Raw genomic sequence first — 55,776 nt, 5'->3', positions numbered from 1 at the left:
ACGTCGCCTTCGCGAGCGGCATCCACTCGACGGTCAAGCCCACGCAAACCGCCTCGAACACGATCAATTTCTGATCGTGCGAGCCTCGCCGCCATGGAGGCGCCAAGCTTCCGTGGCCGGCGGCCGCGCGCCGCCTCTGCGCCCCGCCCACACCCTTTTTCGGAGTAATGTCATGTCATCCATCATCATTCGCGAGTTGGCGCCCGACTCGGGACTCGACCGCAAGGTCATGTCCCGGATTCGCGGCGGCACCAATTCGTGGCTCGCGGGGCTCGGCCCCATCGCCAATGTCACGGTCGGCGTGAGCCAGAACATCGAACAGAATCAGGCTGTCGTCGTCAACGCTCTCAACAACAACGGCGTCATCGGCGCGGACTTGGGCCCGCTCAAGTTCAACGTCAATCCGTCGCAGTTCGCGAGTACCGGCTTCCGTCTGTAAGCCGACGGCCGTACTCGTCGATCAAGGCAATCGAGACTGTGCCGTCTCGGTTGCTTTTTTTCGTCGCCGCGCTCGGCCAGCGAGTGCCCGAATCACCTCCTATACTGAATGGCACGTTGTGCGTCTTGCACGGCCGCTTGGCCTCGGAGGCGCCGACGCATCGTCACGCTGTTTTGTCGCGCGGAGTCCCCATGGCCATGCTCGTGATTCACGATCTCCCGGAGAGCGTCGAGCTCGATAGGCAAGCGATGTCCGCCATCACGGGCGGCTCGATGGTTCAAGCCCATCAAACGCTATTCACGCGTCGGCAGACATTCACCGGTTTTCCTCAGACAACCGTCGTCGAAAAGGCTGAATCAGTCGAGCCATTCGCCGGCACGGGCGCGCTGCGCATGCACACTACGCTGTTGCGCTAGCGCGTGCAGCCGCACGGAAATACCCGACACTCGAACTCCGGCCACGCCTGAATCAAGCAGCGAGTCGCAACATCGCAGGCCGTGCAATGGCAGGCGGGAATACGCACCACGAGCCGTCGTCGTGGCGGAAGAAAAAGATCGAGAGCGTGCCCGTAGTATGCGCGGCTTCAACGAGAACGTAACGATGCCGGGCCAGCGCCATGCGGCCGATGCGCCTCACGCGAGCCGGTACGGACGGCGTGGGCGCGAGCCACTTGTCGACGAGTTGACGAAGCGCTGTGGCAGAGCATGCCTGGTCGGAGTTCATTTGTCGTCTCCCTGTCGGTTCGGCGGCGGGCACTCTGGTGCGGGTGTCAGTGGTGGGTGGATGGTCTTGCGCTCACGCTGCGAGCGCCATGCGGCCGATGTCGCTCGGCGCCTGGTACTGACGGCGAGCTGCGATGAAGGCGCGATACATGCCCGTCATCGCGCGCATTGCAACGGCCGGATGCCGCGCACACGCACGGACCTGTTCGCTGCGGGCCGCCCCTTCGAGGCACCATGTGCAAAAGTGTTCGCAGTTGTTGGTAAGCAGCCTGTAGTGGTTTTCGCCGAGGCGCGAGCGCGCGCGTTGTACGGCTTCGAGGCCGGCGTAGCGGGCGTTCGGTTCATCGATGACGTCTATCCCATGACCCGCGGCAAACCGTTCGAGCGACACTTCCTCCACCGGACCGCGATGGAGGGTCGTGCAAAAACCTGCGTAGTGAACGACGTTGCCGTTGCCGACGTAGATGCCGTGATGGCTGTAGCCGGCGCGACGCGAGACCAAATGAGCGCCGAGGGCGTATTCGGTTTCTGCTGATTGGAGGTGGGTGTTCATGGCGCTCGTCCGTCTGAGTGATGTCGGCAAGTCCAAGGTGCGAAAGGGTTTGCCTGTTGCCGACTAATCTGCATCGACTATGCCAATGCGAGCAGAGCCTTACGGAGCAACGCTGTGCGGATATCACTGCTAATGACGGGAGGCGAACCGTCTGGCTCGACCCAACATTTCACGCGGCATTGTGTTGGTGTGCGGGCATCCATCGATCGATATCGACGATTGCCCGGCAGGCGCGCTCTAGTGTTGGTTCGGCACGCACTGCCGCAGCGTCGTTGTCGGGCGTGTCCCGACACCTCGTACGGGCGAGAAGACGGCAGGAGAATGACGGCTATGGAGCCGCGTGCGCCAGCGGCTTGCCTGACGGGGCTTCCAACGACGAGCCTGCCGCGCATTGCGCGCCCAGGGCCTCATGGTATGGGGCTTGCATGATCAGGCGAGAAGCGCGTGGCGGTCATCCGCCCGCCCGCGTATCGTTCCTAAGCACCCGCCACCGCAATACGAAGGAGAACGGTCATGGCCGTCATCACGATCACCGACTTGAACACGACGCGGGAGATGCCGCGTCACGCGATGTCGCTCATCCGCGGCGCCGGCGCACCCTGGGTGTTCGGCTGGATTCAGCCTTTCGCGCCGCCCGTGCCGAGTATCGGCCCCGTCGTCAATCTTTATCAAACCAACAACACGTTCTACGCGAATCAAATCGTCAATCAGTTTCAGAATATCGATGTGAACAACGCGGGCTCGAATTCGAATCTCACCGTCGTCGCGGGTGAAAACGGCAGGAACGGGCTGGGCTGAAACGATTCACGGGCGGTGGCTCATGGCAACCGAACTCATCTGGACATCGGCGTCGTGCAGCGACGTCGGCCTGGTACGCAACGTCAACGAGGATGCTTGCCTCGATATGCCTCGGCGTGGCCTGTGGGCCGTGGCCGATGGCATGGGGGGGCACGCGGCGGGAGACGTGGCGAGCCGCCTGGTCGTCGATGCACTCGCGGCGCTTCCCGAGCCTGACAGCCTCGCGCAGTTCGTTGCGGCGGCGCGCGACGCGCTTCAGTCGGTGAACCTAAAGCTGCGCGAGCAAGCGGCGCTGCGGCGCGTGCGCGCGATCGGCAGCACAGTGGCAGTGTGCCTCGCGAGCGGACGCGGCTGTGCCCTGCTATGGGCCGGCGACAGCCGCGTCTACCACTACCGCGATGCATGGCTGCAGCAGCTCACGCGCGACCACAGTCAGGTCGAAGAACTGAGAGCACAGGGCTATCTGACGGGCGAAGAAGCGCGCAATCATCCGGCGCATCACTTGATCACGCGCGCTGTGGGTGCGGCGGATTGGCTCGAGCTCGATGAGGCGCGTGTCGATCTGTGCGATGGCGACGTACTCCTCATTTGCAGCGACGGACTCACGAACGAAGTCGGCGACACAAGCATCGCGCTCACCCTGGCCCTTGCGCGAAGCGACTGCGTCGAGGCCGCGCACGCGCTCGTCGATATGGCGCTGCAAGAAGGCGGTCGCGACAACGTATCCGTCATCGTGATACGCGTCGACGATCCCGGTGCCACCGACCGGACGCTCGTCAATCCTTCCGTCGCGAGGTAACGGCTACGGCCGGCCGCACGGGTGAACGAAGGTGAAAGCGGTGCGCAGGTTCACGCCTATCTATAACGGGCCCTCGCCCTTCCCGGACGCGGTGCCGCTCTGATGACGAAAGTCCTTCGATCGAATGCCGTGCTTCTTGAGCAGCATTTGCAGATGCGAACGATTCATCTCGCAGCGTCGCGCGAGCTCGGCCACCGTGCCGCCCGTTTCCAGCAGTCCGCGTTCGAGAAAAGCGCGTTCGGCCTCATCGCTCGCGGCACGCTTTGCCTCGGAGAGCGAGATCGGTACTGCCGATGTGCTTTGAATGCCCTCGCCGCTATCCGCATCCCGGTTGAGCGCTGAAACCGTGGCGAGCGCAAGCTGTTCGCGCGGCCGAATGTCCTCAGGCAGGTGATGGAGATCAGCCACGTCGCCGGCGAGACAGGAGATCCGATAGATGAGATTGCGCAACTCGCGGATGTTGCCGGGATACGCGTAGTTGAGCAGAAACTCGCGCAGCTTCGGCGTCATTTTGACAGGCCGACGCTTGAGCACTTCCGCCGCCTCGTCACCGAAGTACGAGAAAAGCAGCGGAATCTCGTCGCGGCGCTCGCGCAACGACGGGAGCGTCAGGTGAATCACGCTCAGCCGATAGAAGAGATCCTCGCGAAAGCGGCCCTGCTCGCTCATCTGACGCAGGTTGCGGTTGGTCGCTGCGACGATGCGGGTGTCGACCGCGATCGTCTCGTCCGATCCCACACGCTGGATTTCATGCGCCTCGAGCACGCGCAAGAGCTTCACCTGGCCGCTGAGCGGCAGCTCGCCAATCTCGTCGAGAAAGATCGTGCCGGTATGCGCGCTTTCGAACTTGCCTTTGCGATCGCTCGACGCCCCCGTGAACGCGCCCTTCTTATGGCCGAAGAGTTCCGACTCGAGCAGATTGTCTGGAATGGCGCCGCAGTTCACGGAGATATAGGGCTTGTCCGGGCGTGAGCCGTTTGCATGAATGACCTTCGCCATCAGTTCCTTGCCCGTGCCGCTCTCGCCATCGATGAGCACCGGCAGGTCCGTCGGCGCGGCCTTTTCGGCGATCTCGAGCGCCGCGAGCAGCGTCGGATTGTCGCCGAAGGTTCCTTCGAAGATGAAGCTGCGATCGATGAGCGCCTGCTTGCGCATGCGAGCGGTGAGCTCGGGCGCGCTGACGGCGTGCGGCTCGAGCTCCGCGGCCTCCACGAAACGCTCCTTGCGCGAGAGCTGCATGACATCGTCGCGCAGCGTGTTGGCCTGATTGAGAAGCTTCTCGATATCGCCGCGCTCGAGCTTGGGCGCCCAGCGCAGCATCGAGCGGAAAATCTCGATCTTCTCCAAAAGGCCGGCGTAGGAGACGGTCGTGCTGCCGAGACCGACAGGATTGAAGAGTTTCATGGCAGCTATCCAGGTTAGCGTGGGCCTTGTCCATCACATCAACTGCTTCTGAACCAGCTGGTAATACATGCCCTTGCGTTGCACGAGTTCATCGTGCCGCCCGTCTTCGACGATCGCGCCGTCGTAAAGCACAAGGATCTTGTCGGCGCGCATGATCGTGCTCAGACGGTGCGCGATGATGACGGCCGTGCGTCCCGCCAGGATCTCCTGCATGTTCGCGAGGATGTTGCTCTCCGATTGCGTGTCGAGCGAGGACGTCGCTTCATCGAATACGATCAACCTCGGGTTGTGATAAAGCGCACGCGCGATGCAAAGCCGCTGGATCTGCCCGCCCGATAGCCCCACGCCGCGCTCGCCGACGATCTGCTCATAGCCGAGCGGCATCTTGCTGATGAACGCATGTGCGTCCGCCATCTTCGCGACCTCCTCGATGCGGCGCCGGTCCGGACTTGCATCGCCGCACGCGATGTTCTCGGCGATCGAGCCGGAAAACACGAGATTGGTCTGCATGACGTAGCCGATCTGCGCGCGGTAATACGCTTGATCGACGTTGTTCATATCGTAGCCGTCGACGACGATCTTGCCATCGGTCGGCGTATAGAAACCCACGAGCAGCTTCGCGAGCGTCGTCTTGCCCGAGCCGCTTCTGCCGACGATTGCCACCATTTCGCCCGGCTTGATGTCGAAGCTGATGTTCTCGAGCACATAGGGTGTTTCGTTGCTGCCGTAGCGAAAATAGACGCCGCTTAGCTTGATATCGCCCTGCAGATCCGGAAGCAGCACGCGCGACGCGCATTCGGCGGGCTTTTGCTCGGGCTCGATGTCGAGCACGTCGCCTAGCCGCTCCATTGCCACCGCCGCATCGTTCATGAGACTCCACAGCCCCACGAGCCCCATCAACGGCGCGAGCACGCTACCCATGAAAGCGTTGAACGCGATCAACTGGCCGATGCTCAACTCCTGTGCGAGCACCAGCTTCGCGCCAACCCAAAGGATCACGATCGTAGTGGCGGCATTGAGCAACTGGCTGCCGAACGCAACCAGGATATGAAACGATTGGGCGCGGTACTGCACGTCGAGCGCTTTCGCGTACTTGCGCTCCCACTTGAGCCGCACTGGCCGCTCGATGCCCATGCCCTTCACCGTCTCGATGCCGCCAAGCGCCTCCATCAGCAGCGATTTCGCGTCCGTCGAAGCCGCGAACACATCGCGCGCAAAACGCTTGATCCTCGGCGTGGCGATCGCCGTCACGGCCATGATAGGCACGACGAAGGCGATCAAGAGCAACGTCATCTGCACGTTGTAGAGAAACATCACCGTAAAGTAGATGACGATCATCAGTAGGTTGAGCACGGTCGTCACCGTCGATTCGGTCAGGAATGCGCGGATCGTCTGGTTCTCCTGGAAGCGTGCGAAGACATCGCCCGTCTTTCGCTTTGCAAAAAACCCGAGCGGCAGCGACATCGTGTGCTTGAAGAACTGCGACATCATCGAGAAGTCGAGGCTGCGCACCATGAAATTCGAGAGATACGCACGAATCGTCGACATCAGCTGGGTGAACAGATTCGAAATGACGAGGCCCACGATCAGCAGATTGAGCAGGCTCACGTTCTGATGAACGACGACGCCATCGAGGATGTTCTGAATGATGAGCGGAGGGATGACGCCGAGCACCTGAATGACGAACGTCGCAAGAAAAAGATGCGCGAGGATCTTCTTGTACGGCCTCAGATAACCGACGAAGCGCACCCATGGCGAGCGCGACGCCGCGCCTCGGGTGCTCGCCTCGCCGGCCGTGAGGAGCAGACACGTGCCGCTCCAGCCGCGCTCGAACTCCTCGAGCGTGAGCTTGCGAAATCCGAGCGCCGGGTCCGCGACGCGCACCCAGCGCTTCGAGACACCATAGACGACGACGTAGTGATAGCCCTCCCAGTGCACGATGAACGGCAAATCGAAACCGCGCATTGCCTCGTAAGTGCATTGCACGCCGCGTGCCGTGAAGCCGAGCGATTCCCCCGCGCGCGCGAGGCTGTCGAGCGTTGCGCCTTGTGTCGTGACATTGGCGAGCTCACGCAGCTTGCCGAGTGTCATCGGAATACCGTGATGGCGGCATATCATCGCGAGACAGGCGGCACCGCAATCCATCTCCTCGGCCTGCTCGACAAGTGCAAAGCGCTTGATGAGCTTCGCACCGAATTCGTCGCTTGCGCCGAGATCGAGCGTGACAGGCCGCTTACGCCGCTCGGCGAGAAGCTTGTGGCGCTGCAGCTCGCGGTCCATGAAACGAATGCGCTCTTCGAGCACTTCGCGCAGTTTCGGGTTGCGCTCGAGCATGAAGTGCAGGGTCTTCTCCGGAATGACGATGAGCCGCACTTCCGTCACGGCCGTCACCGTGGCCTGCTGTTCCTGCCGCAGCACGCAAGCGCGCTCACCGAAAACCGAGCCGGCGCCGAGCGTGGCGAGCGGATAATCCTCGCTGTCCGCGCGATATGTCACGCGTACTTCGCCTTGGCGCACGACATAAAGCCGCATGTCCTCGCGAGAGCCCTGCTCGAGGATGGCCTTGCCCGCCGTGACACGCTTGACACCTACGCTCGAAACGTACTCCGCAAGCTCCGCGCGCGTCAGCTTGCCGCGCAAATCGAAGAGCCGTGCGACAAAACCGCCGGCGGAGCTGAGGGCCACGTAACTCGTCACGAATGAACGCGCGGCATCGTTGCCGGCAAGCGCAGCCTCGATCGCAATGCGCGGAATGAACAGCAGCTCGGCCTTCGATGAGGCCCGCACCGAGGCCTCGTGCCAATACTTGCGCAACATGGCAATCTCGCCGAATGCCTCGCCCGCCTTGCGCACGCCGAGGCTCGTCTCCTTGCCGTGCTCCTCGATGAAAAGACGCACCGTGCCGGCTCGCACCACGAAAAGTCCGTCGGCAGGCTCACCGCGGCTGCATACAGTGTCGCCGAATGCGAACGTGCGCGGCACCGCCTGCGCGGCGAGGCGCTCGAGCTCGTCGCGCGTAAAGAGCGACAACGGCTCGACAGCGGACAGAAATTCGACCAGAGACTGAACTTCGGCCGGTGCCGGGATTTGCGCGTCCATGGATATTCGCCTTTGTCTCGTTTCAGCGCGCTTCGATGATGTGTTCCTGAGCTCGCGCGGCAAGCCATTCCTCGCGCAAGACACGCCGCACTTCGGATGCGACGTCGGCGTCGAGCGTCGCCGGACATTTCGCCGTCACCGAGAAAATCTCGTAAAACGACCCGTCAGGCGCGGCGAAGGGGCCAATCAGGTCGCCCGCTTGCGCATTGAAGACCTTCGCTTCGATCTCGGTCTTGAGCGAGCCGCGCAGCACCTTGCCGATCACGCCGCCGCTTTCGCGTGTGTCGGCGATCGAATGTTCGCGCGCCATGTCTGCGAAGCTCTCCGGATCGTCGGCAAGGATCGACATCATCTCGCGTGCCTGCCCTTCCGACTCGAGTACGATATGACTCACCTCGACGCTGTCGAACTTCGGCGAATTGAGCTTGAAGTACGCCTCGACCGCCTCGTCGCGGCCGACCTCGGCGAGCATCTTTTCCTGGTAGAGCGTGTCGGTCACGAATGCCTCGAACTCGTCGAGGCTCACGCCGAACGCGTCGAGATAGCGGTTCATGTCTGCCGCGCGGTGCAGGCCGCGCACCCGGCGAAACTGGTCGGCGCGCGCCTGGATCTCGTCGGCCGATACGCTCATGCCGAGCTTTTTCGCGGCGATGACCGTGAGCCGGTCGCGGACTTGCTGCTCGACGAGGCTTTCGAATTGCCCGGTGAGCTTCAGCACTCTGACGAAGTCTTCGGTGTCGATGACTTCGTCGTCGATTCGCACGATTGACGCCATGTCGGTCTCCTAAACCTGTTCGTGTCCGTGCCGCTTATCCGGCGACCTGCCGGAACGGGTCGAGCGCAAAATCGATCAGGCGGCGCTCGCGTACCACGATTTCCGCCGTCGCCGTCATGCCGTAGCGCAACGGGTATTTCGTATCGCCGATCGCGTAGTAGTCGCGCGCCAGCGTGACACGGCCTTCGTAGACCGGCTGCTTCGTGCGCGCCGAAGGCTTCGTCGCCGGCGATATGTATTCGAGCACGCCCGAGATCACGCCGTAGCGCTGGTAGGCGAACGCGTTGAACTTGAGCTTCACGCGCTGCCCCTCTCGCAAGAACGCGCGATCCTGCTCGGCAATCTCTACCTTCACGACGGGGCGCGCGTTGGCCGGCGCGATGCCGCCGAGCGGCGTGTTGGCCTGAATCTTGTCGCCGGGCTGCGTGGTCGTCACGTCGGTAATGACCCCCGAGACCGGCGCGAGCACGAGCAGAAAATTGTCTTTGTCGATATTTTCGAAGCGAATGCGCGCGGCCGCATCGGCAGCAAGGCGCGCCGTTTGCACCTGGAGGCGCAGCTTGTCTTCGGTATTGGCGATATCGCGCAGTGTGGCGTCGTATTCGATGCGCAGGTTCGTGAGCGTCTCGCCACTGCCTTCGAGCTGCGCCTTGGCCTGCGCGAATTCGTGGCTCGATTGCGCCTCGAGTTCCGCGAGCTTGGCCTGCGCGATGCGCACGTTGTTCTCGGATTGCAGATACGTGCTTTTCTTTTCCTCGACCTGCGTTTGCGATACACCTCCGCCGCCGGGCAACGTGAAAAGGCGCGCGAATTTGTCCGCTTCGCCTTTCGCGAGATCGCGCGCGCGCACCGCGTTGTCGATGTTGCTGCGCGCCGCATCGATCTGGGCCTTTTGCGCTTGCGCGAGCTTGCTCGTGCCCTCGGCGATGCGGTTTTCGTGCTGATGCTCCGCCACTTCGATCTGCGCTTTGAGCGCATCGGCCTTACGCTGCATCAGTGCCTTTTTTTGCGGAAATTGCTGCCATTCGTGCTCGGCGTCTTCGAGTTTCAAGCGTGCGTCGAGCGCATTCGTCGCGGCTTCGATTGCGCCGCGCGCATTGATGCGCCCAATCACGTCGTCCTTCTTCACGGGCTGCCCTTCGGCGATATAGATATCGGCGAGTTCGCCATCGACGGGCGCATAGATGCGGCGCACTTCGGATTCGGGCGCAAGCGCGCCGTCGGCTGTCACGATGACGTCTGCCCGTCCGATGAACGACCACGCGAGCGCGATGACGATCAGCGCCGCCACTGCGGCGACGGTTGCCTCGATGAGTCGCCTCGGTTCTTCCGTGAGAATCGCGATGCCCTCGGCACCGTGCTCCTCGAGCGCCTCGTTCAACGGCTCGAGGCGACGCGGCTCGCGCGCGGCGCTCACCGCACACTCCTTGGCGCCGCTGCGCTCAGCGCGCGCAGCTTTGGAATTCGCGCCTGAAACGGCGGTGTCGCGAAGTGTATCGACTCGAGTTCTTCCGCTGCCGCCTGAGCCCGTCCGGCACGCGCGTCGGTCTCGATCTGCCGATAAGCGCGCAGATCGTCGCGCACCAGCGACAAGCCCGCGAGGCGCGGATACCGATCGCCGTAGTCGTCGATCATCGCTGGCAGCGCATCGAGCCGATCGGTGCGCGCGTCGTTGAGCGCGGCTTCGATGGCCGCTTTCAGACGCTCGAGCGCGGCGACGTACACGGAGTCGTCGGTTTGAAGCTGGCGCAGATGGCTGAGCGCGTCCGCATACGGTTCGCCGAACGCGGGCAAATACGACACGATCTGCTCGAGTGCGCGCTGATGCTCGTTCGGGTCATCGTTCCAACGCGCGATGAGTGACGTGATGGGGACCTCGTCGCGGTAGATCCTGATCGGCGCGTCCGAGCCGCCGCGTCCCATCCAGAACGATTCGAGTTCGCCCATCCAGACAAGCTCGGCAACAAGCGGCGCTGCCTCGCGGTTGTGGCTCGCCAATCCCTGCATGTCGGCAGCCACAGCGCGCGCCCGGTTGAACGCGTTCGCCTTCAACGCCGCGAGCCAACCCGGCACCTTCGCCTTTATCAGCGCCTCGGTGCCCGCGGCCTCGAACGCCGCATCGCCCGGATGCCGTGCCAGGTAGCCGTTCGCCAATTGCGCCGCCGCGTCGAACCGTCCGGCCGACATGAGCGCTCTCATGTCGCGTTGCGGGTTGCCGCGCAGATAAAGTATTGCGGCAAGCGCACAGATAAGCGCTAACGCGACTGCGCCCCAGCGGCCGATGCGCCGCATGTCCGGCGCAGCGTTGGCGCCCAGCGCAATCGCTAGTTCGTCGATGAACGTCGCGATTGCGCCCCGGCGCCTGGGCGCCTCACGCGGGGCGCCGCTCGATTGCGACGCCGCAGCGCCGTGGCTCACTTCGTCTTCCCCCGTACCCGCGGGATCGACGCAGAAGATGTCGAGAAACGAGTGTGGGGCTGCGATGAACGTCGTCCTGTCCATATCCGCCAACGGCATGGCCATTGGCACGGCGGCGGCTTGGGCGTTTGCGGGCTCGGCGCGCTCTGCCGCTTTTGCCGGAGCTTCGGTCTGCGTCCGAGCTTGCGCTTGCATCTGCGTCAACGTCGGATCGGCGATGCTGCCGCGGCGAATACCCACGCGATACGCGAAGTGATCACCGCCAAACGCGAGCAGCGCGCCGTCTTCGAGTCGTACCGCACGCTCCTCGAGACGCGTTCCCTCGACGAACGTGCCGTTCGTGCTGCCGAGATCCTCCACGAATATCTCGCCGTGTTCGGCGAACACGTGCGCGTGACGGCGCGACAGGTAGTTCACCTGGTGTGGATAAGCATCGCGGTATCGCGCGAAGGTCTCGTCCGTCTTGCTGACGAGGAACGGAAAACTTGTCACGACAATCGGCTCGAGGCCGAGATCGGTGCGCTCCGGCGTCAGCGTAAGGACCACCGAACGTGCATTACACACCGCGCGATTCGCCGGGCACGGCGCCAGTTCGACGCGGCAAGCGAGTATGCCGGCAAAGCGCAGCTCATCCCCGTCCTGGAGCGCTTGGGGCTTCTCGCGCACGTCGCGGCCGTTGAGCGTCGTACCGTTCTTGCTGCCGAGATCGGCGATGTATGCGGCGCCGTTCTCGATAAACAGCTTCGCGTGACGGCGCGACAGCTCCGCGACGATTTCGGCACGCGCGGACGCAAACGGAGGTTCGGCCCGTCCGATGGCGAACAGCTCGCTCTCGATGCGAATGTCGCCGATCTCCGGATGCGATACCGGTTTCAAGACGACATCGAAGCGCCGCGTGAGCGGCATCTCCATTTCGGCAATCGGAAGACCATCGGAAGCCATGGTTCGACACCTGCAGATGAGCGCCGGGCCGCCCCGGTTTTCTCGCTTCCCCTGATACGCAGGGGTCGTCCGAAGCGGGGAGAGCGTGAGGAAAGTGTAGGCGACGTAAGACGGCAGTCAATGCGGACCGATCGGGGCTCGTCGCGTTCCCCGGGCCAGCCGACCGTTCACTGCGCATCGTTCATTTGATGATCGAACCGCCGGCCCCGGCGCCACGCGTGGCATCGCTGCTCGCATTCTCGACGACGACAGCAGGCCAGCCGCCGCCGATCGCCTTGTACAGCGTGACCGTATCGGTAAGAATCTGCTGATGATTCGCGACGAGCGCGAGTTCGGCGGCTGCGAGCGAGCGCTCCGATTCGAGCACTTCCAGCTGCGACACCACGCCCTCCTTCAACTGCGCTTCGATCTGGGCGGCCACGACGCGCAGATGCGCGTTTTGCTCCTGAAGCTCGCGGCGCTGCTTCTTGTGCGCCTCGAGATTGACGAGCGCGTTCTCGACCTCCTCGAAGGCGGCGAACACCGTCTGCCGATACTGCTGCTCCGCCACCTCGCTTTGCGCCTCCGTCGTCCTGATGTGCGCTTTCACACTCGGATCGAACATGGGCAGATTGATGCTCGGCAAGAAGCTGAACGTGAACGCTTTGAACAGATCGGAAAGTGCGAACGCCGCCGTGCCGCCTCGGCCGGTGAGACTGATACTCGGCAATTGCGCGAGCTTGGCCGCGCCGATCGAGTCATACGATTCGAGCACGCGGTACTGTGCGGCGACGACATCGGGCCGGCGGCCGAGCAACTGTGCAGGCAAGCCCATCGGCACCTCGGGCAGCTTGACGCGCTCGCGCAAGTGTCCGACGGGCATCTTGAACTCGCCGGCCGGGACGCCGACGAGCGTGGCGAGCGCGTTCTCGGCGAGATCTCGCGAGCGTTGCAGATCGATGAGCTCGTTCGCCAGCGCGTTGATTTCCGCTCGCTGGCGCAGCACTTCGGTTTGCGGCACCAGACCGCCGGCGAGCATCGACTGATAGATGGCGAGAATCTGCTTGTTCTTGGCGAGCGTCTTTTGCTCCTGCTCGATCTGATCGTCGAACTGAAGAATCTGGAAGTACGTGCTCGATACGCCCGCAACGAGCGTCAGATAACCGGCGCGCCAGTCCGCCTCGGAAGCGTGGTATTCGGCCTTTTGCGCCTGGACGCCCTTTTCGACCTTGCCCCAGACGTCGATGTCCCAGTTCACCTGCGTGCCCAGATTGATGGTTTTCGTGAGCCGCTGGTGCGTGTTCTTTTCGAAATCGGCACCGGCGCCCAAATCGGCGCTCGGCAACGCGCCGGCGCGCACTTCGCCGATCTCGGCACCCGCGACGCGAATGCGCGCGGCGAGCACCTTTATGTCGACATTGCCGGCGATTGCCTTGTCGATGAGCGAATCGAGATAGGCGTCGTCGAATGAACGCCACCATTGCGGGTCCACCGTGTCGGACGCCGAGACCGGTCGCCCCGCATGCGCCCAGGTGGTCTTCTCGGGCGTGTCGGGGCGCTGGTTGGCCGGGATTTTCAGGTCCATGCAGCCGGACATAACGATTGCGGCAAGACCCGCTGCGATAGCGTGGCCGAAGAGCGGACGCGTGCGGCTGCGGAAAATCGACGCGCGAGCCGGGCCTGTCGAATGGTTCACGTTCTGCTCCTGGGATGACGTCTATCGATGGAACGAACTGCGGAGCTGAAACAAGCGAGTGCCCGACGGCGGCACCGCCGCGCCAGCCATGGAAGCTTGACGCCTCCATGGCGGCGGGGCTCGCACGATCAGAAGTTGATCGTGTTCGTGGCGGTTTGCTTGGGCTTGACCGTCGAGTGGATGTCGCTCGCGAAAGCGACGTTGTTGCCCGTGTTGTTCACGATATCGTTCGTTTGACCGATGACCTGCTGCGCACTGAAGTTGGTCGTATCGGTGACATGCACGGGCGAGTACGACAGCGGCCAGTAATAGCCCAGGTTGCCGCCGCGCACTGCGGACATCGCACGGCCGTCGAGTTCTTTGGCGACGCTCAGGTCTTCGATCATCAGCGTTTTCATGACAGTTCTCCAAAAGATTAAGCAAAGGGACTTCGAGGATAGTGAGCTGCAAGTGTTGCGGGCTCGGGTCTCTTACTGCACAGGCTGTGCCAGGCGCGCGACGCGACCCTGCCGGCAGTGCGCGAAGGCTTGCCGGTATTGACGCTGAGTGACGAGGGAAACGCAGGCCGGTGTCGCCGCTCGCGATACTTCGAACGGCGTGTGACGGTGCACAGACAACAGATCGGGGAGAATGTGTCGGCCGCGAGCCGACACTCACATCATTTGACGATGATCGTGATCTTCTTCGAATGGATGGGGGGATTGTGCGGGGTGTGATCGAAGTCGCCCATCAGCAACTGCAGCGTGTGCTTTCCGGGTGGAAGATCGAGCATGGTCTCGGTCTGGCCTGCCCCAAAGTGCAGATGATTCCTGTCCGAAGGTATTTTCTCGTCCATGGACGGCAGGTCCGTATCGATCAACAAATGGTGGTGGCCCGTATTGGGAAACTTCACCCCGGCCGGCGCGACGCCCATGTAGCGCAGCCCGAACCAGACGCGAAACGGCTTGCCCGCCGGCAACACCTGGCCGTCGTTAGGCCAGCCGATATAGACGGTGGCACGCGGGTCGGCCGGGGTGCTGCCGGCCCATGCGAGCGGCGCCGAGACGAGCAGCGCGGCAGCCATCGCTTGGGCGACCAATGGGGCGACACCTGCGGCGAAGGAAAATCTCTTGTTCATGGTGTCTGTCTCCGGGTCGGGCTACGTCACAGTGATCGTGATCTTTTTCGATTGAACGGGGGGGTTGTGCGGCACGTGGTTGTAGTCACCCATGAGCAATTGCAGCGTATGTCTTCCGGGAGGAAGCTCGATGCGCGCCTCCGTCTCGCCCGCGCCGAAATGCAGATGGTTTCGGTCGGACGGAATCGGCTGATCCATTGGCGGCAGATCCGTATCGATCAGCAGATGATGATGACCGACATTGGGCCGATCGATACCCTTCGGACACAACCCCATGTTGCGCAGGCCCATGCGCACCCAGAAGCCGCCCTTGATGACAGCGCCGTCGTAAGGCCAGATGATGTAAACCTCGGCACCAGGCGGCGAGGCCGTCGGGCCAGCGAACGACATCCGCGGTGCGAGCACCGCCGCCGCCCACGCGATGAGCATCGTCCTTCGTTGCATGGTGTGCCCCCTCGTTCGTCGATTCATTGCGCCGGGCGATTCGCGCCCATGCCGGCGAGCACCTATCCTCGCTTATGAGCGAGGTCCCCTACTGCGCGTTGGCGCACAGACTATCGGCTCTTCCCTGCGCGCAAACTACGGGTCTATCGCGATGGATGCTTGGGCGGAACAATGAGGAGACTGACCATGTGGCGACGACTCGTGTTCCTGAGCCTGATCGCGTCGACTTTGGCTGCGGGGCCCGGATGGTCCAACGCAGGGGTGCTGCCAAAGGACAGCGCGGAGCAGTACGAAATCACGTTCTGGGATTCGATCAAGGACAGCACTTATGCGGGCGACTATGAGGCGTACCTGAAGGCCTATCCGAACGGCCGTTTCGCTCCGCTCGCACAGGCGCGCATCGCCCGCCTGCGTGCCGCGGCTTCCGCTCCCACTCCTGGGCAGTCGCCGGCGGCACGGCAGGGCGCAGCGCAGCCGCCCTCGCCGCCGCCATCGGCTACGTCACCGCCAGCATCGCCCAGGCAGCCATCCTCACGCCCCGTATCCCCGCCCGTGGGCGCACCGCCTACGGCCGCAATGCCGCCGCAGTCGCCGCCATCCGCGGCAAACCACGAAATAAGGGACTGCGCCACCTGCCCGGCTTTGATCGAGGTCGACCCCGGCACATTCACGATGGGCAACAACTCGGACGACCCGTCGGAAAAGCCGGCCCATCGGGTGACCATCGCTCATCGCTTCGCGCTTGCCAAATACCCGGTCACGGTCGCGCAATGGAACATGTGTGTCGCAGCGAGCGCATGCCTGCGCCCTGCGAGCGAGGCGGGGCAAGGTCCGAACGCGCCGGTGCATGACGTGAGTTGGGACGACGCGCAGCAATATCTGAAGTGGCTCACGAAAACGACCGGCAAGCCATATCGGCTACCGACCGAGGCGGAATGGGAATATGCCGCTCGCGGCGGCACGACGACGCGCTACTGGTGGGGCGATGCGATGAGCAAGGGTCACGCCAACTGCAAGGACTGCGGCCCGCCGTGGCGCGCCGATTCGCCGGCTGACGTCGGCTCGTTTGCTCCCAATCCGCTCGGCTTTTACGACATGAACGGCGGCGTATGGGAATGGGTCAGCGATTGCTGGCACAGCTCCTACAAGAACGCGCCGTCCGACGGGCGCTCATGGGAAGACCCGTTTTGCCAATCGCGCGTGATTCGCGGCGGCTCCTGGCTCGATGGCGCGGGCTATATGCTGTCGTCGACGCGCTTCAAGTACGACGGCAGCGTCCGCTACACGGCAAACGGCTTTCGCGTGGCGCGCGATCTGAAGTGAGCGGTGAGCGCGGCGCGCCGTCGGCTATCGTCTCGGGCAAAACATTCAGATAGGAGGGTCATCGACGCGCAGGCGCCCCTCAGCCGACATTGAGATTACCGCTGAGTCGTGCGTGGAACGCGCGACTTCGTTCGTCGAGACCGGTGAACACCACGGCGGCGTCGTGCTGCCGATACTTCATCTGGATGGAATCGAGCGCGGCCACCGTCGATGCGTCCCAGATCTGCGACTTCGAGAAATCGATGACCACCAGGCGCGGATCGGCCGCGTACTCGAAGCGGTCCACCAGGTCGTTGCTGCTGCCGAAGAATAGCGGACCGTGCACCTCGTAACGCACGCTTTGTCCGTCGTCCGACATGGCGCGCGTGGTACTGATCACATGCGCAACGCGGCGCGCGAACAACACCATCGCCAGCAGCACGCCGCCCATCACCCCAAGAGCAAGATTGCCGGTATACACCGTCAACGCCACGGAGACCGCCATCACCGACGTTTCCATCAGCGGCATCCGCTTTAACGTAGCGGGGTGCAAGCTGTGCCAATCGACGGTCTTCACCGCGACAACCATCATCACCGCGGCAAGCGCGGCCGTCGGGATACGCGCCATCACCGGACTTAGCCCGGTCATGAGCAAAAGTAGTGTGAATGCGGCGGCGAGCGTGGAGACGCGTGTGCGGGCGCCCCCGATACCGACGTTGACCACCGTCTGGCCGATCATCGCGCAACCGGCGATCCCGCCGAACGCGCCCGCGCAAAGATTGCCGAGCCCGAGCGCCCAAGATTCGCGCGCCTTGTTGGAGCGCGTCTGCGTCATTTCGTCGACGAGTTTGGCCGTAAGCAAGGTTTCCAGCAACCCCACGAACGCGATGCTGGTCGCGGTCTGCCATACGATCTTCAGCGTACTCAAGTCGAACGGCACCGTCCATGGCGTGAGCCCCGGCAAATCCGCTCGACCGGGATGAGCACCGCTGACCGTCGGCACGCTCCATTGCAGCCCGACGGCAATGCCGGTCGCGACCACGATCGCGATAAGCGGAGAAGGCACGGATCGCAGGAATCGCGGGCCGACCAGCACGATAGCGAGCGTGATCGCAAAGACCACATATACCTCGAATGGCTTGTCGATCACGTGCGGCAACTGTGCGCAAAAAATCAGAATGCCCAGCGCGTTGACGAAGCCGAGCATCACCGAGCGCGGAATGAAGCGCACGATGCGCGAGAAGCCCATCAAGCCGAAGGCCACCTGAACCATCCCGCCGAGCAGCACCGCCGGCAAAATGTAGCCCGTGCCATGCGCGCGAACCATCGGGCCGACGACGAGCGCCACCGAACCCGCCGCCGCGGTGACCATCGCGGGCCGCCCGCCGAAGAGCGACGTAACGAGAAGCAGCACCACTGAGGCAAAGAGCGCGGAATAGGGCTCGACCCCCGAAATAAACGAGAAGGAGATGACCTCGGGGATCAGCGCGAGGCTCGTCACCACGCCCGCGAGGATTTCGCGCTGCAGTTCGGCGCGCGATGCGGGCAATGCAACGCGCGACACGGCGCGCGGCGAATCGATCCTGCTCACAGGATGTGTCATATCGGTACTCGGTTGTTTGAGACATAAGACGCGGCACACGTCATCGCATGTGGAGCGCCGCGAACGGATCACGTCCGTACGATGCATCGAAAGCCGATATGGCTGGTCGACGTATCGAGCGTCTGGCCCTGACGTGCCGCAGGCCGGTAGCGCAGGCAATAGGCCGGCGCGCATAAATGCGATCCACCCTTCACCACGTTGCGCACGTCCGGAGCGTGAGAGCCCGTCGACGGGATGCAGCACGACTTCACATCCGCGACGCCAGGCGGCTGGCCGTAACGGGTCACGGTCCACTCCCACACGTTGCCCGCAACGTCGTAAAGCCCATAACCATTCGGCGGGAACGACTTCACCGGCGAAGTGCGTTCAAAACCGTCGAGCACAGCGTTGCTCCACGGAAATTCGCCTTGCCACGTATTCGCCATCTGCCGACCCTCGGGCGTGAATTCATCGCCCCAGGGATACACCGCACCATCGAGACCGCCGCGGGCCGCATATTCCCACTCGATCTCGTTCGGCAGAGACTTCCCTGCCCATGCCGCGTAGGCGCTCGCATCCGCGAGCGACACATGCACGACCGGATGGTCGGCGAGACCGCCCAGATCGGTGTCCGGCCCTTGGGGGCGGCGCCAGCACGCGCCCGGCACATAAGCCCACCATTGCCGAAAGTCGTGCAGGCTCACCCGCGACTGCGGCTGCGTGAACACCAGCGAGCCGGGGCACAGAAGCGCCGGATCGGCGTCGGGATACAGCGCCGGATCGGGCTGCCGCTCCGCGAGCGTGACGTAGCCGGTCGCCTCGACGAAAGCAGCGAACTGCGCATTCGTCACCGGGTGCGCGTCGATCCAAAAATCGGGAGCAGTGGCGCGCCGCGCCGGACGTTCCTCGCGATAAAAAACATCGGAGCCCATCGTGAAGTCGCTGCCTCTGATCCACACCATGCCTTCGGTGCGGGCAGCGTTCGTGGAAGGCGCCGCCGCTTTTGCGGAGCAGCAGCATGCGGGCTTCTCGAGTTTGACGTCCATGATCGGCGCGCCCATGGCGTTATGCGTTGAAGACCGACTTCGGCACGAAGTCGAGCTCGGAGCCCGGCGGAATCAGCGCCTCCTGCTTCACGCTGTCCTCGAACTCTCGCACGACGCGATGCGCGTGCTGCATCACCCACCACCGCACGTAGCGCTGATTGACCGCCTCCCGTTCCTTGGGATCTTCCTGCAGATGCGTGATGCGCGCGAAGCCGAGCGGCAGCTCGGGGTCGTGAAAATGCTGCTGGCGCTTGAAGTTGATCTTGAAGTCTTTCCACTTCACCGCATGCAGCTCGTCCTTGAGCCATACCATGCACGACTCGCGGTTCGAGCTCTCCTGTTCACCGAGGAAAAACGCGGTCTGGTCCTTACCATCGATGAGCCGGTCCTTCGGCGTGTCGCTTCCCGCGAACTTGAGCAGCGTCGTGAAGAGATCGGTGACGTGGACCATCTCGTTGCTTTCCACGCCCGCCGGAATACGACCCGGCCACCGCGCCAGCAGCGGCGTGCGGATGCCGCCCTCCGCCGAGCTGAAGTACGAGCCGTCGAAGAATCCGCCGGTGCCGCGTCCTGCCAGATGGTCCTCCGCGCCGTTGTCGCCGCACAAGATGACGATCGTGTCGTCCGCCACGCCGAGACGGTCGAGTTCGTCGAGCAGCACGCCGAAATCGTGATCTAGCATCAACAGGCAATCGCCCCATTCACCGTTGGTGCTCTTGCCGACGAACTCGTCGCGCGGCGACATCGGAAAGTGCATCAGCGAGTGATTGAAGTAAAGAAAGAACGGCTCGTCGTTTTTGACGCAACGCTGCATGAAGTCGAGTCCGCGCTTCTGGTACTCGAGGTCGCAGGTCTTCTTGGTTTCCATCGTGAGCTGCTCGTCGAGCAGCGGCCTCGCGCCCTGGCCCTTGAAGCCCTCGTGCATGTGCGAGTAGCCATCCCGCTCGGGCACGTAGTGGGGATCCTCCAACCACATGCACTCGTCATAGGTACGCAATGGGCCGTACCATTCGTCGAAACCGTGATCGGTCGGAAAACGCCCGTCTTCCGCGCCGATGTGCCATTTTCCGAGGCACGAGGACTTGTATCCGCCTTGCGCCAGCAGTTCGGCGATGGTGACCTCCCAGGTCACGAGGCCGCCGCCGTTGCCGCCCAGCGCGATCGTGTGATTGCCGGAGCGGATCGGGTAGCGTCCCGTCATCAACGCTGAACGCGTCGGCGTGCATTGCGGCTCGACCACGTAGTGGGTGAGCTTGGTGCCCTCCTTGCAGAAGGCATCGATACGCTTGGTATCCGCGCCGCGCAGTTTGCCGCCGCCGTAGCAGCCGAGTTCTCCCATACCCAGATTGTCGACGTGGAAGAACAGGATGTTCGGTTTCTTGCTCATTGCAAAACTCCATCGGATCGAGAACGTTATCCCCCGCCCTCGGTTAGGGACGCTTTTCGCGTTGTGTCTTACTGCGCCAAATGCTGGCTCGACAGGATCAGAGCATCTCTTCGACGCCGTTCGGGCCCATCTCCATGCTGAAACCCTCCACGCCGCCCGATCCCAGTTCGGATCCCATCGCGGCGAGCGATTCCTCGCGAATCAGGCCTTTGAGGCGATGCACCAACTCGATGAATTCGGGCGTATCCAGCATCGCTGCCGAACGCGGACGCGGCAGCGGCACGCGTATTTCGGTCTTGATGCGGCCAGGCCGCGCCGTCATCACGTAGATGCGGTCCGACAGGAAGACGGCTTCCTCGATGTCATGTGTGATGAACAGCACCGACAGCCGGAAGCGCTGCCACATGTTCGTCAGGATCTCCTGCATGACGGTCCGCGTTTGCGTGTCGAGCGCGCCGAACGGTTCGTCCATGAGCAACACCTGCGGGTTGGCCGCAAGCGCGCGCACGATGCCGATGCGCTGCTTCATGCCCCCCGACAATTGATCCGGATAGTGGTTTTCGAAAGTCAGCAGCCCCGCAAGGCCGAGCAGCGTGCGAGCGGTGCTTTCGCGTTTGGCACGCGAGACGCCTGCCATCTTCAGGCCGAACTCGACGTTCTCTCGCACGCGCAGCCAAGGGAATAGCGAATACTGCTGAAACACCACGCCGCGTTCCGCGCCGGGCTTTTTGATGAGTACGCCGTCAAGCGTGACCGTTCCTTGCGTCGGTTTCGTAAAGCCCGCCGCAATGCTCAGCAAGGAGGACTTGCCGCAGCCCGATGGCCCGATCAGCGAAACGAACTCATGCGGTTCGACGGTCAGCGATACGTCCTTGACTGCTTCGGTCTCGGCCTTGCCCGAGCCGAACACGACGCCGACGTTGCGGCACTCGATGCGGCCTTTGTTTGCGTTGCTCATTTGCGCGCTCCGTTGACGTATGCGAGCCATGGCATCGAGAACTGCCCGACGAGACGGATCGCGCCGCTGCAGACGAGACCCAGGGCGCCGATCGTGATCATGCCGAGGACGATCGCCGGATAGTTGACGAGCGAATAGGCTTCCCACGTGTAGTAGCCGACGCCGTACTGCCCCGCGATCATTTCGGCCGCGATGAGCGACACCCAAGCCACCCCCATACCTACCGCCAGCCCTGTGAAGATATTGGGCAGGACGCCTGGCAAGATCACATGCCAGAACAGTTGGGCTTCGCTCGCGCCGAGACAGCGGCCGGCGCGCAGCAGCACGCCATCGAGCGACTCGACGCCATCGACCGTGTTGAGCAGGATCGGATAGAACGCGCCGATGAACGTGATGAACACGATCGACGACTCCGTTGTCGGCCATAACATGATCGACAACGGCACCCAGGCGATCGCCGGGATGGGCCGCAGCACTTCGATCGCCGGCATGAGCAACTGCTTCACGATGCGATATCGTCCGATCACCAAGCCCAGTCCTACGCCCGAGAGCAGTGCGACGAAAAATCCCAGGAAGATGCGTCGCAAGCTGTTGCCGATGTTCGTCGAAAACGTGCTTGACCCGGCGACATGCACTGCCGCATGAAACACGTCGAGCGGAGTCGGCACGTCCTGAAAGCGGACATAGAACTGGACCCGATAGCGCGTGCCGAGATACCAGACCAGGAATGGCGCGCCGAGCGAAGCAATCGCGAATGCGAGCCTCACGGCGACCGCTTGCGCACCGTTCGGCGCCGAGGCTTGCTTACGGACGCCGTTACTTGACGCAGCGGCCGGCGGTTTCTCTCCAGGCAACGACGATGCGCCGTTCTTGATCTCGAGATCGAGGGAGCCTTCCATGTCACTTCCCTCCCTTGCCGACCGCGCTCAACGCCTGCGCAAAGTTCACGACCGTCTCGCCCGAGCTCTTCGCGCTCGCCTCGGCATCGCGCTTGAGCATGAACGATCCGATGTCCGGTCTTTTTCCATTCGCAGCGCCGAGCGTATAAAACGCGGCATCCGCAAAGACCTTTACGCCGAGCGTCTTGTCCATCAGATAGACCGCGTCGACCTTCTTGCCTTGCGCGCGATACGCGTTCACACCTTCGAGCGTGCATGCAGCGGAGCTGAACGAGGCGACCTTGCCGCCTTCGGCCCAGATCTGCCCCGCCTGCGACGGATCGCCGATCGGCGCATTGCACACCGTGTCGTTGCCCTGCACCTGATAGTTGGAGAAGTCTGCGAGCTGCGCGTCGTAATTGCGCCCGGACTCCTTGAAAGCCTCGCGCACGAAGGCGTCGTTCACCCATTTGTCGATGTCGAGGTCTTTCACCATGTCGAGCTTCTTGAGCACCGCATAGTCCGCCTTCAACGCGGCGACCCAGCGTGGCTTGATGGTTGGGTCGAGCGTATCGATGCCGCCTGGTCCCAGGAAGATGTACGCTACCTCCTTGTCCACCTTGGTCCACGATTGAATCTTTTCCGCGGCCTGCTCCGGATCGCGGCGGACCCAATCGTCGGCTTCCATCAAAGCCCTGATGTAAGCCGTCACGATCTCGGGATATTTCTGGCCGAAGTCCTTGCGGACCACCACGCCATGAAACGTCGGCTGTCCCGTCTCGGCACCGTCGAAGATCTTGCGCGCGAAGCCGCGATAGGGCAGCAACTCGGCGAACGGCACGAAGTCCGCATGCGCGTCGATTCGTTTTTCCTGGATGCTCGTACTGCCGACTTCCGGCGACTGGTTCACGAGCGCGAAGTAGTCGCTCGGCAGATGCCGGCTCTGCAACGCGGCGAGCAGCATGCCGTGGGCGGCGGAGCCGAACGGCACCGACACGCGCTTGCCTTTCAGATCGCTCAAATCGTAGTAAGGCGAATCTTTCGGTACGACGATGCCGTTGCCGCCGCCGTGCGCGTTATAGGCGATTACCGCGACGAGTTCGGTATCGTTGTTCGTTGCGTGCCCCGTCGCCCCGTTCACGAGCAGCGGATAGTCGCCCATCATGCCGATCTGCAACTTGCGCGCGATCATGGCGTTGGTGATGGGCGGTCCGGAAGTCGCGTTTTGCCACGTCACGTTGTAGGCGACATCCTTGTACTTTCCCGTATGCGGCAAATATTTGTCGAGCAGATGGAGCTGCTTGATGACGATGCCGCCCGTGACTGTGTTCGTCGTGGTGTCTTGCGTGCCGATGCCGATGTCGATCGTTTCCGCGTGCGCGGCGCCTCCGAACGCCGGCATGGCGCCGATTGCGACGAGCGAGGCACTGCTCAACGCCCGGCCTACCAAAGCTCTGATTCGCATGGTGTAACCCTAAGAGTGAGTGACATGAATCGGGTCCCTGCTCCGCCCGCGTGGGATCCAGCCAGAAACATCAACCGTCGACATCGACCGTCTGCCTTTCGACACGATCTCCGTGGACATAACTCGTCATTACAAGTTGGCGAATCTATGCAAGCCCTATGCCAACGTTTACCGGGGGCAACAACCGCCGACTTGGCCTTCTTTCAGCCCCTGTCGCGCCTCACGATTGCGCGCGAGCAGGCTTGTCGGTGCAGAAACGGTTCCGGCTTGGTGCAAGCTTGCGCGGCATCAGGCAAGCGAACAGATCCACGGAAACGTACGGAAGCGAATAAACAAAGACGCGCCGATAGCCACCGCCATGAATGGCGCAACGCGCCTCGCCGCGAACTGCAACGCCGGGATCGACGAGCGGGAGCCTGCGGTCCAGAATGCGCAAAGACAGAGCAATGCCGTAAGCAATCCAAACGCCACCGCAATGAACGTCGCCTGGGACGGTGCGCGATCCATCATGACGCTCGAATAAACCATCACGTTGTCGATCGCACCGGAAGTCGTCACAGCGGCCACCGTCGCTACGCGCCCGAACGTTCCGTGGCCCGGACTCTCCCGGCACACCGCATTTTCGTTTCGCGGCCCATCTCGCCGGCACAATTGTGCGATTCGCTTCAGCCCCGCCAGCAGCGGCACGGCGCCGACTAGACCGACCAACGGCGAATGCGCCACCCATCCCGAGCGCATGACCGCAATCGATATCGCCAACTGGGTCGCCATGCTGAGGAATTGCCCCGCGACGATCTCCATCGCGCGATAACGCTCGTTACTGAAAAATCCGAGCAGCAGTGCATATCCATCGACGTTGGTCGAAACATAAGCGGCCGTCGCGGTGACGATCAGGGCGGGCAAAGCGTCCAATTTTCTCTCCGTTAGTGCTTCACTCATCTACTCGTCATGACAAGACATGACATGTAGTCCCAAGCAAGGACGATGCCAATCGTGGAAACGCGGTTCGCTCGGGCTTTTTTTTCGGCGGTGCGCTTCATGCAGGTGCGACCTGGCACACGCATCAGTCATTCTCGCCATAAGTCGGTGCGTGACGCCGTATGCTCGAAACCGAATGCCGTCAAAAAACGAGGTCTTGAAATGACACGCCATCCCATGACATGACATGACATGATGGGTTTTTGGGTCGTCAACGCAGATATGCAGCGGTATAATCTTCCATCGCCAAAGCTGCATCGTGGAATCCCCCGTGCTCCCGCTCATCGACCATGCAGACAAGCCAGATCGCCTTCGAACCCGACTCGCCGGTTCCGCTCTATCAGCAAATCAAAGATACGCTGCGTAGCGGTATCCTCGACGGAAGGTACCCTCCGCATAGCCGCATGCCATCGGAGAGTGAACTGCAGGCGATGTTCGAGGTGAGCCGCATCACGATCCGGCAGGCGCTCGGCGACCTTCAAAAGGAAGGGCTGATCTTCAAGGTGCACGGCAAGGGCTCATTCGTGTCGCAGCCGAAAGCGGCGCAGAACATCACGTCCCTGCAAGGCTTCGCCGAGGCCATGTCGAGCGAAGGACACGAAATCGTCAATCGCGTGGTCTCTTTCACTTTCGTTCCAGCCAACGCCGAGGTCGCCGCGAAGCTCATGCTTCAGGAGGGTGAGAAGGTGGCGGAGATTCATCGTGTGCGCCTGCTCAATCGCGAGCCGACATCCTACGAAATTACGTTCCTGCCCGAATCTCTCGGCAAGAAGCTGATGCGTGCCGACCTCGCCACGCGCGACATTTTTCTCATGCTCGAGAACGATTGCGGCATTGCCCTGGGCAGCGCAGACCTGAGCATCAACGCTATACCCGCGCGCCCCCCTGTTGCACGCGCGCTCGAAATCAAACGCGATGCGCCTGTGCTTCGCGTCGAACGGCTGACGCACGACAGCAACGATCGCCCCGTCGACTTCGAATACCTGTATTTCAAGGGCGATACGTTTCAGTTCCGGTTGCGAGTGAATCGTGAACGTCCCGCAAAGGGGCGTCGGAAGGCCTGAGGCGGTGATTGCCTGATGGCGCTGCGAATGAAGTGGCGCGCCCCGCAAGTGCGCCAGTGCAATATAGCCAAGTCAAGGTTCGTTAGTGGGCTCGAGGACGGCGCGTGCGCCATTCTCGAGTCCACAACTTGATGTCAAGCCACGTAATCGGGCTGACGCTGTGGCTGGGCGGCAACGAATGCAGCGTGTTGCGATGCGTGCTCATAGACGGCCAGGCTGCGCTTGTACGCCCCCAGGCTGCAGTCCATGCGCAACGCGTTGGCCATCTGCGGTACGAGGCACACATCCGCCAGCGTCGGCTGCGCGCCGAAGCACCACGGGCCTTCGTTGCTGCGTTCGAGCAGACGCTCGACGGCGGCCATGCCCTCCGCAACCCAGTGTCGATACCACTGCGTTTTCTGTTGCGGCGTAACTTTCAGCTCCACTTCCAGATAACGCAAGACGCGCAGGTTGTTGAGCGGATGGATGTCGCACGAAATCGCGGTCGCCAGTTCGAGCACGCGCGCCCGCCGTTCCGGTTCCAGCGGAACGAGGCGAGGCTCGGGATATTTCCGGTCGAGATAGTCGAGGATCGCAAGCGACTGGCCCAGGCTGAATTCGCCGTCGATCAGCACGGGCACCGACGCCGACGGATTCACGTTCGCCACATAGTCGGTCGCGCGATGTTCGCCGATCCGAATATTGACGGGCAGCGTGTCGTACGCGAGGCCCTTGAGTGCCAGCGCAATGCGCACGCGGTACGAGGTCGAGCTGTTGAAGAAACTATGGAGTTGCACGGCCGTGTCTTCCGTTGATAGCGCTGCGTCACACGATGCGAACGGTCAATTCACCCAGATGCTCGATGCCCACCTTCATCAGATCGCCCGCCTTCACCGCGCCGACGCCCTCCGGCGTGCCCGTGAAAATGACGTCGCCCGGTTCGAGGCGGAAGAACTTCGACAGGTAGGCGACCGTCTCCGCGACCGACCAGATCAGATGCGACACATCGCTCTTCTGCCTCGTCTCGCCGTTGACGGCCAACCACAGTCCCGCGTTTTGGATGTGGCCGACGGCGCTTGCGGGATGAATCGGGCCCATCGGCGCGGAACGGTCGAACGCCTTGCCGATTTCCCACGGGCGCCCCATTTCGCGCATCTTCATCTGCAGGTCGCGACGGGTCATATCGACGCCGACGGCGTAGCCCCACACATGATCGAGCGCCTGCTCGACTTCGATGTCCGCGCCACTCTTGCCGATCACGGCCACGAGTTCCGCTTCGTAGTGATAGTTCTGCGTCTGCGACGGATACGTCAGTTCAAGCGTTTCGCCATAGGCGACGGGGACGACGGCATCGGTCGGCTTGCAGAAGAAAAACGGCGGCTCGCGATCGGGATCGAAGCCCATTTCGCGCGCATGCGCCGCGTAGTTGCGGCCCACGCAATATACGCGGCGCACGGCGAATTGAGCGTCGCTTCCAGCGACGGAAACAGCGACGGGCGCTTCGGGAGTGAAAACGAAAGCCATGATGGGGTCGACTCGACAAGTGAAAGGATGGAGGGCGCGCCCTGTGACCGGGCGCGCAAAGATCAGGATGCGCCCGCCTAGCTGCGCTCTTCGCGCAGCAGATTCAGCGCGGCGAGCACCGGACGGTCCGAATAGCTGAACAGCACGCTTTCCGCCGACGCCGAAAGTTGCACGGGTTCCCACGACGGGGCGACGAAAACGTCATGCGGCTCGAACGTGAATTCGTCGCTGCCGATCTTCACGCTGCCCTTGCCTTCGACGACGCAATACACGGTGGCGTCGGTGCTGCGATAGGCGCGGCCCGTAAAGCCCGCCGGCAGGTACTGCATGAAGGTGGCAATCGTTGGCATCGGCCAGCCCCCCGTCGCCGGGTTGACGTAGCGCAGCTTCACGCCGTCCCAGTCGTCGAGCTCGCCGTTGCGATACAGCGCATCGAGCGCTTCCCGGCTGCGTTCGTACGGGTAGCTGAAAATCGGCGAAGTCGGATCGGACGCGCGATGCCGCATCGGCACCATGTTGTGACCGAATCTCGCGAAGCTGTCGCCTTCGGGACGCGAGATGGGTTGAGTCGCCTCAGGGTAGTTTTCGGCGAAACCCGCGTCCATCTGCGCGACGAGCGGAATATCGAGGCCGTCGAGCCAGACCACGGGCTCGCCGCCTTCTTCTGCCGACGGATTGCCGTGGTCGTGCCACGCCCACGACGGCGTGATGATGAAATCGCCCGGATGCATCGTCGTCCGCTCGCCGTCGACGGCCGTCCACGCGCCCTTGCCCTCGACGATGAAGCGCAGCGCCGACTGCGTATGACGGTGGCTGGGGGCGATCTCGCCGGGCAGAATCAGCTGAAGCCCCGCATAGAGGTTCGGCGTCATGCTCGACTTGCCGGACAGCCCGGGGTTCTCGAGCACCAGCACGCGGCGAACGGCTTCCTCGGCGCTGATCACGCTGCCCGCCTCCATCACGAGATCGCGTACCTGTGCGTACTTCCAGATCGCGGGCTGTGCCTTCGGCTGCGGCGCTTTCGGAACGAGGCTGTGCAGCGATTCCCATAGCGGCGCCATGTGCTGGCGGGCGATCTGCTCGTAGTAAGCGGCGCGCGATGCGTCCGGACGATTGTTGGTCATTTGCGTCTCGTTTCGATGTCTCGGGGCGCACGCGCTGTGCCGGCGCCGCATTGAATAGATGGTTCGATCGACCTCGTGCACTCTTTATATGCGATAGACCTATGCTTAGTAAAATGGTTAAATCATCTAATCCATGTGTTTTCGGATATACCTCCGGAACCTGGCGACATCGTGACCGGAGGGCTGCGCGATGGACTGGACATACCGTCTGCGTCTGCGACATCTGCAATTGCTGCTGAGCCTGGCGGAAACGGGCAATCTGAGCCAATCGGCCACGGCGCTCAATACGACGCAGCCGGCGCTGTCGAAATGGCTGAAAGAGCTGGAGAAAGACGTCGGCCTGCCGCTTTTCGAACGGCATGCGCGAGGTTTGCGGCCCACAGGGCCCGGCGAGGCGCTGATCGAGCACGCCCGGCGCATCGGAGCCCATCTCGACACCGCTCGCGACGACATGCAGGCGCTGCGCGAAGGCGGCAGTGGCCTCGTGAGCATCGGCACGTCAGGCGTAGCGGCGGCGGACACGGTGCCGCTCGCCGTGTCGCGGCTGCTCGCGCGCATGCCGCGGGCGCAGGTGCGTCTCGTCGAAAGCACGATGAATCAGCTGATGCCGCAGCTCGCGCGTGGCGAACTCGATATCGTCGTCGGCCGCTCGGGGGAGCAGTACGAGGACGCGCAGTTGCAAAGCGAGACGCTTTATACCGAACTGATCGACTTCGTCGCCCGTCCGAATCATCCGCTGACCCAAAAGGCCATGCTCGAGTGGGACGACGTTCTCGCCTACTCGTGGGTCGTCTGGCCGCAAGGCACACCGGTGCGCAATGCGCTGGAGACGGCGCTCGCGGCCGCCGGGCGCACGCTGCCGGCTCATTGCGTCGAATCCAATTCGTCGGTTCTGAACCTCACACTGTTGAACAACACGGATTTGCTGGGCGTCGCCTCGCATCGGCCCGCACTCCGCTTCCAGCAACTGAACGCGCTTCAGATACTGCCAATGGAATTGCAGGGCTTCGGCTCGGTATCGATCTACTGGCATCCGGAGAACGAAAATCGGGCCGCGGTGGCCATGGCGCTGGAGGCGCTGCGCGCCTACGCCGACGGATCACGCCTCTAGCGCATGCACGAGCAGAAGTGGCGTCTGGGAAAGGTGCGCTACGCGCCCTGCGACAGTGCCCAGCATCCAGCGAGCCACGCCGCGTCGCCCATGCGTGCCCATTACGATCAGGTCGGCCTGCCAATGGCCAGCCTCCCGAACGATTGCGTGGGCGACGTCGTCGTCGGTGCGGGCTGTCCTGACAAGTCTCGTGCTTGATCGTCCCGATGCGCCAGCAAGAATTGGCTCTGCTTGTGCGAGTGCATGCGTACCTTCGTCAACGAAGCCAGCCTCGAGCGCATCGATGGGTACGAAGTCGCCCAAGCGCACCGCGCGATCGACCACATAGATGGCCCGGACATGGGTGTCGAGCGTCGCGAACTGGACGCCGTAATGCAGCGCCGCCATTGCCTGACGGCTGCCATCCACCGCGAATAAAATGCGCTCCGGCGGGCGATCGGCCTTGACCGTATAGGCTGCGGGCACGATCAGAATCGGGCAGCGGGAAAGTTTTGCCAAGGGCTCGGAGATGGTGCCCTCGATCCAACGCAGCAAACCGTGGTGTTGCCGGGTCCCAACCACGAGCAGTTCGGCCTGCCACGTGTCGGCCGCTTCGATGAGCGCGTGGACGACATCGCCGCCGTGCGTCGAGAGATCGATCGCATCCGTTTCGACGCGGATGTTGCACTGGGCGAAGGCCTCGCTCGCTACGGCCAGCGCGTCAGCGGCGTCGCGCAACAATTCAGCGCGCGCTGAACCTAGAGCTTCGCCGACGAACGAACCCGTTGGAACGAGCGTGCGAGGGTTTTCGGCGACGCTCACGAGACGCACCGTGCCGCCCTGCGCGACGATATTTCGTGCATAAGCGACGGCGTGCCGCGATGCCGCGGACGAATCGACCGCGATGAGAACTTTGCCGGGTAGCGTTGGCGTCGGGCTGCGTGAAGTCGACGTGTTCATGGTTCGCCCCTTGCGATGGGTGTGAGGTCTCGTCTACTGGAATTCTGTGGGTCGGAGATGTTTCGTCGTTTGATGGAGGTCAAGGCCGACGTGATAACTGTCTTACCCGAGTGATGCAGTGCCCTACCGGGGCAGCAGCATTGCCACGGCCGCGGCGCCCATCACTGCCGTCGCGATCCAGCCAAGAACGATCAGTGGACGACTTGCGGTGAAAGCGCCCATCACCGACTTCTTCGAAACCAGCATGATGATGACCACCATCAACGGCACGGCGACCACACCGTTGACGACAGCACTCCAGAAGAGCGCCTTCATCGGGCTGATCGGCGAGTACTGGATGCCCAGCGCCGCAAGCACGCTAACGGCAATGATGGCGTAGAAGCCGCGCGCATCGTTCACCTTGCGTTCAAGCCCCTCCTTCCAGCCCATCGCCTCGGAAAGCGCATAGGCTCCCGATCCGGCCAACACGGGCACGCCGATCAGGCCGACCCCGAGAATGCCGAGGGCAAACAGGAGATAAGCGAACTCGCCGGCCAGCGGGCGTAACGCGCTCGCTGCCTGCGCTGCAGTCGAGATGTCGGTGACGCCGGCTGCATGCAGCGTGACCGCGGTCGCCAGGATGATGAAATAGGCGGTGACGTTGGAGTAAAGCATGCCGCTCCACGTATCCCACCTGATTCGTCGAAGTTCCGCGACGGCGGCACGCGTGTCTTGCAGGAGCGCCTCGCTGCCGTGGTGTGCCGCCATGTCCTCGACCTCTTCGGATGCCTGCCAAAAGAAGAGATATGGGCTGATGGTCGTACCGAAAACACCGACGATCACGGCTGCGGCGTTCGTGTCCAGTGTGAATCTGGGCCACAGTGTACGAACCGCAATCTGGCTCCATGGAACATCGACGGTGAACAGTACCGCTGCATAGGCTAGCAGCGAGACGGTCAGCCACTTCAGGAAGAAGACGTAGCGATGATAGGGGACGAACATCTGCAGTAAAAGCGTACCGAACACGAAGCATGCCGTCATCAGGTGGCGGTCCACGCCGCTGACCAGTTCCGCGACCTCCCCCATGGCAGCGACGTCGGCGGCAATGTTCAGGGTATTGGCGACGAGAAGTAGCAGCACGACGCCTCGAAGCACAATGGGCGGAAAGGCAGACTTGATGTTGGCGGCAAGTCCTTTGCCAGTCACCCGGCCGAGATTCGCGCACATCGACTGAACGGCAGCCATCAACGGGAACGCCAATGGCATCGTCCAGAGCATGTTGAAGCCGAATTGAGCACCCGCCTGGGAATAGGTGGCGATGCCGCTGGGGTCGTCGTCAGCCACCCCGGTGATAAGTCCAGGCCCGATCCGCGACAGCGGGTGCTCCTTCAGACGCTCCCACAGCATCCGAAAGGTGCCGATGCGCGCCGCCTGGTCGATGTTCATTTAGGGCTCCATTAATGGGAACGAGCGTGCCACCTGCCACTTGCTTCTTTTTTTTGATCGACCTCAAGTTATGCCTCGACCGGACGTCCAGAATTCGGATATCGGCACGCGATCAATGTAGCGACTGTCTCGCGGTGCCGGCTTGATTTGCATCAATCCGGTTTGCTGGGCGCGCGCGTAGGATAAAAGCGTCGCGTCGCCATCGCCTGCAACGCCAATCCCATGCAAACCATTCCTCGCCGCGAACTCCGCGCTGAAGAATGAAGATTCCCGTCACGATTCTGATGCTGCTCGATCGCGGCAGACAGGAAGGAGACGAATGATGCTGAGCCTTCACGAGGTCGCTGCGCTATTGCTGGTCAAGGACGGGCACGCGCTGAAACAAATCGATCGAGCCGAGTTGGAAATGCTGTCCGAGCACGAACTGATCACGCTCGAAAACCGCGAGAACACAGATGTCCGCGCACGCGTCACGTACCGCGGCGAGTCTATGCTGCGGGCGATCGGAAGAAAGCGCTAGCGCGAGCCCGCGCGGCGCGCAGGCCTGGTACTGCACGACGGACATCCGGTTTCGGTCGCGATCAGCACGGGACTCGACGACGATACGCACACCGAAGTTCTGGACGGCTCCCTGCAGCCCGGCGACATGGTGATCGTTCGTGCCATATCCGCGCATATCCGCGTGCGAGCGTTACGCGCATTCGCACGAATACAGTTTCGCGCGGCACGCCCCGGTTTCGTTGATGTGGATCAGGAGAAAGCTTCGGAGAATCCGCATCATGAAGTCATGCTCGAGGGCATCGAGAATCACGGGATTGCACGGAGCCACGCATGAAACTGACTTTCCTGGGCGCCACCGAGACGGTCACCGGCTCGAAATACCTCCTTGAAGGCGCAGGACTGCGCCTGTTGATCGATTGCGGACTGTTTCAGGGCACCAAGAACCTGCGGCTGCGCAATTGGGCCCCGCTGCCGGTGCCCGTCGATACGCTGGATGCCGTGATCCTGACCCATGCTCATCTAGACCACTCCGGGTACTTGCCCGTGCTTGCACGCATGGGCTACCGGGGCCCCGTGTATGGCACGTCGGGCACAGTGGACCTGTGCGGCGTGCTGCTCAGAGACAGCGCCAAGCTCCAGCAAGAAGAGGCCGACTTTGCGAATCGCCATGGCTTCTCGAAGCACCACCCTGCGCTTGCGCTTTATACGATGGACGATGCCGAGCGCGTGCTCAAGCAACTCGTGCCGTGCGATTTCGACCAGTCCGTCAGGTTGCAAAACGGCGTGTCCTTTTGCCTGCTTCCGGTCGGACATATCCTCGGCGCCGCAAGTCTGCTCGTACATATGGGTGGAAAGTTGATCGCGTTTTCCGGCGATATCGGCCGGCCCGTCGATCCGATCCTGCGCCCTCCGATGCCGCTCGCGCATGCCGACTACCTTGTCGTCGAATCGACCTACGGCGACCGCCTCCATCCCGATAGCGATCCAGCGGCCGAACTCGAGACGATCTTCGCGCGGACGTTCAAGCATGGCGGCGTCGTCGTCATTCCGTCCTTTGCCGTGGGCCGCACGCAGTCGATTCTGCGGTACATCGCGTTGCTGAAGGAAACGGGACGGATGGCGAACGTTCCCGTCTATCTCGACAGCCCGATGGCCATCGATGTGACCGAACTCTACCGGCACCACCTTCGCGAACATCGGCTCACGATCTCGCAGGCAGACTCGATCCGCAAGGCCGCGACGATGGTACGCACCGTCGATCAGTCAAAGCAGCTGACGGCCCGGCATGGACCGATGGTCGTCATTGCGGGCAGCGGCATGGCCACCGGTGGCCGCGTGCTGCATCACCTGAAGGCGTTTGCGCCCGATTCGCGCAACACCATCGTGCTCGTCGGTTATCAGGCGGCGGGCACGCGCGGGGCGGCCCTCGAGGCGCACGCGCCCACGCTCAAGATTCACGGTGAATACGTGCCGGTGCGGGCGGCGATCGAATCGATCTCGTCGCTGTCGGCACATGCCGACTATCGCGAGACGCTCGCGTGGCTCGGCTCGCTGTCGACCCCGCCCGAGCGCACCTTCATCACGCACGGCGAGCCGGCAGCAGCCGATGCGCTGAGACGCCGGATCGAGGAAACGCTGCATTGGCGCTGCGAGGTGCCGACCTACCTCGAATCGGTCGAACTGCCGGCGGCGCCGTGCAGCCAACCCGCGCAGGACGTCGCGATCGGGACCTGCGACGAACGCACCGATCATTGCCGCTTCTGAGCCTTTCGGCGGACAGGTTTCCAATGCATATCGGTTCCGGCCCTCGCGAGCCCCAGGCAATCTGCGCGGCAGTCCACACGCGGGGATACTGGCGCGCGCTATTCGAGCGCGTGCCCACACCCGGGTTCCTTGCGACGTGTTCCATGTCGCGCGCCTAGCTCCGGACCGCTTCGACCTGCGCCGCGCCCTCGCTGTAGCGCTCATGGCCTGGTGTTGCAGCAAGTCCCCCGGCCGCTGGCGTATCGACGAATGCAGATTCGAACGGGCCGGGAATCGGCCGGTTGTGTCTTCTCGCCAGCGAGCGTTCGATTACGCGGTGTCCCGAGTTAAGAGCACAGGGCAGTGGGAAACGCGCAAAAAGCGCTCGGCCACACTGCCGAGCACGAGACGCTGCACACCCCGGCGCCCGTGCGTGCCCATCGCCACGAGATCGGCACCGTGGTTTTCGGCATATCTGAGCAAGCAGTGCGCGACGTCGTCCGCGAGACTTTCGGTTTCGACGGCTTCGACATCGCCCGCCACACGCTGCGCCGCCATCGCATCTCGTGCGGCGTCGAGCACCGCGCCGCCGTTGGCGCGCAATGCCTCCATCAGCGCGACCGGATCGTAGTATCCGGCGTACATGAAGAGCGGCGACTTGTCGACGATATGCACGACGCGCACCTCGGCATGCGCCAGCTTGGCCAGCCGCAACGCTTCGTCCAGCGCGCGTTTCGATGACCCACTGCCGTCGACGGCAACCAGTATCTTTCTGTACACGATTCATCTCCCATCGCTGCCTGGCAGCGGCAATCGACACTTTCGCCGGAGGGCCTTGCGGCTCACCCGATGACGATGTCGCGGTATAAGCGCTCGATATCTTCTTTTTTGCAAAGTTCGGTGCCCGCGTTCAGTAGCGAGGCGCACGCCGCCGCCAATCCATAGCGAAACGCGTCCTCGAGCGGTGCGTCGCGATCGAGTGCCCAAACGAGTGCGCCCAGAAAGCTGTCGCCAGCACCGATCGCGCTGGCGACAGGCACGCTCAGAGCCGGCGCGCGCAGCACGGCGCGCTCGCTGACGAGCAAGGCGCCCAGCCCGCCCAGCGTCAATACGACCGTGTGGGCCTGTCCCGCATGCACGAGCGCGAGCGCCGCCTCTTTCCATTCGGACTCGTCGGCGAGCGGCCGGCCGGTAAGTTCACGAAGCTCGCCAAGACTGGGTTTGACGAGGAAAACGCCCGCATCGAGCGCCGATCGCAAAGCAGGTCCGGAGGTGTCGAGCACGACCCGGGTCCCCTTCGATCGCGCCGATCGAGCCAGCCTTGCATAGATGTCATCGGGAACTCCCGGAGGCAAGCTGCCGCTCAAGACGAGATAGCTCGGCGGCGGGTCGAACGCGTCCAGCCGCGCGATGCAGCCTCGCCACTCCGCCTCGGCGAGAGTCGGTCCAGGAAGGACGAAGCGAAACTGGCGCCCGGTCGACTTCTCGTAGACGGAAAAGCTCTCACGTGTCTCGCCGACGATCTCGATGCACTGCCCGCACACGTTTTCCGCCTCGACGAGGCGCCGCAGTTCCTCGCCGAACGGGCCGCCCGCAAGATAGACAGCCACGCAATCGCCGCCCAGCCGCTCGATAACGCGCGCGACGTTGATACCCCCGCCGCCAGGATGCCTGAGCGCCGTGTCGCATCGGAGCTTGCGCGTATCGATCACCTGCTCGACGGCGGTCGAAACATCGAGCGCGGGATTCAGCGTGAGAGTCACGATCCGCGGCATCTGTCCTCCGTTGGGTTAGCGCCGCGCGGTGCGGTCACGACGCCGAGCGCGGCCCGTTTGTGCGCCGGCAATCATGTTTCGATGAGCACCTTCAGCGCATGCGTGTCGGCGGCATGTCCAAACGTCTCGTAAGCTTTGTCGATCTCGCCGAGCTTGAAGCGATGCGTGATGAGCTGCTTTGGATCGAGCTTGCCCGACCGCACGGTCTTCAACAGCATCGGCGTACTCACCGTATCGACGAGGCGTGTCGTGATCGCGATATTGCGATCCCATAGCTTCTCCAGATGCAGATCGGCTTTCACGCCGTGCACGCCGATATTTGCAATGATTCCGCCCGGAGCGACAATCGCTTCGCACAGCTCGAAGCTCGCGGGCACACCGACGGCCTCGATCACACAGTCAGCGCCCACTCCCTCGGTCAGCTTCATCACTGCCGCAGCGGGATCGAGCGCGCTGATGTCGATACAATCGGTCGCGCCGAACCGCCGAGAAATCTCGAGGCGATTCGCATCGCGGTCGATCATCATGATTCGTGCGGGCGAGTAGAACTGAGCGGTCAACAGCGCGGCGAGCCCGATCGGACCTGCGCCTACGATCGCCACTGTGCTACCGGGCTCGACTTTGCCGTTGAGCACGCCGCATTCGAACCCTGTCGGCAGAATGTCCGACAACATCACGAGCGCGTCTTCGTCGGCACCCGCCGCGATGTGATAGAGACTGGTATCGGCGTGTGGAATGCGCACGTACTCGGCCTGAGTGCCATCGATCCGGTTGCCCAGGATCCAGCCTCCCGTCGTGCAGTGCGAGTACATGCCGCGCCTGCAGTACTCGCATTTGCCGCACGACGAAATGCATGAAATCAGCACATGGTCGCCCGGCTTGAACGCCGTCACGGCAGAGCCGACCTCTTGAACGATGCCGACGCCTTCATGGCCGAGAATGCGGCCGGGTTCGCATGTCGGCACGTCCCCTTTGAGAATGTGCAAATCGGTTCCGCAAATGGTTGTGCGGGTGACCCGAAGGATCGCGTCGGTCGCATCGACGAGAGCCGGTGTCGGGCGATCGTCGAGCGAGCATGCGCCGGGACCGTGATACACGAGAGCTTTCATTACTGGATTACCTCCAAGGAGCCAAAGGTTCGTTCTGCATACAAAACACCTTAAGCCTTGGCGAAACACCCCGGGTTGATTTGCGTCAATCAGTAGAACTCGCCGCGCTCCTAGACTGGAAACAGTTAAGCACCCATCCAGTATCGGAATTCCATTCTTGGGAGCAATGGCAATGAGTTACAAAAGCATCCTCGTGCACCTCGATCCGAGCCAGGCTGTGCACAACCGGCTGGAACTCGCGCTATCGCTTTCCAAGCAGTTCGAAGCTCATCTCACGGGGTTTTTCACTGTCTTCAGGCCGGAACCCGGATCTTTCTACGTGATGGCAGGCAACGCCGACCTTTACAGGGAGCTCGACCATCGGCGCGAGGAGCGCAAAGGCGCTCTCGAACGCCTGTTCCGGGCCGAAATGTTGCGTCTCGGGGTCGCGGGAGAATGGCAATCTTCGACGGAATACGCCAATCGGTACGTGCCGCAGGCGGCTCGTCTCGCCGATCTGGCCATCGTCGGTCAATACGATCCCAGCGACCCCGAGTCGTTCGTCGCCGACCAATTCGTCGAAAATCTGGTGCTCTCGTCGGGACGCCCCGTGTTGGTCGTGCCGTATGCCCGCCAATTCAAAAGCACCGGCTCGCGCGTACTTGTTGCGTGGGACGGCAGTCGCGAGGCCACCCGCGCGCTACACGATGCGTTGCCGTTTCTGGGCCGCGCGAAGCAAGTGACCGTGCTCACCATCGACGCGCTGAAGGGCGAGCCCCCATCGAGCCGCATTCCCGGGTCCGATATCGCGGCGATCGTCTCGCGTTATGGCGCCAACGTCGCCACGCAGGACGTCGAGGGTATGAAAGACGTGCCGACCGGCGAAGCGATCCTCTCCCGAGCCGCCGACCTCGATGCAGACCTGCTCGTGATGGGTTGCTACGGCCATTCGCGCTGGCGCGAGTGGGTGCTCGGTGGCGCGACGCGGTCGATTCTCAAATCGATGACGTTGCCGGTGCTGATGTCGCACTGATAGGAAGCCGTCGACAGGAGACTTCAATGAGAATCACCCTACACCTCGATACATTCAATACCAACCCTAGCGCGTACGCCATTCTCTGGCTGGACGACGCTTCGCTCAAATGGTCGCGCGAAGCGCACGCCGGCCTCGCGCTACCCGCGTGGGGAACCGTGCGCACGGAAGCAGGCAGGACATTGATATTGGACCCGTCCGGCACGCAGCAGCTATGCAAGCTCGAAGGGTTGGGGCTCGGAACCGATGGCGGACCGTTCGAGGGCGAAGTCGGTCGCGCCTCGTGGTGCAATCGGGGTTCGACGAAACGCATGCTGGGCGATTGGCACGTGCAGTGCGTCGACTGCGAAACGAGCGAACCCGAATTCGGCGTCTTTGCCGATGACGAAGCCGCTTGACCTGATATTCGCGACACTCGCACCGCCGGCCACGGTCAACGCCTTCCGGAAGACTTCGTTCATTTCCAAGGATCCGGGTGCGAGTCCTCGTCGAGACCCATGAGCGGGTTGAGCAGGAGCACGAACGCCGCGACGCCGATGACGACTGCCGCCGCACCATAACGGACCGCACTGTCCCGATCAAAAAACAGTCCGTGAATTGCGGCAAAGATGCCGCAAATCGCGACGAATACCGCCAGCGTCGCCAATACGATTCGAAAGTTTGCTCGCATGATCGAACTGCCCCACTGTGCACGCATTGCTCGTGCGACGGCCCGGTGCCGGCGCCAGAGCCTTCATCTTCGCCGGTTGCCTGTGCGCCTCGTTGATATGCGTCAATCGTGCGCGAAGTGAGTAACGAACCATCGCGTACGTTCACACGAATGCCCGAGCCCCAAGCGTCGCGCGCGTTGACGTAGGTCATACCTGCCGGCACCCACGTGTGTAGAGTGGATTTCACGCCGAACTGAAGGATGCTCGATGGATACGCGCAGCAAGGAGAAAAACCCGATCGACGATGCCGCGCTCACGCCCGGCCTTCTAAGCGACAGCCCATTTCGCGCGCTCGACCATGCGAAGGAAGCATGGATCGCGCAAGCCACCGGCGGCCCATCGCCGGCAGCGCTCGCACTCGCTTTCTCCGATTGGTTCATTCACTTGCTGGCGGCACCCGGCAAGCGGATGGAACTCGCTGCACTCGCCGCGAGCCAGGCGGCCCAACTACTGGACTGCGCATACGGTATCGCGCCACGCGAGCCGGATCTGCCGAGCGACGATCGGTTTCGCGCCCCCGTCTGGCAGATCCCCCCATTCCGCGCCTGGCAGTATTCGTTCCGACTGACCGAACAATGGTGGTGTGCAGCGACGCACGAGATGCCCGGCGTGACGCGCCACCATCAAGACGTAGTGTCGTTCGCCGCGCGGCAATGGCTCGACGTTTTTTCGCCGGGCAACTTCCCGCCGACGAATCCCGAGGTCGTCCAACGCACGGCCGAAACCTTCGGCGTCAATCTCGTTCAAGGTACGTTGAACGCGCTCGAAGACGCGTCGCGCGTCGCCGCCGGGCAACCGCCCGAGGGAACGCAGCGGTTCAAACCCGGCGTCGATGTCGCCGTCACGCCCGGGCGCGTCGTTTTTCGCAACCACCTGATCGAGTTGATCCAATACCGTGCGTCGACCGCCGAAGTTCGTGCCGAGCCGATACTGCTCGTGCCCGCGTGGATCATGAAGTACTACATTCTCGATCTGTCGCCGCACAACTCGCTGGTGCGATATCTCGTCGACCAGGGGTACACCGTCTTCTGCATATCGTGGCGCAACGTCGACAAGGACGATCGCGATCTTGGATTCGACGACTACCGTAACCTTGGCATCATGGCTGCGCTCGATGCCATATTGCAAATCATGCCCGGGCGCAAGATCCACGCGGCCGGCTACTGCCTGGGTGGCACGCTTCTCGCGATCGCGGCTGCCGAGATGGCCCGCCGGCGCGACGAGACGCTGGCCTCGATCACGTTGTTTGCCGCGCAAACGGACTTCAGCGAACCCGGGGAACTGCAGCTGTTCATTGACGACAGCCAGATCTATTTTCTCGAGAGCGCTATGTGGGAACGTGGCTATCTCGGCGGCGAGCAAATGGCGGGGTCGTTTCAGCTGCTGAAATCGAACGATCTTGTCTGGTCGCGTGTCGTCCACGATTACCTTCTCGGCGAACGCGCGCCGATGAGCGACTTGAACGCGTGGAACGCGGACCGCACGCGCATGCCCTATCGCATGCACTCGGAGTATCTGCGCAAGCTCTTTCTCGGCAACGACCTTGCATGTGCAAGATACGAGGTTGACGATCGGCCCGTTTCCCTGCGCAACATCCGCACGCCGATGTTCGTCGTGGGCACGGAACGTGACCATATCGCGCCATGGCGGTCCGTCTACAAAATCCACCATCTCTGCGATGCCGACATCACGTTCGTGCTGACGAGCGGTGGCCACAACGCGGGCATCGTCAGCGAGCCGAACCATCCACACCGCCACTACCGTATCGAAACTACCGCCGCCACGGGTCTCAGCGTCGGTCCGGACGAATGGATGGCACTCGCGGACCGACATGAGGGCTCATGGTGGCCCGAATGGAGCGAATGGCTCGGTATGCGCTCTAGCGCGAAACGCCTCCCACCCCCAGCGTGCGGGTCGCTGGGGGTGGAAGACCATGCCACGGCCGACGCCCCTGGCACCTACGTTTTCCAAAGATAGAAGGGACCACGTGAACGACGATCTTTCGGGCAGCCGGCTCACAGGTCACGGTCGCTACGAAGCATTCATTCGCAGCGCTCAGAGCCGGCCGCCCCTGCGAACCGCGATCGTACACCCCTGCTCTCCCGAAGCTATTCGGGCGGCCGTCGAGGCGCGCGACGAAAACCTGCTCGACCCCGTGCTGATCGGCCCGGAAGCGAAGATCCGGGCGGCGGCGGATGCTGCCCAGTGCAGCCTCGCACACATCACGATCGAAGCGGTCGCGCACAGCCACGCCGCGGCCGCCCGAGCCGTCGAGCTCGGCTCGTCCGGAGCGGTGGCGGCGTTGATGAAGGGCAGCCTGCACACCGACGAGCTGCTCTCGGCCGTGGTCGCACCGGGCTCCGGCCTGCGAACCGAGCGGCGCGTCAGCCACGTCTATGTCATGGATGTTCCAGCTTATGAAAAACCGCTCGTCATCACGGACGCGGCCGTCAACATCGCGCCCGACCTCATGCAAAAACGCGACATCTGCCAGAACGCGATCGACTTCCTACGGCTGATGGGCATCGACGAGCCGCGCGTGGCGGTTGTGGCCGCGGTGGAAACCGTGAATCCCAAGATGCAATCCACGCTCGATGCGGCCGCGCTCACGGTCATGGCCACACGCGGTCAAATCACGGGCGGCCTGGTCGATGGCCCGCTTGCATTCGACAATGCGGTCAGCCCCGCGGCCGCGCTGACGAAAGGCATCGTTTCGCCGGTCGCGGGCCGAGCCGACATCCTGCTCATGCCCGATCTCGAAGCCGGCAATATGCTCGTCAAGCAACTCATGCTGTTTGCCGGCGCGGACGGCGCGGGTCTCGTGTTGGGCGCACGCTTACCGGTCATCCTCACGAGCCGCGCCGATTCGCTGCGCGTGCGCCTGGCGTCGGCCGCGCTCGCCAAGCTCGTTGCCGAACGCACGCACCACGATGCCATTCCATCATGAGCGAACCGCTTCTCCTCACGTTCAACCCCGGCTCATCGACGATCAAATGCGGGCTGTTTCGCGTAACGGGCACCTCGCCGATACGCATTGGCAGCGGCAGCATCGATTTTCGGAGCGCACCGTTATCGCTGAACATCTCGAATGGTGGCGAAGCTGTGCGGGTGCCGTTACGCGCACCGCGCACGGACGATCTGCATGCTGTCATCGACGAAACGCTCGATTGGTTCAAAGACCATTTTTCGTTGAACGATTTCGCGCTGGTCGGGCATCGGGTCGTACATGGAGGCGACCGATTCAAAGGTCCCATTGCGATCGACGATCGCGCGCTGGCGGCCATCGAAGAACTCGTCCCGCTCGCGCCGCTGCACCAACCGCAAAGCGTTCGGCTCATTCGTGCCATCCGCACTCTACGGCCACACGTGCACCAAACAGCATCGTTCGATACCGCATTTCATCAGGGGCAACCCGATCTCGTGCGACGCTTTGCGATCGCGCGGCGCCTGTTCGACGAAGGCATCAAGCGATATGGCTTTCATGGCCTGTCATATCGGTTCATCGCCTCGCAACTCGCCAGCCTTTTCCCTGCGCTTGCGCGTGGCAAGATCGTCGCAGCCCACCTCGGGAGCGGAGCGAGCCTCTGTGCACTCGAGGGCGGTGTGAGCCGCGACACGAGCATGGGGTTTTCGACGCTCGACGGCGTTCCAATGGCAACGCGTTGCGGCGCGCTGGATGCCGGTGTCGTGCTGCACCTGCTCGGCCAGCGTCAGTTCAGCCTCGCCGAAGTTGAAGCATTGCTCTATCACGAATCCGGCTTGCTTGGTGTCTCGGGCATCAGCGCCGACAGCCGTGAATTGCTGGCGAGCGCGTTGCCGCAAGCGCGCGAAGCGCTGGACCTCTTTGCCTTTCGTATTGCCGGCGAGGTCGCAAGGCTGGCGACCTCCATGGGCGGGCTCGACGCTGTTGTTTTTACAGCCGGCATCGGAGAGCACCAACCTGCCATTCGAGCGGCAGTCTGCGAACGCCTGGCATGGCTTGGGGTTCGGATCGATGCCCCCTCGAACGCACGCAACGCGCGCGTTATCAGCGATACCACGAGCAAGGTGGACGTGCTCGTGATCGCGACGGACGAAGAGCAGGTGATTGCGCAAGAGGCGGTATCGGTGCTCGACGGCCAGCGCTTGGCGAAAGGATCGGGAGGTGCGCAATGAAGGGACACACTGGCATAGTCGCCGAGCCGCACGCGGCATTGCCGTGTTCTGCGCAAACCGACACGATTGCTTCGGCCCCGGCCGCCGGAGACCAAGACGTATCCGGCGACGAGGTACAGCAGGAAGCCGCCGAGCGCGTGCGGCAACTGATCGAGAGCCCCAGCTACCGGCAGGCCGACGCAGACCGGGCCTTCCTGTTGCGCCCCGAGATGTGCGGCGTGCGCCTGCAACTGGACTTCTGGAAGACGGAGGAAATCCTGCGGCGCCACGGCATCGAACACACGATCGTCGTGTACGGGAGCACCCGCCTCATCGAGCCCGCGGCAGCGCAGCAGCGCCTCGACGCGGCGAGACAAGCGCTCGCCGACGCGCCCTTGAATCCACAATGCCGAAGAGCAGCCGCCATCGCCGAGCGGCTGCTCGCGAAGAGCGCGTACTATTCGATCGCTCGCGAATTCGGTCGGCTGGTCGGACGCGCGCGTACCTCAGGCGCACCGCCGCAACTCGCGATCGTCACTGGCGGCGGCCCAGGCATCATGGAGGCCGCCAATCGCGGCGCGTTCGAATCCGGCGCACCAAGCATCGGCTTGAACATCTCGCTGCCGCGCGAGCAGCTCCCGAACCCCTACATCAGTCCCGACCTTTGCTTCAAGCTGCATTACTTCGCCATCCGGAAGCTCCACCTGCTCGAGCGCGCCAAGGCCGCCGTGTTTTTCCCCGGCGGCTACGGCACATGCGACGAACTGTTCGAGGTTCTCACGCTCCTGCAGACGGGGAAAATCGCGCCGCTGCCCGTGGTGCTCGTCGGTGAGCAATACTGGCGGCGAGCGATCGACTTCGATTTCCTCGTCGAAGAAGGCACGATCGCCGCCAGCGATACGGCACTGTTCTCGTTCGCCGAGGATGCCCAGGAGATCTGGCAGTCGATCACGCGCTGACGAGGGTTGTCCGCATACACCGGCGAAAACGGCGCTTCCGTCCTCCCCGCCATGAAGCACGGGGAGTTCATACAGCCGGCCGCCTTACCCGACGACGAGATTGTCGATCACCGCGTGCACACCCGGCGCGGACCATGCGGCGCCACGTGCGGCCGAGCGCTCGGCGTACGAACCCACCGTGCCGGTCAGCGTCACCGTGCCGTCGCGAACCTTGATCTGAATATGCTTGGCTTCGCGCTCGGCATGCCGCTGCATCGCCTTGCCGATCTTCTCCGCGACATTTTCGGCCGCTTTGGGGCCGGCAACGTCGATCAGGTTCGTCACGCCGGTCACGCTGCGCATCTGACCGATCGTGCGCCCGGCGAGATAGCTCAGGTGCGCATTGGCGAGTTCGCCGCGCAACGTCACCCAGCCATTTTCGACCTGCACCTTGATGGCGTCATGCGGAACCCCGACGGTCCAGCGCAGCAATGAGCGCACCGCATTGGCGATGTCTTCGTCGGTATGCACGTCGTCGTGCGGCAGTCGAACATGCATTTCGACCACCACGGCCTTCACGCCCGCGACTCTTTGGGCCGCCTTCTCGGCGGCGAGCTTTTCCGCGTAACTCGAGGGGTGGCCCGACAGCGTGACGATACCGTCCGTCACCTCGACGCCGATCAGCGCCGAATTAATCAGAGGCGAGAATTCCAGCTCCTCTTCGACTTCATGCTTCAGTTGCTTGTCTGTCTTCATCGCGCCCTCCTTCAGGCCACGTTCGAAATCGTGCTGCCTGACGCTCAGCTGATCTGCAGACGCTTTTGTTCGGTGTTTTTCTTCTTCGGCAGCGTCATCGACAGCACACCATCCTGATACGTCGCGGACGACGCGCCCTCGTCGATGTCGCTCGCGAGCGAGAACGAGCGGCTCATCGCACCCGAATAGCGTTCGCGGCGAATCACCTGCTCGCCTTCCTTCAGTTCCTTGCTGCGCTCGGCCTTGGCGCTGATCGATACCACATTGCCATCGATTTTTACGTCGATGTCTTCCTTGTTGACGCCAGGCATCTCGGCTTTTACGGTGTAAGCGGCATCGCTTTCCGAAACGTCGACCTTGATGTCCGAAAGCGGCACGCCGCCTTCGAGCGTCAGGCTTCGCATCGGCCGGAAGAACCCCTGGAACAGGTCGGCCACCGGCTCGAGCGAAAACGGGTCATAACGGGTCGGGCTGCTCATAGCACACTCCTTTATGGAAACTCACAATACAGGTGCGTGCGCACCCGTGACAGCGCCTGCGTCCCGCACTCCGGCAGCTTCTCGCCTCGTCGGTTGCACGAGACCATGCACGAACTACTCTAGCCAGTGTCGTCGTAGGGCGATTGACTTGCGTCAACTCGCAGCCATCTGCGCTTCACTGTCGTAAAGGCACTTGCGATTCCTACGCTTACCGCATATGCATGCCGCCGTTGATCGCGATTTCCGCGCCCGTTACGAACGCGGCATCGTCCGAACAAAGGAATGCCACGAGCGCGGCGACTTCATCAGGGCGTCCGAGCCGGCCAATGGGAATCTGCGGCAAGATGCGTGTTTGCATGACCTCCTCGGGCACCGACGCAATCATCGCCGTATCGAGGTAGCCGGGCGATACCGTGTTCACCGTCACGCCGCGCTTGGCGACTTCGAGGGCCAGCGCTTTCGTGAAACCGTGCACGCCCGCCTTCGCGGCCGAATAATTCGTCTGTCCAAAAGCACCACGTGAGCCGTTCACCGACCCGATGTTCACGACACGCCCGAAGCCGCGCTCCACCATCCCGCCGATGAACGGCTTCGTCACGTTGAACAGAGCGTCGAGGTCCGTGCGCATCACCGCATTCCAGTCGGCCTTCGTCATCTTCGCGAACGTGCTGTCCCGCACGATGCCCGCATTGTTGATCAGCACGTCGACTGCGCCGTGATCGGCGAGCACACGTTTCGCGCATTGCTCGCACGAATCGAATTCGGCGACGTCCATCTCGTAGGCGTGGAACTTGCGCCCCGCGTCGCGCTCGTGCATGAGCCATGTCGATACGTGATCGTTATGTTCGGAATGCGACATCGCGACCGTCATCCCCATGGCGTGAAGACGCCGGCTGATCGCCGCGCCGAGGCCTCCCATACCTCCGGTGACGAAGGCAACCCGTTTAGCGGACATGCTGTTCTCCTCGAAAGGGAAATGCGCTGGATACCGGCGTGGCGTATCGGCGAGCGCCGTTAGGTGGCGCAAAAAAATTCGCGTGACGAGATCACTGTACGCAGCCGCTTTCGCACGCACTTGACTTCCGTCAATCAAACATGAACCGCCGCCAGCGGCTAGAACCGATGCACTCCACGCGATGCGTTCCAGCATCCGCGGACTGCGCATCCGGAGCCCACGCTCGATTGATCTGTGTCAATCCGCAATAAAACGCCGCTCCTAGACTCTAGATTACGCAAAGGCACTTCCGTTCCGTTGCAAACGAAGAGGTCCGATCATGTACCAACGCATCCTCGCGCCGATCGACGGCAGCGGCACCGCACAGCGCGCGTTCGATTTCGCGCTCGAGACAGCCCGCGAGAACGGCGCAGAACTGATTCCGCTGTACGTCGTCGAGGTTCCGATCGCGGCCTATCAGGCGCCCGGATTCAATCCGGCGATCGTGCGCGACACTTTGTTCGAAGAAGGCGAGCGATTGAAGGCGGAGACACTCGCCGCCATGCAGCGGCAAAACGTCAAGGGCGCGCCGTCTGTGGTCGAAGCCGCCGTACCCGGCGGCGACATCGCGGAGTGCATTCTGGAACAAGCGCGTGCCAACCACTGCGACCTCGTCGTCATGGGTACGCATGGCCGGCGCGGCGTCCGGCGGCTCATGCTCGGCAGCGTCGCCGAGCGCTTCTTGCGCATGGCTTTCTGTCCGGTGCTGTTGATTCCCGGCAGCGTCGAAGGCGCCGCCCCGGCGGCGGCTGCAGCGCCCTCCCAAACCGAAAAGGAACCGTCATGACTTATCAGACTTTGCTCGTCCACGTCGACGACAGCCGCCATAGCGAAGCGCGTGTGGACCTCGCGCTAGATCTCGCGCTCAAATACAACGCTCACCTGGTCGGCCTTTATGTGGTCTGCCAGGAGATATTCCGCCCGCTGCTCAAGCGCGATGACAGCCTCAATTTGGCCACTCTGGAAGCGCAAGGCGCGGAGCGCAGGCTGCGCGCGCAGGAACAGTTCACCGCCGCAGCCAAGCGCGCCGGATGCCGGTTCGAGTGGCAGGCGCCCGCGGGTCCCGCAGTTGACGCCGCCACCTTGTACGCCCGCCATGCCGATCTCCTGATCGTGGGTCAGGAAGACCCCGACGACCAGGCATCGTATGTCGCTCGCAATTTCATCGAAGATCTCGTCATGACCGCCGGGCGTCCCGTAATCGTGGTGCCGTACGCGGGCCGCGTCACTTCGTTCGGCGAGAACGTCGTCGTGGCGTGGGACGGCAGCCGTGAAGCCGCTCGCGCGCTCGCCGACGCGCTGCCGATCCTCAAACGCGCGCGCTTCGTAACGGTCTCGACAGTGGTGAAGCACCCGGATCGAGACGAGCCGGCCGGGTTCGACGTCTCCGGTTATCTCGAGCGGCACGGCGTACGTGCGGGGTTTGCGTCGATACCGCGCGCGTCCGGCGTCAGCACCGGAGCGACGCTCCTGAATCAGTTGAGCGACGTGCATGCCGACCTGCTCGTGATGGGTGCCTATGCGCATGCGCGCGCACGGGAGCAGGTGCTGGGCGGCGTCACGCGCACGATGCTCGAAACGATGACGGTTCCCGTGCTGATGTCCCACTGACCCACGGTGCGGCCGGTGCCGTATCCGTATGCGAGAACCGCACTCGATGGGCGTCGATCTGGCTGTGGCCGTGTCCCACATTTCACGCTGAGCGCGTCTCTTTCGGAAAAAAGCAATGAATGTGCGGCAAAAGCAATATGCAATCGGTACGGCCTGGCTGCTGGCTGCGGTGTTCGGCTCGCCGGCATTCGCGCAGCAGCATGAACCCACCGAGCTGATCGATCAGCAGCATTGCATGTTCTGCCACACTATCGACGCGCCGTTTCTTGCGCCGTCCTTCCATCAAATCGCCGACCGCTATCGGGACAAGCCGCAAGCCGCCGAAATGCTCGAGCACAAACTACGTCTCGGTGGAAAAGCGCACTGGGGCGACACGTCGATGCCGCTGCCCGCGGATCGCGGCGGCCCACTGTCGCCAGAGGACGCGCATACGCTTATCCAATGGGTGCTCAGCCAGTAATCCCGGGGGCAGGTAGCGACGCATTCAATCGTAGTAGCCAAGTACCGACTTGACCTCTGTGTACTCCTCCATCCCTTCGATCCCATATTCACGGCCGTTCCCGGATTGCTTGTATCCGCCGAACGGCGCCTGCGGATCCCATGCCGGATAGTTGAGATGCACCTGTCCCGAACGGATGCGCGCGGCTACCGCACGCATGAGTGCCTTGTCCGTGCCTTGAACATGCGCACCCAGTCCATAGACGGTGTCGTTCGCAATGGTGACGGCTTCTTCGACCGTGTCGTAAGGAAGGATCGCAAGCACTGGGCCAAAAATCTCCTGCTGGGCGATGTTCATATCGGTGCGGACATCGGAGAAGATAGTCGGGCGTGCATAGAATCCCCTGCTGAATCCCGCGGGTCGGCCGGGGCCACCCGCGATGACCTTTGCGCCTTCCTCGATGCCCGCTTCGATCATCTGCCGAACTCTGTCGAACTGCATGCGATTGGCCAGTGGGCCATGCGTCGTCGCCTCGTCGAGCGGATCGCCAACGATCATCTTTTCCGTTGCGGCCACAGCCAACTCATTCACCGCCTCGAGAACGTCGCGCGGCACGATCATGCGGGTCGGTGCGCTGCATGACTGGCCCATGTTCCGGAATGCAGCGGCGACGCCTGGCGCAATGGCCCTCGGCAGGTCGGCATCCGGTAGCATTCGCCATCGACAAAGAACCGATCCAGCCTTTGCGCTTGCATCAGGTGATGAACAGGAGAAGTCACTGCAGTGCGTCCTTGAGTGCGGGATAGCGCATTGCTACGCCAACGCCACCGCCTCGATCTCGATCGTCAGACCGAAATGAAGCGCCGGAACCGGCACGACGGCACGGGCGGGTCTCGCGTCGCCGGCCCAGCGTGCATAGATTTCATTGAAGCTCGCCCAATGCGCGATGTCGACGATATAGACACGGACCTGAACCAGCTTCTCGGTCCCGCTGCCAGCACCGATCAATGCGGACGCCAGGTTGGCCAACGCCTGCTCGGCCTGCGCCTCGAAGGGTTGGCCGGTGAGCTTGGCGCCACTCGCGTCGATTGGAAGTTGACCGGACACGAAAACCAGGCCGTTTGCGATCGCAACGTGACTGTAATGGCCACCGGGCGTCGCCAGCCCGGGAGGGTTCATCGTCTGAGGCAACTGCGTACCGTGTTCGTGCTGAACCATGAGCCACTCCGTTCGGAATCCGTAGCCTGCACTATAGAAAAAAAACGCCCCATCTTGTTTAATACGGAGTGAACCCTTCGTTAAAGGTCACTTAATGCTCGAACTGGAAGACATGGCATTACCTCGCCCCCAACGACCGCTTGCTGTGTGCAAGCCCCCCGTTTGCGCGTCGTTTATCGAAGCTCGATCATCCATCCGAACTCGCGCAGTGCGCGTTCCTCAGTTTGCGCGAGAACGATGAAGACGTGACCCGCTTACGCTTCACTCGACACGATGCGGCGGGCAAACGCCCGAGCAAGGCCGTCACGATCCGGCTCGCCCGTACTGTATCCTCGAACGACGCACACCCCTCGGCTATCGGCTCAAAGCCGATTGGGCGCGTTGCAACCACTCGCTGTTGTGGTCACGGGCGTAGCGCGTCCAATGCCTCGCATCGTGCACGATATCGGCGTAGAGTTCGCGCGCTCGCCGACGATCGGCGTCGTCGGCCTGCGTCGCCAGCCAATCGGCGTACAAGCAACGGGGCGCCGCATCGCTCGCGCTGGCGAGCGCCACCTCGAATGCGGCGCGCGTGCCCGATGCGCCGAGCGCCGCCAAAGCTCGTGCGTACAGCAAGGCAGGTTCGGATTGCTGACGGGCGATGGGATGAACGGCGAAGAGCCTTTCCAGCGTCTCCTGCGTACCTGTGGCATCGCCGTTGGCAAACTGCGCTCGCGCCAATCCCTGTAGCAAGCCCGGATCGGATGAGAACGGCCCCGTAGCCGCCGCTCGGTAGTGCTCGAGCGCTTCAGCGGCGTTTCCCGCATCGAGCAGCGCGGCACCGAGCCGCATGCGATGCGCGACGCTCGGCGCGCGATCGAAAGCCATGCGCGCCTCGCGTACGGCTCGATCCGGGTCGACCAGCTGCGAAAAGGCCCGCGTTGCCGCCCTCGCTCCACGCGACTGGCGCAAGCCAGGCAGGTAAACAACGAACAGATAGACCAGACTGCCGAGGCCAGGGAAGAGAAACAGAATCACCAGCCAGTACATGTTCTGCTGCGTGCGCACGGCATGCACCGCAAAAATGAGGGCGATGATGATGTGGATGCTTATTCCGAAAATACGCATTTACGAGAGGCTCGATCGTGATCCGTTGTCGACGGTGCGCCGGCGAATCGGCGAACGCCATTGTGACAGAAGTGATGCCACGCGCTTTCTGACGGCGAATTACCGGGCAATGCTGCAAAACAAAAAGATCATCCTATGCAATGAGGGCCCGCAGATCGATCATGTGTAGTCCAGGTATCGCTGTCAGCAAGGGCTGAAACAAAGATGAATAGCTACCCCATCGAAATCGACTTCCCCGATATTGCCCCGCACGCGCCTGGCAATACCGGTATCCCGTACCTTTACACGTTCGATTCCGGCGTAGCCGGCCCGCACGTCATGATCAACGCACTGACGCACGGCAACGAGGTCTGCGGGGCGATCGTCGTCGACGAACTAGTGCGCGCACGATTGCGCCCCCGTCGCGGCAAGCTCACGCTGTCGTTCGCCAACGTAGCGGCGTATGCGCGATTCGATCCCGCCGCGCCGGACCGGGCGCGCTTCGTCGATCAGGACTTCAACCGCGTGTGGACCGCGGCGAAGCTCGACGACGTCGCGACGCGTTCGGCGGAACTGGACCGCGCCCGCGCGATGCGGCCAGCGATCGATACCGTCGATCTGCTGCTCGACCTTCACTCGATGCACGAGAAGAGTTCGCCGTTGATCGTCGCCGGTCCGCTGAGAAAGGGCGCCGAACTCGCGGTTAGCCTCGGCACACCGGCCACGGCGATTCTCGACGAAGGTCACCCCGAAGGACGCAGAATGCGCGACTACGAGGGCTTCGGCGATGAAGCGAGTCCAAAGAGCGCCCTGCTCATCGAATGCGGGCAACACTGGGAGAAAGGTGCGGTCACGGTCGCACGAGACAGCACGGCGCGCTTCCTGCTGTTGGCGGGCATCGTCGACGAAAGCGACCTGCCGGCCGAATGGCTCAGGCCGCTCCCCGAGGAAATGCGAGTTGTGCGCGTCACGGAACCGGTGGTTGCGAAGAGCATGGACTTCCGGTTCGCGGCACCGTACACCGGCCTCGAAGTGTTCGAGAAGGCCGGCACGGTCATCGGGTGGTCAGACGGTCAAGCCGTCACCACACCGTACGACGACTGCGTGCTCGTCATGCCGTCTCTACGTCAGTTGCGGCCCGGCGTGACAGTCGTCCGGCTCGGGCGAATCGAACAGCGCATCGCCCGTTCGCCGGACAAATGGCAACAAGCAACGTGAATGCATGGTGTTGCGTGTCGGGTGCGCGACCGAGCCGACCCCTCAGCCGCGCACCGGAACGCTATAAGCGCTGCGAATGCGTTCATCCTGGAATCGCGGAGCGCGGCACGCTCGTCGTTCTACTGCGGGATTTTGCCGGTCGCGCTACCTGAAGCGCCCTGGGGCGACATACCCTGCTCACGCTTTTGCATCAGCGTGCCACCTTGGGGGGATGACGCTGGGTGGCTCGGATCCGCATAGCGCGTGGTGGTGCCGGGCGCCTGCTGGTCGGGTTGCGCGCCTTGCTGGGTGGAGTTCGGTTGCTGCGGGGGCTGTGTGGTCTGGGCCATGGCCAGCGGACTTGCGATGACCAGTTGCGCACAGGCGGCTATCAGTATTGGCCTGAAGAATTCCATGGTACCTCCCGGTTCATGCGAATCGAGTCGGCGGCAAGCGATCGTGCCCGCCGCCTCCCATCGACATTGCGGCAAGGCACGTGCCAGGTCTCTCGACATGGACACGCGCCCTGCACCGCCTGATCCCGGCTCCCGCCACACTATCGCATCGCTTTCTCCCGCCCATACAGCATCATCATCACGATGATCACCAGGCCGAACACGACCTGCCGGAAGACATCGGCGGGCAGCTTGATGCCCATCGAAGCGAAATAATCCTGCGGCTGCAGTACCGAAAGAATCGACTGCAAGAGGGTAATCAGAATCACGCCGGCCACGGTGCCGAGATAAGTACCCCGACCGCCGAGCACATTGGTTCCGCCCAGCACGATGGCGGCGATCGTAGGCAACAGATAGGGATCGCCCATGGCCTGATACGAACGGTTTGCCCATCCGGCGAGCAGCACGCCGCCGGCCGCCGCGCAAGCGCCGGAAAAGGCGAAAGCGATCAGCGTGACCCTCCGACTATCGACGCCGGAAAGAAACACCGCCCGCTCGCGATTGCCGATCGCATAAATCTGACGACCGAATACGGTGCGCGTCAGGATATAGACGGTGAGTGCCCCAAGCGCGATCCACACGAGCAGCGGATTGGAAAAACCGGGGATCCACTGACCACTGGCAAGCTCGATCATGAGTGAGGTCGCCCGGTCCTGCGGTGCGAAGCCCCCGGTGTGATAGACCATGAGGCCTTGGGCAACGGCATTCATGCCGAGCGTGAAGATCATGGAAGGCGCCCGCAGATAAGCCACGCCCCAGCCGTTCACCACCCCGATCAAAGCGCCGCATAAAATCCCGAACGGGACGGCAAGCGGTACGCCGAGCGTAGTGCCGAGAATGCCCGATGCGCCGGTGGCCATCATGCCGCCGATACCGATCGTCCACGGAATCGAGAGGTCGATCTGTCCCATCAGGATCACGATCATCTCTCCCGTCGCAATCACGCCGAGGAACGCCGCAACCTGAAGTTGCTGACCGAGATAGTCGACGGACAAAAAGCCCGGTTTGGCCACGCCGCCCAGCAAAAGGAGCAGCACGATGCAGCCAAATGCGATCAATGTCGCGACGTCGATCTTGGGTAAGGAACGAAGCATGGCGGCTTTAGCGATAGAGATCGAGCTTGTTACGCACCCGCAGCAGGCGCAGCGAGCCAAGGCTGACGGCGAACAGCAACACCACTCCGACGAATAGCGGCTGCAGCACCGGATTGATGTTGAAGACGACGAGCAGATCGCCCACCGTGCGCATCACGAAGGCCCCGAAGACAGAGCCGACCACGCCGCCCGAGCCACCGAAGAGCGAGGTGCCGCCGATCACCAGCGCGGCAATCGAGTTCAGCGTATAGTCCCCGCCCAGCGCGGCACGCGCTTCGCCGGAATACGTCAGGCACGTGAGCAACAGCCCGCCCACCGCGGCGAAGAGCCCCGCGAGCGTATAAGCGCAAAGCTTGGCTCGCGCAATCGGAATGCCCGACATATAAGCGGCCTGTTCCGACGAACCGACGGCATAGGCCGCCCTGCCCAGCGTGGAGTTTCGGTAGGGCATCCAGATCAGGACGACCGTCGCCACGATCAGCACCACGGACGAAGGCACGCCATAGGTCGACCTCGTCATCAGATCGGCGAAATCGCCGTTGACGTCACCGCCCGGCTGCGGTCGTAACGCGAGCGCAATACCGAAGTAGATCGCGCTCGTCGCAAGCGTCGCGATGAGGGGCTGCAGCCGCCCATAGACGACGATCAATCCATTCACGAGACCGCACGCCAGACCTGCCGCGAGGACGCCGGCAATGCCGAGGATCGTCATGACCGGACTGCCCGTGACGATGACCGATGCCAGGCAATTGGTCAGCATGAAGATCATGCCGACCGACAGGTCGAGCCCGCCCGTGAGCACGGGCACGGTCTGCGCCATCGCAACGAGCGCCAAGAGCGCCCCCTTGTTCGCCGCGGTATTGACGACATCCGAGCTCAGCCCCGTAGGCTGCGCGGCGCCATACACCGCGAACATGATCGCGAAAATAGCGGCCGCCGCGAGCGCGCCGCGCTGGGCGGCGAGCCGATATCGCCAGTTTCTGTCGCGCGCTCCGACCGTCATCTTCGCCCCTCGTTCCACAGTTGCATCGGCAACCTCTATGCAGCGTTCGAAGCCGGCCGCTCGCCCGCCGAAGACAGGTTCAGCGCCGCACCCACGAGATTGCGCTCGGTCAGCTCGGCGCCTTGGAGCATCCGGCTGATCGTGCCGTCATAGAAGATGGCGACGCGGTCGCAGCAACCGATCAGTTCGTCATAGTCGGTCGAATAGAAGAGCACGGCCGTTCCCTGCTGCGCGAGCCGGCGCAGCAGCAAGTAGATCTCCTGCTTCGTGCCGACATCGATGCCACGCGTCGGATCGTTGAGGAGCACGATGCGCGGGCGGGTCATCAGCCACTTGCCGATCACCACTTTCTGTTGGTTACCGCCGGAAAGCGCGGCCACGGGACCGTCGAGGCCATCCGATTTGATGGCCAACTGCCGCACGAGCGCATCGAGCTGCTCGGCCTCCGCCTTGCGGTCGATGCGGCCGAACCGGCTCAGCGTCTCGAGCGCGGCAAACGAGAGGTTCTCGCGCACCGTCATGGGCAGCATCAGCCCTTCGTTCTTGCGGTCTTCCGGAATCAGCGCGAGCCCGAGTTGGGGCGACTTCGCCTGACGCGGGCTGCCGATTTTCGCGGGCCGGCCGGCCACTTCGATCGTCCCCTCCACGCCGATCAGCGCACCGAACAATGCGAGCAGGAACTGCCGCTGGCCCTGACCGTCAAGACCGCCCAGACCGACGACCTCGCCCGGATGGACTTCGAGCGAAATGTCGTTCAATTCTCCGGCCCAGGACAAGTTACGCACGGCAAGCGCCGGTGTTCCGTCGCGCCGCGTCCCGCCGAGCGGCGGGAAGGCACTCGAATACTCGCGGCCGATCATCATCTCCACGATGGCATCGTCCGATCGCGTACCGGCTGCGAAGGTTTCGATGTAGCGGCCGTTGCGAAACACAGTGCATTCGTCGGCAAGCTCGGCGATCTCGTGCATGCGATGGGAGATGTACACGATCGCCATGCCCTCGGCCCGAAGCTGCTTCAGCAGGGTGAAGACCTTGGCTACGTCGGCCGCTGTCAACGCCGAGGTCGCCTCGTCGAGTATCAGCACTTTTGGCCGCCGTGCCAGCGCCTTGGCAATTTCCACCAACTGCTGGCGCGAGAGCGGAAGCTGGCCTACGGGCGCGGCCGGGTGGATATCCTCGCCGCCGACGCGGGCCAGCATCTGCTCCGCCCGTCGCCGCTCTTGCATGCGATCGATCAATCCGAGGCGGCGCAGCGGATCCGCAATATTGATGTTGTCGGCCACCGTGAGATCAGGCAGCAACGAAAGCTCCTGAAAGATGCAGGATATGCCCGCGTCCGCCGCCGCCGCGGGCGTAGGGAAGCTGACCGGCACACCGCCAAGCACGATGCGGCCGCGCTCGGGCTGTACCACGCCTGAAAGGATCTTGATGAATGTGGATTTGCCCGCGCCGTTTTCGCCGAGAAGCGCATGAATCGAGCCCGCGCGACACGAAAACCGCACATCCTCGAGCGCCCGGACGCCGCCGTAATGCTTCGACACACCCTCCACGCGCAGCAGTGGATCCGATGCTCCC

The 55,776-nt window shown here is 62.8% G+C and carries 56 protein-coding genes and 2 pseudogenes (1 of these 58 only partly in view); 21 read left to right on the top strand and 37 right to left on the bottom strand.

What is annotated here, in order from left to right:
- The 3 genes from VGL01_RS14620 to VGL01_RS14610 form a co-directional block, all read left to right on the top strand.
- A protein-coding gene (locus tag VGL01_RS14620; protein ID WP_331570488.1) for a hypothetical protein crosses the window boundary here: on the top strand, nt 1-74 show its end. The gene continues 196 nt to the left of window position 1, outside the view; 74 of the gene's 270 nt are visible here — the last part of the coding sequence; its start codon lies off the left edge, out of view; it ends in the stop codon at nt 72-74.
- Between the two features lie 98 nt (nt 75-172).
- A complete protein-coding gene (locus VGL01_RS14615; RefSeq protein WP_331570486.1) occupies nt 173-439 on the top strand; it encodes a hypothetical protein in 267 nt (88 codons plus the stop codon).
- 191 nt (nt 440-630) lie between these two features.
- Entirely contained in the window at nt 631-855 is a 225-nt protein-coding gene (locus VGL01_RS14610) for a hypothetical protein (protein WP_331570484.1), read from the top strand.
- Between the two features lie 52 nt (nt 856-907).
- Here the strand turns inward: VGL01_RS14610 and VGL01_RS14605 are convergent, their stop codons facing one another.
- Together VGL01_RS14605 and VGL01_RS14600 are read right to left on the bottom strand one after the other, a co-directional pair.
- Nucleotides 908-1,162: a hypothetical protein gene (locus VGL01_RS14605; RefSeq protein WP_331570482.1), complete on the bottom strand. Its 255-nt coding sequence runs from the start codon at nt 1,160-1,162 to the stop codon at nt 908-910.
- Nucleotides 1,163-1,234: 72 nt separating this feature from the next.
- Nucleotides 1,235-1,714, bottom strand: coding sequence for a lecithin retinol acyltransferase family protein (locus tag VGL01_RS14600; protein WP_331570480.1), 480 nt, complete (start codon nt 1,712-1,714; stop codon nt 1,235-1,237).
- Nucleotides 1,715-2,227: 513 nt separating this feature from the next.
- Here VGL01_RS14600 and VGL01_RS14595 point away from each other — a divergent pair.
- Nucleotides 2,228-2,512 (top strand): hypothetical protein, encoded by a 285-nt coding sequence (locus tag VGL01_RS14595; RefSeq protein WP_331570478.1) that lies wholly within the window; start codon nt 2,228-2,230, stop codon nt 2,510-2,512.
- 22 nt (nt 2,513-2,534) lie between these two features.
- Nucleotides 2,535-3,311: a PP2C family protein-serine/threonine phosphatase gene (locus VGL01_RS14590; protein WP_331570476.1), complete on the top strand. Its 777-nt coding sequence runs from the start codon at nt 2,535-2,537 to the stop codon at nt 3,309-3,311.
- 60 nt (nt 3,312-3,371) lie between these two features.
- Here VGL01_RS14590 and VGL01_RS14585 read toward each other — a convergent pair whose 3' ends face one another.
- The 9 genes from VGL01_RS14585 to VGL01_RS14545 form a co-directional block, all read right to left on the bottom strand.
- Entirely contained in the window at nt 3,372-4,715 is a 1,344-nt protein-coding gene (locus tag VGL01_RS14585; RefSeq protein ID WP_331570474.1) for a sigma-54 interaction domain-containing protein, read from the bottom strand.
- A gap of 33 nt (nt 4,716-4,748) precedes the next feature.
- A complete protein-coding gene (locus VGL01_RS14580) occupies nt 4,749-7,814 on the bottom strand; it encodes a peptidase domain-containing ABC transporter (RefSeq protein ID WP_331570472.1) in 3,066 nt (1,021 codons plus the stop codon).
- 22 nt (nt 7,815-7,836) lie between these two features.
- Nucleotides 7,837-8,589 (bottom strand): peptidylprolyl isomerase, encoded by a 753-nt coding sequence (locus tag VGL01_RS14575; RefSeq protein WP_331570470.1) that lies wholly within the window; start codon nt 8,587-8,589, stop codon nt 7,837-7,839.
- A gap of 34 nt (nt 8,590-8,623) precedes the next feature.
- Nucleotides 8,624-10,006, bottom strand: a complete 1,383-nt coding sequence (locus tag VGL01_RS14570; protein WP_331570468.1) for an HlyD family efflux transporter periplasmic adaptor subunit — start codon at nt 10,004-10,006, stop codon at nt 8,624-8,626.
- Nucleotides 10,003-11,949 (bottom strand): FHA domain-containing protein, encoded by a 1,947-nt coding sequence (locus VGL01_RS14565; protein ID WP_331570467.1) that lies wholly within the window; start codon nt 11,947-11,949, stop codon nt 10,003-10,005. The genes VGL01_RS14570 and VGL01_RS14565 overlap by 4 nt, the downstream gene beginning before the upstream one ends.
- Before the next feature lie 181 nt (nt 11,950-12,130).
- The gene (locus tag VGL01_RS14560) at nt 12,131-13,552 is read right to left on the bottom strand and encodes an efflux transporter outer membrane subunit (protein ID WP_331570498.1); all 1,422 of its coding nucleotides are present in this window, start codon (nt 13,550-13,552) and stop codon (nt 12,131-12,133) included.
- 200 nt (nt 13,553-13,752) lie between these two features.
- The gene (locus tag VGL01_RS14555) at nt 13,753-14,022 is read right to left on the bottom strand and encodes a hypothetical protein (protein ID WP_331570466.1); all 270 of its coding nucleotides are present in this window, start codon (nt 14,020-14,022) and stop codon (nt 13,753-13,755) included.
- Between the two features lie 260 nt (nt 14,023-14,282).
- The gene (locus tag VGL01_RS14550) at nt 14,283-14,687 is read right to left on the bottom strand and encodes a DUF4399 domain-containing protein (RefSeq protein ID WP_414720263.1); all 405 of its coding nucleotides are present in this window, start codon (nt 14,685-14,687) and stop codon (nt 14,283-14,285) included.
- Nucleotides 14,688-14,762: 75 nt separating this feature from the next.
- Nucleotides 14,763-15,185 (bottom strand): DUF4399 domain-containing protein, encoded by a 423-nt coding sequence (locus VGL01_RS14545; RefSeq protein ID WP_331570462.1) that lies wholly within the window; start codon nt 15,183-15,185, stop codon nt 14,763-14,765.
- Between the two features lie 186 nt (nt 15,186-15,371).
- Here VGL01_RS14545 and VGL01_RS14540 point away from each other — a divergent pair, with 186 nt between their 5' ends.
- Nucleotides 15,372-16,508: a formylglycine-generating enzyme family protein gene (locus VGL01_RS14540; protein ID WP_331570460.1), complete on the top strand. Its 1,137-nt coding sequence runs from the start codon at nt 15,372-15,374 to the stop codon at nt 16,506-16,508.
- A gap of 79 nt (nt 16,509-16,587) precedes the next feature.
- Here VGL01_RS14540 and VGL01_RS14535 read toward each other — a convergent pair whose 3' ends face one another.
- From VGL01_RS14535 to VGL01_RS14505, 7 genes are all read right to left on the bottom strand, one after another.
- Nucleotides 16,588-18,090: a SulP family inorganic anion transporter gene (locus VGL01_RS14535; RefSeq protein WP_331570458.1), complete on the bottom strand. Its 1,503-nt coding sequence runs from the start codon at nt 18,088-18,090 to the stop codon at nt 16,588-16,590.
- Nucleotides 18,091-18,158: 68 nt separating this feature from the next.
- On the bottom strand, nt 18,159-19,115 hold the full coding sequence (locus tag VGL01_RS14530) for a formylglycine-generating enzyme family protein (protein WP_331570456.1): 957 nt from the start codon (nt 19,113-19,115) through the stop codon (nt 18,159-18,161).
- 19 nt (nt 19,116-19,134) lie between these two features.
- Nucleotides 19,135-20,502, bottom strand: a complete 1,368-nt coding sequence (locus VGL01_RS14525; RefSeq protein WP_331570454.1) for an arylsulfatase — start codon at nt 20,500-20,502, stop codon at nt 19,135-19,137.
- Between the two features lie 97 nt (nt 20,503-20,599).
- Nucleotides 20,600-21,460: an ABC transporter ATP-binding protein gene (locus tag VGL01_RS14520; protein WP_331570452.1), complete on the bottom strand. Its 861-nt coding sequence runs from the start codon at nt 21,458-21,460 to the stop codon at nt 20,600-20,602.
- Complete coding sequence (locus tag VGL01_RS14515; RefSeq protein WP_331570450.1) at nt 21,457-22,359, bottom strand: ABC transporter permease; 903 nt, start codon at nt 22,357-22,359, stop codon at nt 21,457-21,459. The genes VGL01_RS14520 and VGL01_RS14515 overlap by 4 nt, the downstream gene beginning before the upstream one ends.
- 1 nt (nt 22,360) lies before the next feature.
- The gene (locus VGL01_RS14510; protein WP_331570449.1) at nt 22,361-23,803 is read right to left on the bottom strand and encodes an ABC transporter substrate-binding protein; all 1,443 of its coding nucleotides are present in this window, start codon (nt 23,801-23,803) and stop codon (nt 22,361-22,363) included.
- 288 nt (nt 23,804-24,091) lie between these two features.
- On the bottom strand, nt 24,092-24,715 hold the full coding sequence (locus VGL01_RS14505; protein WP_331570448.1) for a cadmium resistance transporter: 624 nt from the start codon (nt 24,713-24,715) through the stop codon (nt 24,092-24,094).
- A gap of 356 nt (nt 24,716-25,071) precedes the next feature.
- Between VGL01_RS14505 and VGL01_RS14500 the strand changes: the two genes are divergently transcribed.
- Nucleotides 25,072-25,845: a GntR family transcriptional regulator gene (locus tag VGL01_RS14500; protein WP_331570446.1), complete on the top strand. Its 774-nt coding sequence runs from the start codon at nt 25,072-25,074 to the stop codon at nt 25,843-25,845.
- Nucleotides 25,846-25,979: 134 nt separating this feature from the next.
- On the opposite strand, the gene maiA is transcribed toward VGL01_RS14500, so the two are convergent.
- The 3 genes from maiA to gtdA form a co-directional block, all read right to left on the bottom strand.
- On the bottom strand, nt 25,980-26,621 hold the full coding sequence (gene maiA / locus VGL01_RS14495; protein ID WP_331570444.1) for a maleylacetoacetate isomerase: 642 nt from the start codon (nt 26,619-26,621) through the stop codon (nt 25,980-25,982).
- 28 nt (nt 26,622-26,649) lie between these two features.
- Nucleotides 26,650-27,348 carry a fumarylacetoacetate hydrolase family protein gene (locus tag VGL01_RS14490; RefSeq protein WP_331570442.1) on the bottom strand — a complete coding sequence of 233 codons (699 nt, stop codon included), beginning with the start codon at nt 27,346-27,348 and terminating at the stop codon, nt 26,650-26,652.
- Between the two features lie 77 nt (nt 27,349-27,425).
- Nucleotides 27,426-28,472 carry a gentisate 1,2-dioxygenase gene (gene gtdA / locus VGL01_RS14485; RefSeq protein WP_331570440.1) on the bottom strand — a complete coding sequence of 349 codons (1,047 nt, stop codon included), beginning with the start codon at nt 28,470-28,472 and terminating at the stop codon, nt 27,426-27,428.
- A 190-nt stretch (nt 28,473-28,662) separates the two neighbouring features.
- Between gtdA and VGL01_RS14480 the strand changes: the two genes are divergently transcribed.
- Nucleotides 28,663-29,583, top strand: a complete 921-nt coding sequence (locus tag VGL01_RS14480) for a LysR family transcriptional regulator (RefSeq protein WP_331570438.1) — start codon at nt 28,663-28,665, stop codon at nt 29,581-29,583.
- Here the strand turns inward: VGL01_RS14480 and VGL01_RS14475 are convergent.
- Both VGL01_RS14475 and VGL01_RS14470 read right to left on the bottom strand, forming a co-directional pair.
- Nucleotides 29,572-30,522: a universal stress protein gene (locus VGL01_RS14475; protein ID WP_331570436.1), complete on the bottom strand. Its 951-nt coding sequence runs from the start codon at nt 30,520-30,522 to the stop codon at nt 29,572-29,574. The genes VGL01_RS14480 and VGL01_RS14475 overlap by 12 nt on opposite strands.
- Before the next feature lie 123 nt (nt 30,523-30,645).
- Entirely contained in the window at nt 30,646-31,947 is a 1,302-nt protein-coding gene (locus VGL01_RS14470) for a divalent metal cation transporter (RefSeq protein ID WP_331570434.1), read from the bottom strand.
- Between the two features lie 319 nt (nt 31,948-32,266).
- Here VGL01_RS14470 and VGL01_RS14465 point away from each other — a divergent pair, with 319 nt between their 5' ends.
- Entirely contained in the window at nt 32,267-32,467 is a 201-nt protein-coding gene (locus VGL01_RS14465; protein ID WP_331570432.1) for a hypothetical protein, read from the top strand.
- 311 nt (nt 32,468-32,778) lie between these two features.
- Entirely contained in the window at nt 32,779-34,212 is a 1,434-nt protein-coding gene (locus tag VGL01_RS14460) for an MBL fold metallo-hydrolase (RefSeq protein ID WP_331570430.1), read from the top strand.
- Nucleotides 34,213-34,521: 309 nt separating this feature from the next.
- Here VGL01_RS14460 and VGL01_RS14455 read toward each other — a convergent pair whose 3' ends face one another.
- From VGL01_RS14455 to VGL01_RS14445, 3 genes are all read right to left on the bottom strand, one after another.
- A complete protein-coding gene (locus VGL01_RS14455; protein WP_331570428.1) occupies nt 34,522-34,971 on the bottom strand; it encodes a universal stress protein in 450 nt (149 codons plus the stop codon).
- 62 nt (nt 34,972-35,033) lie between these two features.
- Nucleotides 35,034-35,966, bottom strand: a complete 933-nt coding sequence (locus tag VGL01_RS14450; protein ID WP_331570426.1) for a 1-phosphofructokinase family hexose kinase — start codon at nt 35,964-35,966, stop codon at nt 35,034-35,036.
- 71 nt (nt 35,967-36,037) lie between these two features.
- Nucleotides 36,038-37,075, bottom strand: coding sequence for a zinc-dependent alcohol dehydrogenase family protein (locus tag VGL01_RS14445; protein ID WP_331570424.1), 1,038 nt, complete (start codon nt 37,073-37,075; stop codon nt 36,038-36,040).
- A gap of 172 nt (nt 37,076-37,247) precedes the next feature.
- Here VGL01_RS14445 and VGL01_RS14440 point away from each other — a divergent pair, with 172 nt between their 5' ends.
- Both VGL01_RS14440 and VGL01_RS14435 read left to right on the top strand, forming a co-directional pair.
- Complete coding sequence (locus VGL01_RS14440; protein WP_331570422.1) at nt 37,248-38,087, top strand: universal stress protein; 840 nt, start codon at nt 37,248-37,250, stop codon at nt 38,085-38,087.
- Nucleotides 38,088-38,113: 26 nt separating this feature from the next.
- Nucleotides 38,114-38,485 carry a DUF3564 family protein gene (locus VGL01_RS14435; RefSeq protein WP_331570420.1) on the top strand — a complete coding sequence of 124 codons (372 nt, stop codon included), beginning with the start codon at nt 38,114-38,116 and terminating at the stop codon, nt 38,483-38,485.
- Between the two features lie 59 nt (nt 38,486-38,544).
- Here VGL01_RS14435 and VGL01_RS14430 read toward each other — a convergent pair whose 3' ends face one another.
- Nucleotides 38,545-38,757, bottom strand: coding sequence for a DUF2964 family protein (locus VGL01_RS14430; protein WP_414720262.1), 213 nt, complete (start codon nt 38,755-38,757; stop codon nt 38,545-38,547).
- A gap of 247 nt (nt 38,758-39,004) precedes the next feature.
- Here VGL01_RS14430 and VGL01_RS14425 point away from each other — a divergent pair, with 247 nt between their 5' ends.
- From VGL01_RS14425 to VGL01_RS14410, 4 genes are read left to right on the top strand one after another with little or no spacing between them, the layout of a single operon-like run.
- Nucleotides 39,005-40,774 (top strand): PHA/PHB synthase family protein, encoded by a 1,770-nt coding sequence (locus VGL01_RS14425; protein ID WP_331570418.1) that lies wholly within the window; start codon nt 39,005-39,007, stop codon nt 40,772-40,774.
- Nucleotides 40,731-41,744, top strand: coding sequence for a bifunctional enoyl-CoA hydratase/phosphate acetyltransferase (locus VGL01_RS14420; protein ID WP_331570416.1), 1,014 nt, complete (start codon nt 40,731-40,733; stop codon nt 41,742-41,744). Before VGL01_RS14425 ends, VGL01_RS14420 begins: the two co-directional genes overlap by 44 nt.
- Nucleotides 41,741-42,952 (top strand): acetate/propionate family kinase, encoded by a 1,212-nt coding sequence (locus tag VGL01_RS14415; protein ID WP_331570414.1) that lies wholly within the window; start codon nt 41,741-41,743, stop codon nt 42,950-42,952. Before VGL01_RS14420 ends, VGL01_RS14415 begins: the two co-directional genes overlap by 4 nt.
- Complete coding sequence (locus VGL01_RS14410; protein WP_331570412.1) at nt 42,949-43,890, top strand: LOG family protein; 942 nt, start codon at nt 42,949-42,951, stop codon at nt 43,888-43,890. Before VGL01_RS14415 ends, VGL01_RS14410 begins: the two co-directional genes overlap by 4 nt.
- A gap of 84 nt (nt 43,891-43,974) precedes the next feature.
- On the opposite strand, the gene VGL01_RS14405 is transcribed toward VGL01_RS14410, so the two are convergent.
- The 3 genes from VGL01_RS14405 to VGL01_RS14395 form a co-directional block, all read right to left on the bottom strand.
- A complete protein-coding gene (locus VGL01_RS14405) occupies nt 43,975-44,625 on the bottom strand; it encodes a BON domain-containing protein (protein WP_331570410.1) in 651 nt (216 codons plus the stop codon).
- A 44-nt stretch (nt 44,626-44,669) separates the two neighbouring features.
- Complete coding sequence (locus tag VGL01_RS14400) at nt 44,670-45,104, bottom strand: Hsp20/alpha crystallin family protein (RefSeq protein ID WP_331570408.1); 435 nt, start codon at nt 45,102-45,104, stop codon at nt 44,670-44,672.
- Between the two features lie 208 nt (nt 45,105-45,312).
- Nucleotides 45,313-46,059 carry a beta-ketoacyl-ACP reductase gene (locus VGL01_RS14395; RefSeq protein WP_331570406.1) on the bottom strand — a complete coding sequence of 249 codons (747 nt, stop codon included), beginning with the start codon at nt 46,057-46,059 and terminating at the stop codon, nt 45,313-45,315.
- A gap of 319 nt (nt 46,060-46,378) precedes the next feature.
- Here VGL01_RS14395 and VGL01_RS14390 point away from each other — a divergent pair, with 319 nt between their 5' ends.
- The 3 genes from VGL01_RS14390 to VGL01_RS14380 all read left to right on the top strand — a co-directional run bounded on the left by VGL01_RS14390 (nt 46,379) and on the right by VGL01_RS14380 (nt 48,169).
- Complete coding sequence (locus VGL01_RS14390; protein WP_331570404.1) at nt 46,379-46,885, top strand: universal stress protein; 507 nt, start codon at nt 46,379-46,381, stop codon at nt 46,883-46,885.
- Nucleotides 46,882-47,709, top strand: a complete 828-nt coding sequence (locus VGL01_RS14385) for a universal stress protein (RefSeq protein WP_331570402.1) — start codon at nt 46,882-46,884, stop codon at nt 47,707-47,709. Before VGL01_RS14390 ends, VGL01_RS14385 begins: the two co-directional genes overlap by 4 nt.
- Nucleotides 47,710-47,824: 115 nt before the next feature.
- Nucleotides 47,825-48,169, top strand: coding sequence for a c-type cytochrome (locus tag VGL01_RS14380; RefSeq protein WP_331570400.1), 345 nt, complete (start codon nt 47,825-47,827; stop codon nt 48,167-48,169).
- A gap of 24 nt (nt 48,170-48,193) precedes the next feature.
- Here VGL01_RS14380 and VGL01_RS14375 read toward each other — a convergent pair.
- Both VGL01_RS14375 and VGL01_RS14370 read right to left on the bottom strand, forming a co-directional pair.
- Nucleotides 48,194-48,862: pseudogene (locus VGL01_RS14375) on the bottom strand (aldehyde dehydrogenase family protein); the annotation flags it as partial.
- Nucleotides 48,863-48,961: 99 nt separating this feature from the next.
- On the bottom strand, nt 48,962-49,366 hold the full coding sequence (locus VGL01_RS14370) for a RidA family protein (protein WP_331570398.1): 405 nt from the start codon (nt 49,364-49,366) through the stop codon (nt 48,962-48,964).
- Nucleotides 49,367-49,464: 98 nt separating this feature from the next.
- On the opposite strand from VGL01_RS14370, the pseudogene VGL01_RS14365 reads away from it, so the two are divergent.
- A pseudogene (locus VGL01_RS14365) lies at nt 49,465-49,707 on the top strand (LysR family transcriptional regulator); the annotation flags it as partial.
- A gap of 13 nt (nt 49,708-49,720) precedes the next feature.
- Here the strand turns inward: VGL01_RS14365 and VGL01_RS14360 are convergent.
- The gene (locus VGL01_RS14360) at nt 49,721-50,473 is read right to left on the bottom strand and encodes a hypothetical protein (RefSeq protein WP_331570396.1); all 753 of its coding nucleotides are present in this window, start codon (nt 50,471-50,473) and stop codon (nt 49,721-49,723) included.
- Between the two features lie 204 nt (nt 50,474-50,677).
- On the opposite strand from VGL01_RS14360, the gene VGL01_RS14355 reads away from it, so the two are divergent.
- Complete coding sequence (locus VGL01_RS14355; protein WP_331570393.1) at nt 50,678-51,670, top strand: M14 family metallopeptidase; 993 nt, start codon at nt 50,678-50,680, stop codon at nt 51,668-51,670.
- Between the two features lie 119 nt (nt 51,671-51,789).
- Here the strand turns inward: VGL01_RS14355 and VGL01_RS14350 are convergent, their stop codons facing one another.
- The 4 genes from VGL01_RS14350 to VGL01_RS14335 all read right to left on the bottom strand — a co-directional run.
- Nucleotides 51,790-52,164, bottom strand: a complete 375-nt coding sequence (locus VGL01_RS14350; RefSeq protein WP_331570391.1) for a hypothetical protein — start codon at nt 52,162-52,164, stop codon at nt 51,790-51,792.
- Between the two features lie 41 nt (nt 52,165-52,205).
- Entirely contained in the window at nt 52,206-53,198 is a 993-nt protein-coding gene (locus VGL01_RS14345) for an ABC transporter permease (RefSeq protein ID WP_331570389.1), read from the bottom strand.
- 7 nt (nt 53,199-53,205) lie between these two features.
- Nucleotides 53,206-54,201, bottom strand: coding sequence for an ABC transporter permease (locus tag VGL01_RS14340; RefSeq protein WP_331570387.1), 996 nt, complete (start codon nt 54,199-54,201; stop codon nt 53,206-53,208).
- Between the two features lie 35 nt (nt 54,202-54,236).
- The coding region (locus VGL01_RS14335; RefSeq protein ID WP_414720261.1) for a sugar ABC transporter ATP-binding protein at nt 54,237-55,776 on the bottom strand (1,540 nt) is incomplete at its 5' end.

The organism is Trinickia sp., from assembly GCF_036503415.1.
Lineage (GTDB): Bacteria > Pseudomonadota > Gammaproteobacteria > Burkholderiales > Burkholderiaceae > Trinickia.
This window is presented reverse-complemented; position numbering and strand designations above follow the sequence as displayed.

What these genes read in the sequence shown, in the direction of transcription:
- VGL01_RS14615 (WP_331570486.1), top strand. Translation starts at nt 173, where the DNA reads ATGTCATCCATCATCATTCGCGAGTTGGCGCCCGACTCGGGACTCGAC.
- VGL01_RS14610 (WP_331570484.1), top strand. Translation starts at nt 631, where the DNA reads ATGGCCATGCTCGTGATTCACGATCTCCCGGAGAGCGTCGAGCTCGAT.
- VGL01_RS14605 (WP_331570482.1), bottom strand. Translation starts at nt 1,162, where the DNA reads ATGAACTCCGACCAGGCATGCTCTGCCACAGCGCTTCGTCAACTCGTC.
- VGL01_RS14600 (WP_331570480.1), bottom strand. Translation starts at nt 1,714, where the DNA reads ATGAACACCCACCTCCAATCAGCAGAAACCGAATACGCCCTCGGCGCT.
- VGL01_RS14595 (WP_331570478.1), top strand. Translation starts at nt 2,228, where the DNA reads ATGGCCGTCATCACGATCACCGACTTGAACACGACGCGGGAGATGCCG.
- VGL01_RS14590 (WP_331570476.1), top strand. Translation starts at nt 2,535, where the DNA reads ATGGCAACCGAACTCATCTGGACATCGGCGTCGTGCAGCGACGTCGGC.
- VGL01_RS14585 (WP_331570474.1), bottom strand. Translation starts at nt 4,715, where the DNA reads ATGAAACTCTTCAATCCTGTCGGTCTCGGCAGCACGACCGTCTCCTAC.
- VGL01_RS14580 (WP_331570472.1), bottom strand. Translation starts at nt 7,814, where the DNA reads ATGGACGCGCAAATCCCGGCACCGGCCGAAGTTCAGTCTCTGGTCGAA.
- VGL01_RS14575 (WP_331570470.1), bottom strand. Translation starts at nt 8,589, where the DNA reads ATGGCGTCAATCGTGCGAATCGACGACGAAGTCATCGACACCGAAGAC.
- VGL01_RS14565 (WP_331570467.1), bottom strand. Translation starts at nt 11,949, where the DNA reads ATGGCTTCCGATGGTCTTCCGATTGCCGAAATGGAGATGCCGCTCACG.
- VGL01_RS14555 (WP_331570466.1), bottom strand. Translation starts at nt 14,022, where the DNA reads ATGAAAACGCTGATGATCGAAGACCTGAGCGTCGCCAAAGAACTCGAC.
- VGL01_RS14550 (WP_414720263.1), bottom strand. Translation starts at nt 14,687, where the DNA reads ATGGCTGCCGCGCTGCTCGTCTCGGCGCCGCTCGCATGGGCCGGCAGC.
- VGL01_RS14545 (WP_331570462.1), bottom strand. Translation starts at nt 15,185, where the DNA reads ATGCAACGAAGGACGATGCTCATCGCGTGGGCGGCGGCGGTGCTCGCA.
- VGL01_RS14540 (WP_331570460.1), top strand. Translation starts at nt 15,372, where the DNA reads ATGTGGCGACGACTCGTGTTCCTGAGCCTGATCGCGTCGACTTTGGCT.
- VGL01_RS14535 (WP_331570458.1), bottom strand. Translation starts at nt 18,090, where the DNA reads ATGACACATCCTGTGAGCAGGATCGATTCGCCGCGCGCCGTGTCGCGC.
- VGL01_RS14530 (WP_331570456.1), bottom strand. Translation starts at nt 19,115, where the DNA reads ATGGACGTCAAACTCGAGAAGCCCGCATGCTGCTGCTCCGCAAAAGCG.
- VGL01_RS14525 (WP_331570454.1), bottom strand. Translation starts at nt 20,502, where the DNA reads ATGAGCAAGAAACCGAACATCCTGTTCTTCCACGTCGACAATCTGGGT.
- VGL01_RS14520 (WP_331570452.1), bottom strand. Translation starts at nt 21,460, where the DNA reads ATGAGCAACGCAAACAAAGGCCGCATCGAGTGCCGCAACGTCGGCGTC.
- VGL01_RS14515 (WP_331570450.1), bottom strand. Translation starts at nt 22,359, where the DNA reads ATGGAAGGCTCCCTCGATCTCGAGATCAAGAACGGCGCATCGTCGTTG.
- VGL01_RS14510 (WP_331570449.1), bottom strand. Translation starts at nt 23,803, where the DNA reads ATGCGAATCAGAGCTTTGGTAGGCCGGGCGTTGAGCAGTGCCTCGCTC.
- VGL01_RS14500 (WP_331570446.1), top strand. Translation starts at nt 25,072, where the DNA reads ATGCAGACAAGCCAGATCGCCTTCGAACCCGACTCGCCGGTTCCGCTC.
- VGL01_RS14490 (WP_331570442.1), bottom strand. Translation starts at nt 27,348, where the DNA reads ATGGCTTTCGTTTTCACTCCCGAAGCGCCCGTCGCTGTTTCCGTCGCT.
- gtdA (WP_331570440.1), bottom strand. Translation starts at nt 28,472, where the DNA reads ATGACCAACAATCGTCCGGACGCATCGCGCGCCGCTTACTACGAGCAG.
- VGL01_RS14480 (WP_331570438.1), top strand. Translation starts at nt 28,663, where the DNA reads ATGGACTGGACATACCGTCTGCGTCTGCGACATCTGCAATTGCTGCTG.
- VGL01_RS14475 (WP_331570436.1), bottom strand. Translation starts at nt 30,522, where the DNA reads ATGAACACGTCGACTTCACGCAGCCCGACGCCAACGCTACCCGGCAAA.
- VGL01_RS14470 (WP_331570434.1), bottom strand. Translation starts at nt 31,947, where the DNA reads ATGAACATCGACCAGGCGGCGCGCATCGGCACCTTTCGGATGCTGTGG.
- VGL01_RS14465 (WP_331570432.1), top strand. Translation starts at nt 32,267, where the DNA reads ATGATGCTGAGCCTTCACGAGGTCGCTGCGCTATTGCTGGTCAAGGAC.
- VGL01_RS14460 (WP_331570430.1), top strand. Translation starts at nt 32,779, where the DNA reads ATGAAACTGACTTTCCTGGGCGCCACCGAGACGGTCACCGGCTCGAAA.
- VGL01_RS14450 (WP_331570426.1), bottom strand. Translation starts at nt 35,966, where the DNA reads ATGCCGCGGATCGTGACTCTCACGCTGAATCCCGCGCTCGATGTTTCG.
- VGL01_RS14445 (WP_331570424.1), bottom strand. Translation starts at nt 37,075, where the DNA reads ATGAAAGCTCTCGTGTATCACGGTCCCGGCGCATGCTCGCTCGACGAT.
- VGL01_RS14440 (WP_331570422.1), top strand. Translation starts at nt 37,248, where the DNA reads ATGAGTTACAAAAGCATCCTCGTGCACCTCGATCCGAGCCAGGCTGTG.
- VGL01_RS14435 (WP_331570420.1), top strand. Translation starts at nt 38,114, where the DNA reads ATGAGAATCACCCTACACCTCGATACATTCAATACCAACCCTAGCGCG.
- VGL01_RS14430 (WP_414720262.1), bottom strand. Translation starts at nt 38,757, where the DNA reads ATGCGAGCAAACTTTCGAATCGTATTGGCGACGCTGGCGGTATTCGTC.
- VGL01_RS14425 (WP_331570418.1), top strand. Translation starts at nt 39,005, where the DNA reads ATGGATACGCGCAGCAAGGAGAAAAACCCGATCGACGATGCCGCGCTC.
- VGL01_RS14420 (WP_331570416.1), top strand. Translation starts at nt 40,731, where the DNA reads ATGCCACGGCCGACGCCCCTGGCACCTACGTTTTCCAAAGATAGAAGG.
- VGL01_RS14415 (WP_331570414.1), top strand. Translation starts at nt 41,741, where the DNA reads ATGAGCGAACCGCTTCTCCTCACGTTCAACCCCGGCTCATCGACGATC.
- VGL01_RS14410 (WP_331570412.1), top strand. Translation starts at nt 42,949, where the DNA reads ATGAAGGGACACACTGGCATAGTCGCCGAGCCGCACGCGGCATTGCCG.
- VGL01_RS14405 (WP_331570410.1), bottom strand. Translation starts at nt 44,625, where the DNA reads ATGAAGACAGACAAGCAACTGAAGCATGAAGTCGAAGAGGAGCTGGAA.
- VGL01_RS14400 (WP_331570408.1), bottom strand. Translation starts at nt 45,104, where the DNA reads ATGAGCAGCCCGACCCGTTATGACCCGTTTTCGCTCGAGCCGGTGGCC.
- VGL01_RS14395 (WP_331570406.1), bottom strand. Translation starts at nt 46,059, where the DNA reads ATGTCCGCTAAACGGGTTGCCTTCGTCACCGGAGGTATGGGAGGCCTC.
- VGL01_RS14390 (WP_331570404.1), top strand. Translation starts at nt 46,379, where the DNA reads ATGTACCAACGCATCCTCGCGCCGATCGACGGCAGCGGCACCGCACAG.
- VGL01_RS14385 (WP_331570402.1), top strand. Translation starts at nt 46,882, where the DNA reads ATGACTTATCAGACTTTGCTCGTCCACGTCGACGACAGCCGCCATAGC.
- VGL01_RS14380 (WP_331570400.1), top strand. Translation starts at nt 47,825, where the DNA reads ATGAATGTGCGGCAAAAGCAATATGCAATCGGTACGGCCTGGCTGCTG.
- VGL01_RS14370 (WP_331570398.1), bottom strand. Translation starts at nt 49,366, where the DNA reads ATGGTTCAGCACGAACACGGTACGCAGTTGCCTCAGACGATGAACCCT.
- VGL01_RS14360 (WP_331570396.1), bottom strand. Translation starts at nt 50,473, where the DNA reads ATGCGTATTTTCGGAATAAGCATCCACATCATCATCGCCCTCATTTTT.
- VGL01_RS14355 (WP_331570393.1), top strand. Translation starts at nt 50,678, where the DNA reads ATGAATAGCTACCCCATCGAAATCGACTTCCCCGATATTGCCCCGCAC.
- VGL01_RS14350 (WP_331570391.1), bottom strand. Translation starts at nt 52,164, where the DNA reads ATGTCGAGAGACCTGGCACGTGCCTTGCCGCAATGTCGATGGGAGGCG.
- VGL01_RS14345 (WP_331570389.1), bottom strand. Translation starts at nt 53,198, where the DNA reads ATGCTTCGTTCCTTACCCAAGATCGACGTCGCGACATTGATCGCATTT.
- VGL01_RS14340 (WP_331570387.1), bottom strand. Translation starts at nt 54,201, where the DNA reads ATGACGGTCGGAGCGCGCGACAGAAACTGGCGATATCGGCTCGCCGCC.